Genomic DNA, 57671 nt, shown 5'->3' on the forward strand with positions numbered 1-57671 from the left:
GCTTCATCATCGCCAGCATCAAGGACATTCACGGTGCGCCGGTCGGTGACACCCTGACCCTGAGCTCCACGCCAGACGTTCCGGTGCTGCCGGGCTTCAAACGCATTCAGCCACAGGTTTACGCCGGTCTGTTCCCGGTCAGCTCCGACGACTTCGAGGATTTCCGCGAAGCGCTGCAGAAGCTGACCCTGAACGACTCGTCGCTGCAGTACACCCCGGAAAGCTCCGACGCCCTGGGCTTCGGCTTCCGTTGCGGCTTCCTCGGCATGCTGCACATGGAAATCATCCAGGAGCGCCTCGAGCGCGAATACGACCTGGACCTGATCACCACCGCGCCGACGGTAATTTTCGAGCTGGTGCTGAAAACCGGTGAAACGATTTATGTCGACAACCCGTCGAAGCTTCCGGACGTGTCGGCGATCGAGGACATGCGCGAGCCAATCGTGCGCGCCAATATCCTCGTACCGCAGGAACACCTGGGCAACGTCATCACCCTGTGCATCGAGAAACGCGGCGTACAGGTCGACATGCTGTTCCTCGGCAATCAGGTGCAAGTGACCTACGACCTGCCGATGAACGAAGTGGTTCTGGACTTCTTCGACCGTCTCAAATCCACCAGCCGCGGCTATGCTTCGCTGGACTACCATTTCGATCGTTACCAATCGGCTAATCTGGTGAAACTGGACGTGCTGATCAACGGCGACAAGGTCGATGCCCTGGCATTGATCGTGCACCGTGACAATTCGCACTTCAAAGGTCGCCAGTTGACCGAGAAGATGAAAGAACTGATTCCTCGTCAGATGTTCGACGTGGCGATTCAGGCCGCCATTGGTGGTCAGATCGTGGCCCGGACAACCGTCAAGGCGCTCAGAAAGAACGTATTGGCCAAATGCTACGGCGGTGACGTCAGTCGTAAGAAGAAGCTGCTCGAGAAGCAGAAGGCCGGTAAGAAACGCATGAAACAGGTCGGCAACGTGGAAATTCCACAGGAAGCCTTCCTCGCCGTGCTCAGGTTGGAATAATCAGGTCCTATGTCGCTAAATTTCCCGCTGTTGCTGGTCATCGCCGTGTTCGTCTGCGGCCTGTTGGCGTTGCTCGATCTGCTGTTCCTGGCGCCGCGTCGGCGGGCTGCCATTGCCTCTTATCAAGGCAGTGTCAGCCAGCCCGAGCCTGTGGTGGTCGAGAAGCTGAACAAAGAGCCGCTGCTGGTCGAATACGGCAAGTCGTTCTTTCCGGTGCTGTTCATCGTTCTGGTCCTGCGTTCGTTCCTGGTGGAGCCGTTCCAGATTCCGTCCGGCTCGATGAAACCGACCCTGGACGTCGGCGACTTCATTCTGGTGAACAAGTTTTCCTACGGCATCCGTCTGCCGGTGATCGACAAGAAGATCATCGAAGTCGGTGACCCGCAGCGCGGCGATGTCATGGTGTTCCGCTACCCGAGCGACCCGAACGTCAACTACATCAAGCGTGTGGTCGGCCTGCCGGGTGACACGGTGCGTTACACCGCCGACAAGCGTCTGTTCGTCAACGGCGAATCGATTGCCGAGAAGATGGTCGGTGCCGAAGCGGGTTCGCTGGGCAGCGCGGAGCTCTATCAGGAAAAACTCGGCGCAGCCGAGCACCTGATCCGCAAGGAAATGAGCCGCTACCGCGCGACCCCGGATCGTTCGTGGACAGTGCCTGCCGGGCACTACTTCATGATGGGCGACAACCGCGACAACTCGAACGACAGCCGCTACTGGGATGATCCGAACATTCCCAAGGACCTGCTGGGCATGGTTCCCGACAAGAATATTGTCGGCAAGGCCTTCGCGGTCTGGATGAGCTGGCCGGAGCCGAAACTCAGCCACCTGCCGAATTTCTCGCGGGTCGGCCTGATCAAGTAATCAAACACGGCGCTGTTGACCACAGCGCCGAATGCATTTCTGGAGCCGGCACAATCGGCTTCGCAATCGCCAGGATTTATTTTTTGAACACAGCGTTAATTGTCCCAGGCCTGCGCCGTACCCCGGCGATGGCAGTGGAAACCAGCCACGAACTCAGCGTGGGTAAACCGTGAGCGTTTCTCTAAGCCGTCTCGAGCGCCAGCTCGGTTACACCTTCAAGGACCAGGAGCTGATGCTGCTGGCCCTCACGCACCGCAGTTTTGCCGGGCGCAACAACGAGCGTCTGGAATTCCTCGGTGATGCCATCCTCAACTTCGTCGCTGGCGAGGCGCTGTTCGATCGCTTCCCGTTGGCCCGCGAAGGCCAGTTGTCGCGTTTGCGCGCGCGCCTGGTGAAAGGTGAGACCCTGGCCGTACTGGCTCGCGGTTTCGACCTCGGTGATTATCTGCGTCTGGGTTCGGGTGAACTGAAGAGCGGTGGTTTCCGCCGTGAATCGATTCTCGCCGATGCCCTCGAAGCCCTGATCGGTGCGATCTACCTCGATGCCGGCATGGACGTCGCCCGCGAGCGCGTGCTGGCGTGGCTGGCCGGCGAATTCGAAGGCCTGACCCTGGTCGACACCAACAAGGATCCGAAAACCCGCTTGCAGGAACACCTGCAATCGCGCGGTTGCGAACTGCCACGCTACGAAGTGGTGGATATCCAGGGCGAACCGCATTGCCGTACCTTCTTCGTCGAATGCGAAGTGGTCTTACTGAATGAAAAAAGCCGAGGTCAGGGTGTGAGCCGTCGTATTGCCGAACAGGTAGCGGCCGCCGCAGCACTGATTGCCCTGGGCGTGGAGAATGGCAATGACTGATACAAACGCAACTCGCTGTGGCTACGTTGCCATCGTCGGCCGTCCCAACGTCGGCAAGTCGACGCTGCTCAACCACATCCTCGGCCAGAAGCTCGCGATCACCTCGCGCAAGCCGCAGACCACCCGCCACAACATGCTCGGGATCAAGACCGAGGGCGACGTGCAGGCGATCTACGTCGACACCCCGGGCATGCACAAGGGTGGCGAAAAGGCCCTGAACCGCTACATGAACAAGACCGCTTCGGCGGCGTTGAAAGACGTCGACGTGGTGATCTTCGTCGTCGACCGTACCAAGTGGACCGACGAAGACCAGATGGTGCTCGAACGTGTGCAATATGTGACCGGTCCGCTGATCGTCGCGCTGAACAAGACCGATCGCATCGAAGACAAGGCCGAGTTGATGCCGCACCTGAGCTGGTTGCAGGAACAGCTGCCGAACGCGCAGATCATCCCCATTTCCGCGCAGCACGGGCATAACCTCGAAGCGCTGGAAAAAGTTATCGCCGATCACTTGCCGGAGAATGATCACTTCTTCCCGGAAGACCAGATCACCGACCGCAGCAGCCGTTTCCTTGCCGCCGAACTGGTGCGCGAGAAAATCATGCGCCAGATGGGTGCCGAGCTGCCGTACCAGATCACCGTCGAGATCGAAGAGTTCAAGCAGCAGGGCAAGACGTTGCACATCCACGCGTTGATTCTCGTCGAGCGTGACGGTCAGAAGAAAATCATCATTGGCGACAAGGGCGAGCGCATCAAGCGCATCGGCACCGAAGCGCGCAAGGACATGGAGCTGCTGTTCGACTCCAAGATCATGCTCAACCTGTGGGTCAAGGTGAAGGGCGGCTGGTCCGATGACGAGCGCGCGCTGCGTTCGCTGGGTTATGGCGATCTGTAAGTAGCGATCTCGAAAACACCGCTACTCACTGTGGGAGCGAGCCTGCTCGCGAAGAGGATGTAACATTCAGCATTGATGTTGACTGTCACTCCGCTTTCGCGAGCAGGCTCGCTCCCACAGTGGTTTTGGGTTGTATGTAAAACCGCGTTTCTTCATCGAGAACTCAATGTCGCAAAACCCGCCTCCCGCCCAGCCCGCCTATGTCCTGCATTCGCGTGCCTATCGCGAAACCAGCGCATTGGTCGATTTCCTTACGCCGCAAGGTCGGCTGCGGGCAGTGTTGCGCAGTGCGCGGGGCAAGGCTGGAACATTGGCGCGGCCGTTCGTGGCGCTGGAGGTCGAGTTCCGTGGCAAGGGTGAGCTGAAGAATGTCGGGCGCATGGAAAGCTCCGGCACCTCGGCCTGGCTCAACGGCGAGGCGCTGTTCAGTGGTCTGTATCTCAACGAACTGTTGATTCGCCTGCTGCCTGCCGAGGATCCGCATCCTGCAGTATTTGATCATTACGCCGCGACCTTGCTGGCGCTGGCCGAAGGTCGACCGCTGGAGCCTTTGTTGCGCTCCTTCGAATGGCGATTGCTGGATGATCTCGGCTACGGCTTCTCCATGAACACCGATATGCACGGTGAGCCTGTGGCACCTGACGGTCTCTATCGCCTGCAAGTCGATGCCGGTCTCGAACGGGTGTATCTGCTGCAGCCGGGCCTGTTCAACGGTACCGAACTGCTGGCCATGGCCGAAGCCGACTGGTCGGCGCCCGGTGCGCTGTCGGCGGCCAAGCGTCTGATGCGCCAGGCGCTGGCAGTGCATTTGGGCGGGCGTCCGCTTGTCAGTCGCGAGCTGTTTCGCAAGCCCTGATATGCTGTGCGCCGAATCTCTCAATCCAGGAGCGCATCCGTGACCAGCAGCAATCGCATTCTTCTCGGCGTGAACATCGACCACGTCGCCACCCTGCGTCTGGCCCGTGGCACGCGCTATCCGGATCCGGTCAAAGCGGCGCTGGATGCAGAAGAGGCGGGCGCCGATGGCATCACCGTGCACCTGCGTGAAGACCGTCGGCACATCCAGGAGCGTGACGTGCTGCTGCTCAAAGATGTGCTGCAAACCCGCATGAACTTCGAAATGGGCGTCACCGAAGAAATGATGGCGTTCGCCGAGCGCATTCGCCCGGCGCATATCTGCCTGGTTCCGGAGACCCGTCAGGAGCTGACCACCGAAGGCGGTCTGGATGTGGCGGGGCAGGAAGAGCGCATCAGGGCTGCGGTCGAGCGGTTGTCGAAAATCGGTAGCGAAGTGTCACTGTTCATCGACGCCGACGAGCGCCAGATCGCCGCCTCCAAGCGCGTCGGTGCGCCGGCCATCGAGCTGCACACCGGGCGTTACGCCGATGCCGAAACCCCGACTGAAGTGGCAGAAGAGCTCAAGCGCGTCGCTGATGGCGTGGCATTTGGGCTGGCGCAGGGTCTGATCGTCAATGCCGGGCATGGCCTGCATTACCACAACGTTGAAGCTGTGGCGGCGATCAAAGGCATCAACGAACTGAACATTGGCCATGCGCTGGTGGCGCATGCGTTGTTCGTGGGCTTCAAATCTGCTGTGTCGGAAATGAAGGCGCTGATTCTGGCGGCGGCCAAGCACTGAGCAGCTACACAAAACCCCTGTGGGAGCGAGCCTGCTCGCGAAAACGATGTATCAGTCAAAGATAATGTCGACTGACACGACGCTTTCGCGAGCAGGCTCGCTCCCACAGTTGGATTTGAGGTGTGGGTTAAAGCGGGGCGGGTTCTTGCGCGGGTTTTGACTTGTCGATCGCCGGCACATGCAGGTTGCCCTCGGCCACCTGATCGCCTTCGAGCTGCGGCTGGGTTACCCAGGTCAGGATGTCGTAGTAGCGCCGGATGTTCGCTACGAAATGCACCGGTTCGCCACCCCGGGCGTAGCCGTAACGGGTCTTGCTGTACCACTGTTTCTGCGACAGGCGCGGCAGGATTTTTTTCACGTCCAGCCACTTGTCCGGATTCAAGCCTTCCTTCGCCGCCAGTTTGCGCGCGTCGTCCAGATGGCCGCTGCCGACGTTGTACGCCGCCAAGGCAAACCATGTGCGGTCCGGTTCCTGGATCGAATCGTCCAGCTGATCCTTCATATAGGCCAGGTACTTGGCGCCGCCCATGATGCTCTGCTTGGGATCGAGGCGGTTTGACACACCCATCGCCTGCGCGGTGTTCTGAGTCAGCATCATCAAGCCGCGCACGCCGGTTTTTGACGTCACTGCGGGCTGCCACAGCGATTCCTGATAACCGATGGCAGCCAGCAGGCGCCAATCGACTTTCTCTTTCTTCGCGTAATTCTTGAAGTGCTGTTCGTATTTCGGCAGGCGCTGCTGCAAATGCTGGGCGAAGGTGGTGGCGCCCATATAGCCGAGGACATCAACGTGGCCGTAGTAGCGGTCTTTCAGGCGTTGCAGGGTGCCGTTTTTCTGCACCTTGTCCAGATAGGCGTTGATTTCATTGAGCAGGCTGTTGTCCTCGCCCGGGCCAACCGCCCAACTCTGACTGCGCGCGTCACCGAGATCAAAGGCGACGCGGATGTTGGTGAAGTACACCTGGTTCATCGCCACTTCGTTGGAGTCGACCAACGTCAGGTCAATCTGGCCCTCATCGACCATGCGCAGGAGATCGACCACTTCAACCGCGTCGGATTCTTCGTATTCGATGCCGGGATATTTCTGTTTCAGCCCGGCCAGTTGCTCGGCGTGGGTGCTGCCCTTGAGCACGGTGATCTTCTTGCCGACCAGATCCGCCGGATCGGTTGGCCGCGACTGGCCGTTGCGGTAGATGATCTGCGGGGTGACTTCAAGGTAGGAATGGGAGAACCGCACCTGCTTCTTGCGTTCATCGCTGCTGACCAGACCGGCCGCCGCGAGCACCGGGCCGTTCGGCTTGCCGACCTGATTGAACAGGTCATCGAGATTGTCCGCGGTCTCGATCTTCAGCTCGACACCCAAATCGTCGGCGAAACGCTTCACCAGCTCGTATTCGAAGCCGGTTTCACCGCTGCGATCCTGAAAGTAGGTGGCGGGGCTGTTACGGGTAACCACCCGCAGCACACCGTCCTCCTTTACGCGCTCGAGTGTGTTGGGTTTATCAACACAGCCACCGAGCATCAGGAAGAGTCCGGTTGCGATCAGCCATTTGGCGTATCGCGGACGCAAAGCCGTTGGGAAAAACATCTGCGCAGTATACGCAAACGGCCACGGGCGCCATATCTCGACAGCGTAGGACTAGTCTGCTAGCGATCACAAATCCGAACGAAATCCCTTGAATACGGGCCTTCAGGGCATTTTGTTACAGTAAAAATAAGCCGCGCTGAAACGCTCGATTTACCTGACCCCGAAGGCAGAAACACAGATTGCTACCCGAGTGCAACCGTGCGTAGCGTTTCGGGTGATGTTGAGGTCGGTTTAGGCTAGAATGCACGGCCTCAAAGCACACCCCTTCCCGAGGCTGTCCCGAAGATGTTGATCCTGCGCGGCGCTCCTGCCCTTTCTGCCTTTCGCCACAGCAAACTCCTTGAGCAACTGAGCCAGAAGGTTCCAGCTGTCAGTGGCCTGTATGCTGAATTCGCTCACTTCGCCGAAGTCACCGGCGTCCTGACCGGCGACGAACAGCAGGTGCTAGCGCGCCTTCTGAAGTACGGCCCAAGTGTTCCGGTTCAAGAGCCGACCGGCCGTCTGTTTCTGGTGTTGCCGCGTTTCGGCACCATCTCGCCGTGGTCGAGCAAGGCCAGCGACATCGCCCGCAACTGCGGCCTGAGCAAGATCCAGCGCCTGGAACGCGGTATCGCCTTCTATGTTGCAGGGCAGTTCAGCGAAGCCGAAGCCCAACTGATTTCGGACGCCCTGCATGACCGCATGACCCAGATCGTGCTGGCCAACCTCGAGCAGGCCGCCGGTCTGTTCAGCCACGCCGAGCCAAAGCCGCTGACTGCAATCGACATCCTCGGTGGCGGTCGCGCCGCGCTGGAGAAGGCCAACACCGAGCTGGGCCTGGCCCTGGCTGAAGACGAGATCGACTATCTGGTCAACGCCTTCAATGGTCTCAAGCGCAACCCGCACGACATCGAACTGATGATGTTCGCCCAGGCCAACTCCGAGCACTGCCGCCACAAGATCTTCAACGCCAGTTGGGACATTGACGGCCAGAGCCAGGAAAAAAGCCTGTTCGGCATGATCAAGAACACCTATCAGATGCACAGCGAAGGCGTGTTGTCCGCTTATAAGGACAACGCTTCGGTGATCGTCGGCAACGTTGCCGGCCGCTTCTTCCCGAACCCTGAAACCCGCCAGTACGGCGCGGTGCAGGAGCCGGTGCACATCCTGATGAAGGTTGAAACCCACAACCACCCGACCGCGATTGCTCCGTTCCCGGGTGCATCGACCGGTTCCGGCGGTGAGATTCGTGACGAAGGTGCAACCGGGCGCGGCGCCAAGCCCAAGGCCGGCCTCACCGGTTTCACTGTATCGAACCTGCAGATCCCGGGCTTCGAACAGCCGTGGGAAGTGCCGTACGGCAAGCCTGAGCGCATCGTCACCGCGCTGGACATCATGATCGAAGGCCCGCTCGGCGGCGCTGCGTTCAACAACGAATTCGGTCGTCCGGCGCTGACCGGCTACTTCCGTACCTTCGAACAATCGATTACCACTCCGCACGGTGACGAAGTGCGTGGTTACCACAAGCCGATCATGCTCGCTGGCGGCATGGGCAACATCCGTGAAGAACACGTCAAGAAAGGCGAGATCGTTGTTGGTTCGAAGCTGATCGTGCTCGGCGGCCCGGCGATGTTGATCGGTCTGGGCGGCGGCGCGGCTTCGTCGATGGCCACCGGCACCAGTTCGGCGGATCTGGATTTTGCTTCCGTGCAACGTGAAAACCCGGAAATGGAGCGTCGTTGCCAGGAAGTCATCGACCGTTGCTGGCAACTGGGTGACAAGAACCCGATCAGCTTCATCCACGACGTCGGCGCAGGCGGTCTGTCCAACGCCTTCCCGGAACTGGTCAACGACGGCGACCGTGGTGGCCGTTTCGAACTGCGCAACATTCCCAACGACGAGCCGGGCATGGCCCCGCACGAAATCTGGTCCAACGAATCCCAGGAACGTTACGTTCTCGCGGTCGGCCCGGCTGATTTCGAGCGTTTCAAGGCGATCTGCGAACGCGAGCGTTGCCCGTTTGCCGTAGTCGGTGAAGCCACTGCCGAGCCGCAGCTGACCGTGACCGACAGCCACTTCGGCAACAACCCGGTGGACATGCCCCTGGAAGTGTTGCTGGGCAAAGCGCCGCGCATGCACCGTTCGGTGGTTCGCGAAGCTGAATTGGGCGATGACTTCGATCCGTCGAACCTCGACATCACCGAGTCCATCGAACGCGTTCTGCATCACCCGGCCGTGGCAAGCAAGAGCTTCTTGATCACCATCGGCGACCGCACCATCACTGGCCTCGTCGCCCGTGACCAGATGGTCGGCCCATGGCAGGTGCCGGTGGCTGACGTTGCCGTCACCGCCACCAGTTTCGACGTCTACACCGGTGAAGCCATGGCGATGGGCGAGCGTACACCGCTGGCTCTGCTGGACGCGCCGGCATCGGGCCGCATGGCCATCGGCGAAACCATCACCAACATTGCCGCCTCGCGTATCAACAAGCTCTCCGACATCAAACTGTCGGCGAACTGGATGTCCGCTGCCGGCCACCCGGGCGAAGACGCGCGTCTGTACGACACCGTAAAAGCGGTCGGCATGGAACTGTGCCCTGAGCTGGGCATCACCATTCCGGTGGGCAAGGACTCGATGTCCATGGCCACGCGCTGGAACGATAACGGCGAAGACAAGACCGTCACCTCGCCGATGTCGCTGATCGTGACCGGTTTCGCGCCAGTGGCTGACATCCGTCAGACCCTGACTCCGGAACTGCGCATGGACAAGGGCACCACCGACCTGATCCTGATCGACCTCGGTCGCGGGCAGAACCGCATGGGTGCTTCGATCCTTGCGCAGGTCCACGGCAAACTCGGCCAGCATGCGCCGGATGTCGATGACGCCGAAGACCTGAAAGCTTTCTTCGCGGTGATCCAGGGCCTCAACGCCGACGGTCACCTGCTGGCCTACCACGACCGTTCCGATGGTGGTCTGCTGACCTCCGTGGTGGAAATGGCCTTCGCCGGCCACTGCGGTCTGAGCCTGAACCTGGACAGCGTTGCCGAATCCGCTTCGGAAATCGCCGCGATCCTGTTCAACGAAGAACTCGGTGTGGTGATCCAGGTTCGCCAGGACGCCACCCCGGACATTCTCGCGCAATTCAGCGCCGCCGGTCTGGGCGACTGCGTGTCGGTGATCGGTCAGCCGATCAACAATGGCCAGATCAACATCACCTTCAACGGTGACACCGTGTTCGAAGGCCAGCGTCGTCTGCTGCAACGTCAGTGGGCCGAGACCAGCTACCAGATCCAGCGTCTGCGCGACAACGCCGACTGCGCCGAGCAGGAATTCGACGCGCTGCTGGAAGAAGACAACCCGGGCCTGAGCGTCAAGCTCAGCTACGACGTCAACCAGGACATCGCCGCGCCTTACATCAAGAAAGGCATCCGCCCACAGGTTGCCGTGCTGCGTGAGCAGGGCGTCAACGGTCAGGTGGAAATGGCCGCCGCTTTCGACCGCGCCGGTTTCAGCGCGATCGACGTGCACATGAGCGATATCCTCGCCGGCCGTGTCGATCTCAACGAGTTCAAAGGCCTGGTGGCCTGCGGTGGTTTCTCCTACGGCGACGTCCTCGGCGCCGGTGAAGGCTGGGCCAAGTCGGCGCTGTTCAACAGCCGCGCCCGCGATGCGTTCCAGGGCTTCTTCGAGCGTAACGACAGCTTCACCCTCGGGGTGTGCAACGGTTGCCAGATGATGTCCAACCTGCACGAGCTGATTCCGGGCAGCGAGTTCTGGCCGCACTTCGTGCGCAACCGCTCCGAGCAGTTCGAAGCGCGTGTGGCGATGGTGCAGATCCAGGAGTCGAACTCGATCTTCCTGCAGGGCATGGCCGGTTCGCGCATGCCGATCGCTATCGCGCACGGTGAAGGTCACGCCGAGTTCGCCAGCGAAGAAGCACTGCTCGAGGCCGATCTGTCCGGTTGCGTGGCGATGCGTTTCGTCGACAACCATGGCAAGGTCACCGAAGCCTATCCGGCCAACCCGAACGGCTCGCCGCGCGGGATCACCGGTCTCACCAGCCGTGACGGCCGTGTGACGATCATGATGCCGCACCCTGAGCGGGTATTCCGCGCGGTGCAGAACTCGTGGCGTTCGGAAGACTGGAACGAAGATGCACCATGGATGCGTATGTTCCGTAATGCGCGCGTCTGGGTTAATTAAGGCCTGTGTACAAGCTTGCGTTTTTCGTTCCCGACAGCCATGTCGAGGTGGTCAAGGGCGCTGTGTTCGCTGCCGGTGGTGGGCGGATCGGTGACTATGACCATTGTGCCTGGCAGGTGCCTGGCCTGGGCCAGTTTCGACCGTTGGACGGCAGTCAGCCGTTTATCGGTCAGGCGGGGCAGGTTGAGCGGGTTGAGGAATGGAAGGTTGAGCTTGTCGTTGCGGATGAGTTAATTGTGGCTGTTGTGGCGGCGTTGAAGCTCAGTCATCCGTATGAGACGCCGGCTTATGAGGTGTGGCGGCTGGAGGATTTCTGATCTTCTTTGCTGCTTGAACGTGAAACCCGCAGATGAGGGATTGTCTGTGGGTTTTTTGTTGGCCTTGGTTTTATTTTGATTTGGGTGAATATCCGTTTTTGCGGTGCTGCGGCTGGCGGTTTCGCCTGACGGCGACTTACTTTTTTACAAGCCCCCCCGTGTCAGCCTACCTGTCACCTCTGTTGATTGACTCAACCATTCATGGGGGCGAAGGTGTCTAGCAATGCCGAAGCGTTATGACGATGACTTCAGAGACTGGGCTGTTCTTCAAATGATGCCGCCCTTAAACCGTTCCGTAGCAGAGCTCGCCGTTGCAATCGGCGTCACCCCACAGTCACTGCGAAACTGGAGGCAAATGGCTAGAGATAAAGGATTGATTGTTCCTGGGAATAATAAAACCAGCAATCAGTGGTCCAGCGCCGACAAATTCAACGCCGTTCTGGAAACCGCGCCGTTGAGCGAGGTAGAGCTTTCACAATATTGCCGAATCAAGGGCATTTATCCTGAGCAGATTCAGCAATGGCGCCAAGCTTGCCAGAATGCCAACACTGCGATGGAGCCTCAGCCCAACAAAAAACCGACCACCGAGCAAATACGGATAAAGGAGCTGGAGCGACAACTGCTTCGATCCGATGCTGATTGCAAGGAGGCGGTCGCTTTACTGGAACTCAGAAAAAAAGCCAATGCGATCTGGGGCAAGGACAAGGAAGGCTGATCAGCGCCCCTGATCGTGTGCAGGCTTTGGGCCTGATCGCTGAGGCAGTAGCAAGTGGTGCTCGTCGGTTTCGTGCATGCAAAGAGATCGGGCTGTGTTTGCGGACGGTTCAGCGTTGGCGACACTGCGAAGCCGACAAGCGCCAGATCATCAAGCGCGAAGCACCGTCCAACAAACTCAGCGTCGCAGAGCGTCAGGCTGTTTTGGATGCTGCTAATCAACCTGGCTACGCGAGTCTGACACCGCACCAGATTGTCCCGAAGTTAGCTGACGAAGGTATCTATCTGGCATCGGAATCAACATTCTATCGGGTGCTGAAAGAGGCAAATCAGAATAGCCGTCGAGGCCGAGCCAAAGCTCCGAAGCGCCGAGCTTTGACCACACATTGTGCTGATGCCCCAAATCGAGTTTGGTGTTGGGATATCACGTGGTTACCCACCACCGTTAAAGGTCGCTTTTACTACTGGTACATGGTCAAAGACATCTATAGCCGCAAATTAGTGACCAACGAAGTACACGAATCCGAACGCGCAGAACATGCATGCGTACTGCTTGAAAAAGGATGCTTGCGAGAGCGTACGGCGGGTCGTCCGCTGGTACTGCACTCGGACAACGGTCACGTAATGAGAGGCTCGCTTCTTCGAGAAAGCATGATTGCATTGGGCGTCGAACCGTCGTTCAGCCGACCCCGAGTAAGCAATGACAACGCCTATGCCGAAGCGCTTTTTCGTACGGCCAAGTATTGCCCGCTGTGGCCCGAGCGGCCCTTCGACAACCTCACGGAAGCACGACTCTGGGTGCAGAAATTCGTTGAGTGGTACAACGACGAGCATCGTCATAGCGCCTTGAAATACGTGACGCCCAATGAGCGTCACGAAGGCAAGGCACCTGCGTTACTGCAGGCACGGGAGAATCTTTACAAGGCAGCCAAAGCAACTAACCCTAGCCGTTGGAGCGGCGAAGTACGTAATTGGAAACTCGCAAACGCTGTTTACCTGAATCCAGAGCGCCCTGAAACAAGGGCGTAATAGACTCCTAAAACAGCCGTGAAGCGACAGATACGTTGACACGCACCGAAGCGCCAAAAAAAGTAAGCAAAAAACGCTAGCTCCTGCGTTCGGCCCTCGCAGGCTCGGGTTCCTTCGCTGCGGGATCGATCCGGGCGCAGCGGCTACGGTTTGCTGCGCTGCACCTCCTTCCGCTGTGTTCGACTTCGTCGAACGGTCGCTGCGCTCCCACGCCTGGATCAATCCCTCCACTCAGCCTTCCGACGTCGCCAGTGGATCAAGATCAAGAGCACTCGAGCTTGCGCTCATTGTTGAGTGGGGCGGCTTTGCCGCGGGCAGCTTCGCTGCTTTGCTTTTCTGTGGGAGCGAGCCTGCTCGCGAAGGCGGCCTGACAGCCGACCCGTTTCTCGCTGAATGCTTGCGATCAAACTGTGGGAGCGGGCTTGCTCGCGAAGGCGGCCTGGCAGCCGACCTGTTTCTCGCTGAATGCTTGCGATCAAACTGTGGGAGCGAGCCTGCTCGCGAAGGCGGCCTGACAGCCGACCCGTTTCTCGCTGAATGCTTGCGATCAAACTGTGGGAGCGGGCTTGCTCGCGAAGGCGGCCTGACAGCCGACCCGTTTCTCGCTGAATGCTTGCGATCAAACTGTGGGAGCGGGCTTGCTCGCGAAGGCGGCCTGACAGCCGACCCGTTTCTCGCTGAATGCTTGCGATCAAACTGTGGGAGCGGGCTTGCTCGCGACGGCGGCCTGACAGCCGACCCGTTTCTCGCTGAATGCACCCGATCACAATTGTAGGAGTGAGCCTGCTCGCGTTGAGGCCCATCCAGGCGCCCGAGAATTGGCGATTGTTTAAATCCGGTAACCAATAACCCGAACCTTCCCACAAGGTTTTCAGGTTGTCCGTCGGACGTGCGATCTCTAGTCTTTTCCCGTCGCTGCGAATCAGCGATCGGGAGTGAGATCCCCGGATAGCTTGCAACTGGCGCCAGCACCACGATAATTGGCGCCAGCTCAATCTGCTGCCTGCTTTATGGCGGCTGTGTGCGGGCAGACTTCGGTCTGGCCGGTTGTCTGCTCCGGTGGATCTCACCTCGCACATAGCTGCCACCTATTCGCCGCGTGAGATCCGGCGATCGATGGCTGCCCATCAGCATCAGCAGGAGAAGCATTTCGGATAAGATCGTCCCCGACCCACCCCTCGAACCCACCACCCCCCTCGAACCCACCACCCCCCTCGAACAAACCATCCGCGCCGACGACCTTGCGAAAAACCGCGAAGCGATCAAGCGCGCTCTGGATTTTTACCTGTGCCCACAGCCGAGCAAGGCGTGCCCGCCCAGCACCATGTTCCTCATCCAGCCCGACGTCGACACCGAGACCCTGCTGGCCCACGCCTGTGAATCCCTCGCTTCAGCCAACACCCTGGCCAGTGATTTCGCCGATCAGCTGGGGCGACCGCAACGCCATACCGCGCTGGCGATTCAGCAGATCATCATGCTTGCCGAGCTGGCGGTGAACCGTGCGCTGGATCGGGTTGATCCTCGCGCCTGAAAAGCAGGCATCATCCAGGCGATAAATGGCGCGCGGCTTTGAGCTCGGCATTCAACGCCGGATTCCAAGCCAAAAAACCACCGGGCCATCAAGCTCGGTGGTTCCATAATGTGCAATCGCCCTGGCGTCACTTCACCTGGGTCAGCGGCACATCTGCTGCAAGCATATCGATCAGTGTTTGCAGGTATTTGAATAGCTGGTCTTTTTTCCCCCAGCGATCAATGAACAACAAGCCTTGGTCATTGACTTGAATCGGCGTGACAACGATCTCGTCAGTCCTGGACTTATGCACCACGCTGGCGCTGCGGGTGTCTGCGTTCTCGATCAGGAAGTGCCCGCGTTGGGTCAGTCTGCTACGACTGACCGATGGCGTCGCGACAGGCTTTTTCCTCCCGGGGACGGCCACTTCCATCAGAAAGTCGCAGTTCACGGCCCTTACGATGTCGCGCTTGCCGCTGACAAATTCCCATGTGCCGCGGTGAATGTCTCTGGCCAGTTCGGGCGCTGTGTCGCGTACGTGCAGGCTGACGGCTGAAAGAGTATCGGCCAGACCTGGCACTCCCAGATTGTAATTGGTGTGCGCACTGCCGATGAGGGCCAGCCATTTATGCGGTCCGTTTGCCAGTTGATCAGCATTGATCACCTCGGTAGCGAAATAGCTGAACATCTCGTTTCGCGAAATATCCTCGTCATAGATGCCCTTGAGGTGGTAAGAGGCTGTGCAATCGAGGGCCCTGATGCGAATTTTGTATTTGGCCGCCGCCTGGAAGACCGCGGTGTACGTATCGTTGCCTTTATAAGTGGGCATGTGTCCTTGATCCTGAGCACGCAGATACGCTTTCAGCCTGTCCGGCATGAGCTGGTCTTGCAGAAAAATATCCAGATCGGCCTGGTGCAGGTCGGTGAGCAGGTGCTCCACATACAACGTGTCATACCCCGCTTCCTTGATTGCTTTCATGTGCTTTATCAGCAGCGCTTTGCTTGCCACATCGCCGTGGGCTTCGCCGATCAGCAGATTTAAATCCCCGTCGCGCAACTGCTGCAAAAAAGCTTCGAATGTGCAGTCGGAGGTGAGCACCGGCAGGATTGGCGCGTCTGGAGGGTCGAAATCGGTAAAAGCGTTTCTGGCTGTTGTCTCCAGACGATTGCGCTGGGCGAGGAAAGCGTCGTAGGCCTTTCTTTCACGAGGTACTGTTGGGGCGTAGTGCGAATCCAGGGATTTGGGTTGAGGCAACATGTCGGCGATGGCGTCGCGCAACGGCGCGGCAATGTCGAAGTCACTGAAGTGATCAACAGCGGCGGGAGTGGCTGCGGGCCTGGACACTGGCCGGGGCGCCTTGTACGTGCTCGGCATTTGCACGAGAAAATCACCTTGCGCTTTCGCCTCTCCGACGGTGGCACCGAGCGCATCCCTGCTTACGCGTGCGGGTTGATACAAGTCGACATCTTCGACACGCACAGCAACGGCGTCATGCAGGTCGGCCAGCCCCGGAGTCTTGTCGAAGGTGCACATGCGTGACTGTTCGGTGAGGACGATCCAGCGTTCCTGCGGCGCATCGGCGATATCGGCAGCCAGGGCCTTGTGCGAGTAGAAATTCCTGATGCTGTTACTGCGGGGCGTCAATGGCGAAATTCTTGACAACACCATGGCGTGCTCCAGTTCATAACTGGTAGAGGCATCCAGCGCACTGATTTTAAAGCCCTTTTCCCGCGCCGTGCGTACCAGCCCCAGATAGGAGAAGGCGGCGTCCTTCCCATGCCCTAGTGCCGCATCCATGGTTTCAAGATGTTTTTTGATATTTTTCCAGCTTCGACCTTTGTTCATTTTTTCCAGCTTGGGATGGAAAACATCGCCCGCCAGATATTCCACATAGAGACGCTTGAAGCCACTGGCAGCGAGCGCGTCCAGATTATCGATCAGCAGTTGTTTACTGGCGATCGAACCGGGTTGGGCGCCGATGACCAGATTTTTCCCCTTGCACGCATCGCTGGTGATCAGCTGTGCAAATGTGCTGTCGGCGGCAACGTCAGCGACCTGAGCGCGAGCGGGCAATGGCGCGAGTTCAGCGAAATGTCGGATGGCGTCTTTGGTGAGTGTTTGCACTTGCTCCAGGTAGGCTGTGCGTGTCTTGGAAAGTTTCTCGACAGTCTGGGCAAGCATTGAATGTGGCCGCGCCATGAAAGCCACGCTGTCTTTGAGGGCCTCACTTCTGGACTCCGGATCCATTACTTTTTTGACGTTGTCCCAATGTTCGGGCGCGACACCATAATCTTTATGCGGCCCCGGCGTTTCTGGAACAGCGTCATATTTTGGCGCGCCGCCGGCCACACCGCTGCGCACCATCATGCCGTCCGCGTTGCGCACGGTGAGGATGCCAGTCGATACCAGCTCCGGGCTGCCGGGCACAGTGGTGTACAACAAGTAACGGCCGAGCGCGTCGGGTTGGTGACTGGCCCAGTAGAGCTTCCCCCTGAACATCACCGTACCCATGTCATCCCGCTGCGGTGTGGCTGCAACCCGGTCAATCAGCGTAACTGTCTGTTGCTGCTCTATGCTGGCGGCCCTGGCGGTCTGGCGCAGCGGTCGGTTGAGCGGTTTGAGTGAGCGCAGAGTTGGACGCAGGTCGGTCAGCACTGCGCCGGCACTGTTGAACATATAACCGAGCAGGTGCATGAATGCTTCGCCCTGTTCACCTTGGCGATACGCGTGCAGCGCCAGCATGGCGTCCTTGAACGCCAGCAACAGTCCCGTGCTCAGACTCAACAAAGGAAAAGGCGCGGTCGCGATGGCGGTAACCCATTCGAGGCAAGTCCAGAGCACGCCGCTGATCATCTGTGCCCGGCTGGTGGTGGTGGCGTGGACATCATCGATCTTGCGTTGCAGCTTCATGTCATACAGGACATTGCGCAGGTCCTTGACTGGATCTATCGACGTCGTCGGGTCATAGCGGGCTGGACCTGGCGTGGTTCGGTTGATCTCCTGTGGCAGGTCCTTTTTGGCCGTTTCCAGAAACGTACGGACCCGCTTCTGAGCCTGGACCCCGACCCTGACTGTCAGATATTCGATCAGCCCATCGGTATGCTTGAGCAGGTAATTGAATAGCCGCGCTTCGCGAAAAGCGACACCGTCGGGGGCATCCGGGGTGTAGAGCAGCGCCGGCTGTTTGTCGTGGCTGAACAACCAGGTATCGATGACCCATTCACCGTCAATCATCAGCCGGTGGATCGGATAGCGAGTGCGCGTTGGCGGCGAAGTGTCGTCCATGCTGGCGATGCTCCGCTCCAGCCATTGCCGATCGCTGGAGCTGATATGCCCCTGCAGTTGGCATTCCAGGGCAGCGCTTTTCATTTGCCGCTGAGTAATGGCCATGATGGTGTTGCGCCGGAGCACATAGCCTTTGCTGGCTGGACTCTGCAGTTCGGCTTTGACTTTGTCGGTATAGCGTTTGCCAATCCAGACCCCGGTGACCGAGCGCGCGACATTCTGCGCAGTGAGGCTGCTGACATCGATCCCCTCCGGCCCCTTGAAGCGCGCCGATCGGGAAAATTTTGCATCGAGGAAACCGATCCCGTCGGCATAGCCGTCACGATACAGCTCGGTGTAGGTCAGCGGCTTGGGGGTCAACGCCGGAATGACCGACATCGGTAAGTAGGCCCAGACGGTGTCCGGGTCGACATCATTGTCCGGGCGTTTAAGCAAGCGGTTCAGGCTGATCTTTGCGTGCTTGTGCACGAAAGCATCGAAGGCCGGAAAGCGGCTGCCGGATAACGGATGCTTGGCAAATGCGCGCAAGGTGTTCTCGGCGCCTTCGGTCAGGGTCGTCAGTTGTCTGCGGTGGGCGGCGGTGGTCTGGCGATACCATAGCGGCGTGTTGAAGTCGTAGTCATCGATTCGCGCCGACAGCACGTGCTCAGCCATTGCGTGCAGGCAATCGAGATGGCTGCCACAGTGCTCGAAAGTGACCTTTTTGTATTCCTTGGCCTCAGGCTTGAAGCTCAGCGCGGACAGTACCTTGCGCATACTCGGACGAAAGCGCATTGGCGCGCGATTGAGCAGGTAGCCAGCCATGCTCTCGGGGTCATTGAGGCTCTTCGCCCAGTCGAGCACGTGGGTCTGGCATTCGATTTCGCTGTCGAAAGCCTGGAACTGCCGGTCGCGTGGCGCTTGTGGAGTGCACAGCAATACGCGTTTCACGGCGCCAGTGGCGCTGGACTCGCGCAGTACCCACAGATCCTGCAATTGTGCACCGTGCAAGGACAGTGTTGCGGCCTGCAAGTGAAGGTCACTGGCGTTGCGCAGTCGCTGGATCATTTGTACGTCGCTGTCGAGCAGATGCCCCTGCAACATGGCGCTGTAGGCCAGGGCGACGATCCTTTGGTCGAGCATATGCTCGATGGCTGGTCGGACGGTGCGTCGGGCATGCATGTCGCGCTGCAACTGAGCGAAGTCGACGCGAGGCTGCAAGTCGATTGCCTGCTCGACCAGCCAGGCGGGCGTCAGGTCGGCGAATTCCGGCGGCAGGGGCGCATGGTCATACCTGAGCGTGGTGTGCCTTAGGAATTCCGAGCCCGGCAATTCATCGCCGGTGTGCGGGCCTCGCAGCGACAGGTCGAGCAGGCTGCGCTGATGAACATAGACGCCGAATCCAGGCACGCGCCGATCAGTGCTGATCTGCAGTTTATCGATGTCCAGATCGTCGATTTCCAGGTCATCGCTCAGACGCTGCAGCCATTGTTCGCGAGCGAGCGCCGTCAGGCTGACCAGCGGCCCCATCAGGTCGAGCAGTTTCTGTCGCGCCTGTTGATAGTTGCCGACATGCTCTGCCAGCTCGGCCTGCCGGGTGGCACTGGCGCTGCGAAACCAGTCCGGTGCGCTGTTACGCAAATGCCGTTCGAACAGCGTCTGGGCACGCAATTCGAGGCGCGGGGTGAGCTCCGGTAGCGCAACGGCGATGGCACGGTCGAGGGCGGCGAGCAATTGCGCCGGGTCCTGTTGAGAATTGTCGACGAAGCTCAACGCCCGTTCGATGTCTTGCGTGCGTTTATCGGCGAGGGTGTCACAGGCGCGCTCGAACAGCGGCTGACTGTCGATCAAAGACAGTTGCAACGGCCAGATGCCGGCTGCGCTCAAGTCGTGATAACGCACGGGCAGCATTTGTTGGAATTCCTCGCGGCTGGCGGGGTGTTGCAGGTAGTGCAACAGCCGGGCATCCAGATCTTCCAGCGAGTCGAAGGCTTCTATACCTCGCGAAGGAGTGAACAACAGCACGTCGCCGACGTTTTGTGTGGTGACCAGACCATCGAGCGTCGGGCTGCTTTTTTCAGTCACCACAAAAGCGCCGGCGAGTTCGACGGTTTGCCCCTGGTAGCTGAATTGCACAGCGTAGGCTGCCGGTCGCAGGGCCGGGCCCAGGGTGGGTTTTTCCAGCAGCGCGCCGGCGTCGGGGTGCAGCAGGCGATCTTTTACAGCCTGCCGCGCCTCGTGCTCGAGCGCGGTGAACCCTGCATCGTAGGTCAGAAAAGACTTTGCGGATTTTCCGTCGATCTGGTCACGCAGATCCATGTCCAGCAATGTCGTATCGAGGGTGTTTTTCAGGCCCGCCACCAGGGCCTTGCCACTACTGCTCTGCAGATCGCTGTCTGCCAGGGCCTGATACAGCGCACGGCTGCGCCGCACAAACTGTTCGCGATGGCTCTTGAGCAAGCCGTTGATGCGGTTCAGATAGCCTTGTTCGGTCGTGGTTTTCTGCTCTGGCAACAGCGCGTTTTCGAGATTGAAAAAGTGATGCCCGATCTGATTGAGATCGCTTCTGATCTCATCGAACGTCGGGGCGGTGGATGTGCTCATGGGCACGCTCTCCATGCGTGTGGGATGAACACCGAGCATGCCGAGAGTGCGCGAGAGGAGGGTGGTAGATATGTATTGGTTTGCCGGCGGAAAAATAGCCCGCCGTGCGTGTCGCGCTTTGTCGCACGGCGGGCCACAGGCCGATGCTTTGAACTTTGGAAGCGAGCCTGCTCGCGTCGAGGCCCGCCAATCACCGCCGGTTCAAACCTGCGCGTTGATTTCCCGGCGACTGACCAACCCTTCGATCGCTGCGCTCAAACTCGCTGCTCTGTCGCCCACGAGCAAATGCCAGACCCCGCCGTCCAAGTGGCTGACGCCCATACATCCCAGCGCTTTCAACTGCGCCTCCGACAACGCCTTGCCATCGGCCAGTTGCAGGCGAATCCGGGTCATCGCGATGCAATCGAGTTGCAGCACATTGTCGCTGCCGCCCACGGCATTCAGCCATTGCTGCGCCTCGTTGCTGGTGAGCGCAACGGTCTTCGGCTCATCGGCGACCACTGCGGTTTCCACCAAAGCCATACGGCCCAGCGCTGGCATCGCCAGGCGGATTTCATCAGCGATGCTATCGGCCAGCGGCCCGACCACCACCTGCAAGCTGCCACCCTTGCCTGGGCGCACCACGGCCATTGCGCCCAGCGCTTTCAGTTCGGCATCCGAGGCCTTGTTGCGGTCGACCATTTCCAGGCGCAGTCGCGTTGTGCAGGCGCCGACCGTGAGCAGATTCTCTGCGCCGCCCAGTGCCTTTATGTAGGCACTGGCGCGTTCGGTTTCCGAAAGCACGGCCTTTTCTGCCGTGGCCACGTCTTCGCGCCCCGGCGTCTTCAAGTTGAAGCGGCGGATACAGAAGTCGAACACCAGGTAATAGATGGCCGCGTAGGCCAGCCCGACCGGCACCACCAACCAGCCATTGGTCGACTCGCCCCAGCCGAGAATCATGTCGATGAAGCCACCGGAAAAGGTAAAGCCCAGATGAATGTTCAGGCCGTTGGTGATTGCCATCGACAGCCCGGTCAGCAGCGCATGCAGCAGGAACAGCAACGGCGCGAGAAACATGAAGGCGAATTCGATTGGCTCGGTCACGCCGGTGAGAAACGAGGTCAGCGCCATCGACAGGAAGATCCCGCCCATCACCTTGCGTCGCTCCGGCAAGGCGTTGCGGTACATCGCCAGACATGCAGCGGGCAGGCCGAAGATCATCATCGGGAACATGCCGGTCATGAACTGGCCGCCCTTGGGATCGCCGGCAAAGTAGCGCGACAGATCGCCGGTCACCAGCGCGCCAGTGGTTGGATCGGTGAAGTTGCCGAAAACGAACCACGCCATATTGTTGAGGATGTGGTGCAGGCCGGTGACGATCAGCAGGCGGTTGAATACGCCGAAAACGAAGGCGCCGAGGCTGCCGCTTTCCATCATCAGCGCGCCGAACGCGTTGATACCGTGCTGGATCGGCGGCCAGATATAGCCGAACAGCACGCCCAGACCCACCGCCGCGAACCCGGTGACAATCGGCACAAAACGCCGGCCACCGAAGAACGCCAGATACTCCGGCAACTTGATGTCCTTGAAGCGGTTGTACAGCGCGCCGGCCATCAGGCCGCTGACGATCCCGGCGAGCATGCCCATGTTGATGGTCGAGTCGAGCACCTTGAGCGTGGAGATCATCACCAGATAACCGATCACCCCGGCGAGGCCGGCGGTGCCGTTGTTGTCCTTGGCGAAACCGACGGCGATGCCGATGGCAAAGATCATCGCCAGGTTGGCGAAGATCACTAGCCCGGCATCGTGAATGATCGCGATGTTCAACAGGTCCGTGTCGCCCAGGCGCAGCAGCAGGCCGGCAATCGGCAGGATCGCGATCGGCAGCATCAGCGCGCGGCCCAGGCGTTGCAGGCCTTCGATGAAGAGTTGGTACATGGCGTTTGTCCTTGTTGTTTTTGTTAGCGCAGAGGCCAATGTTGATGACAGGCGTGGCGAACGGCGGCGGCGCTGGAGAGCTTGAGCAGGTCGCGGCTCAGGCGCTGACATTCGGCTTCGTGCAACTGGCGCACACGGTCCTTGATTTCACCGATCTGCACCGGGCTCACCGACAGTTCGGTGACGCCGATGCCGATCAACACTGGCGTCGCCAGCGGGTCGGAGGCGAGGGCGCCGCAGACACCGACCCAGCGCTTATGCACCGCCGCGCCTTCGCAGGTCATGGCGATCAGACGCAGCAACGCCGGGTGCAGGGCATCGACCCGCGCGGCCAGCCCGGCGTGATCGCGGTCCATGGCCAAGGTGTATTGCGACAGATCGTTGGTACCGATCGAGAGGAAGTCGGCGTGTTCGGCCAGTTGTTCGGCTTGCAGCGCGGCGGCGGGGACTTCGATCATCACGCCGATCTCCGGGCGCTCGGCAATGCGCAGTTCAAGCCGCAGTGCATCGACGCGCTGGCGGATGTGCAGCAGTTCGTCGACCTCGGTGACCATCGGCAACAGAATCCGGCAACGCGACAACGGCTTGACCTGCAACAGCGCGCGCAGTTGCTGATCGAGAATTTCCGGCCGCGCCTGCGCCAGTCGAATGCCGCGCAGACCGAGCACCGGGTTGGCTTCGGGCGGCAGTGGCAGGTAGTCGAGTTGCTTGTCGCCACCGACGTCGATGGTGCGGATGATCACCGGCTTGTCGCCCATGGCATCGATCACCGCTTGATACGCGCTGCGCTGTTCTTCGACGTCCGGTGCCGTCTGGCGATCGACGAAGAGAAACTCGGTGCGCAACAGGCCGACGCCATCGGCACCGTTGACAAAAGCGTCTGCCGCTTCGTTGCTTGAGGCGACATTGGCGACCACTTCGATGTGCACGCCATTGCGGGTTTCTGCAGGTAGATGGGCTTTGGCCTGTTGGCTGTCGCGACGCTGCCGACGCTCGATTTGTGCCTGTTGCACTTCGCTCAGGCGCTCGGCGTTTGGCGTCAATTCGAGGCGCCCGCCGTCAGCGTCGAGCACCACGGCCTGATCTTGCGGTTGCTCAAGCAATTGCGCGCCCAAAGCGACGATGCACGGCAGACCTTTGCCGCGCGCCAGAATCGCTACGTGCGAGGTCGCGCCGCCCTCGGCCATGCACAACCCGGCGACGCCTTGCGCGCTGAGTTGCAGCAGATCCGATGGCGTCAGTTCATGGGCGGCAACAATGGCGCCGGCCGGCACCTGGTATCCCCAGGCCTCGCCAAGCAGAGCGCGCAGGACGCGTTGCTTGAGGTCGCGCAAATCGTTGGCGCGTTCGGCCAGCAGCGGACTGCCGGTGCCTTGCAGCATGTCGCACTGGGTGTCGATCGACTGACTCCAGGCATGGGTCGCTGCGGTGCCTTGTTCGATAAATTGCTGGGCGGAGTCGAGCAGGGCCGGGTCTTCGAGCAGCGCCATGTGTGCGGCGAAGATCGCTTCTTCGTCGGTGTTCTGGTGCTTTTTCGCCTGAGCGAGGGTGGCGGCGATTTCGCTGCGCACCGCGTTCAACGCCGTTTCAAGAGTCTGCTGCTGTTGCAGCGGATCGTGATGGCCCGCATCCGCCGGCAGAGTGATCGCGTTCAAGCGAAACAACGGCCCGGCGACCAGCCCCGGCGCCGCGCAAACACCGTGCAACACGCCAGCCTCGGCCGGGCGTTTCAGCGCCGCAGTGCTGACCGGCGCTTGCGCGTGATGATCGTCCGGCAGCGCCGTGGCCAATGCGCTGAGCAGCGCTTGCAATGCGGCATCGGCGTCCGGCCCCTGACAACTGACCTGCACTTCATCCTGCTCACCAATGGCCAGCCCCATCAAACCGATCAGGCTGTTGCACGGCGCCGATTTGCCGTTGAAGTGCAGCTGTGAATGGCTGCTGAAACCCTGCGCGGTTTGGCGGATCAGCGCAGCGGGACGCGCATGCAAGCCGCCGCGATGAGCGACGCGCGCCTGACCACGAGCCTCGGGCCCACTGGTTATATCGGTATTCGCCGCCACCACATTACGCGCGATGATGTGCAGCAACGGCTCGCCGACTTTCACCGCTTTGAGGGTGATCGGCCGCACCTGAAAATCCGCGCTGTTGGTCAGTATCAGCAGGCTGACCAGGCTTTTGCAGTGCTGGCCGACCTTGTCCAGGTCATAACGCAGCAGCGGCTGACCGAGGCTGACGCGATCGCCTTCCTTGACCAGCATGGCGAAACCTTCGCCGTTCAATTCAACGGTGTCGAGGCCCAGGTGCAGGAGGATTTCCGCACCGTTGTCAGCGCGCACGGTCACTGCGTGGCTGCTGCGCGCAACGTGGATGACCACGCCGGCGCAGGGCGCATACAGCGTGTCGTTGAGCGGGTCGATGGCGATGCCGTCGCCCATCGCGCCACTGGCGAACACCGCGTCCGGGACGTTGGCGAGCGTCAGCACGGGACCGCTGAGCGGGGCGCTGAGGGTCAGCTCTTTATTGTTGTCGGGCATGGCTGGGTCTCATCAGTAATTTCGCTGATCCTTGTAGGAGCTGCCGAAGGCTGCGATCTTTTGATCTTGTTTTTTGTGAATCAAAATCAAAAGATCGCAGCCTTCGGCAGCTCCTACATAGAGTTAGGTCCTTTCGCCGCTATCAATGCGTGCGGGTCACTTTGCTGAGGTGGCGCGGCTGATCCGGGTCCATGCCTCGGGCCACGGCCAGGCCCGCGGCCATCACGTAGAAACTCTGGATCGCCAGAATCGGATCGAGGGCCGGGTGTTCGGCGCGGGTCAGGGTCAGGTCGCGTTCGCTGATGTCATCCGGCGCGGCGAGCAAGACCCGGGCGCCGCGCTGGCGCATTTCCGCCGCCAGACTCAGCAGGCCGGCCTGCTCGGCGCCGCGTGGGGCGAACACCAGCAGCGGATAGTGTTCGTCGATCAGTGCCATCGGGCCGTGACGGACTTCGGCGCTGCTGAATGCTTCGGCCTGAATCGCCGAGGTTTCCTTGAACTTCAGCGCCGCTTCCTGAGCAATGGCGAAACCGGCGCCACGGCCAATCACCATCAGGCGCTCGCAATCGCGCAGGGCTTCGATGGCCACGCTCCAGTCCTGTTTCGCTGCTTCACGCAGGCCCTCTGGCAGGGCGTTGTGGGCTTGCAGCAGTTCGCTGTCCTCTTTCCAGTGCGCTATCAAACGCGCGCTGGCGCTGAGGGTGGCGATAAAACTCTTGGTCGCGGCGACGCTGCTTTCCGTGCCGGCGAGCAGTGGCAGGCTGAATTCACAGGCCGCCTCCAGTGGCGAATCGGCGGCATTGACCATCGACACGCTCAGCGCGCCACGCTTGCGCAACAGGCGCAGGCTGTTGACCAGATCCGGGCTCTGTCCCGACTGTGAAAACGCAAAGGCAACCTGACCGCTGACTTTCAGTGGCGCCTGCTGCATGGTCACCACCGACATCGGCAATGAGGCCACCGGCACGCCCAGTTGCTGCATGGTCAGGTAGGCGAAGTAACTCGCCGCGTGGTCGGAGCTGCCACGGGCGACGGTCATCGCCACTTGCGGTGGCTGCCGGCGCAGGCGCCCGGCGATCTCGATCATCGGCGCGTCGAGTTGTTGCAGTTGGGCTTGCACAGCCTCGAACGAGGACAGCGCCTCTTCAAGCATTTTTGAAGTCAATGTCTTCTCCTTCGACCATGACGGCGGTCAGTGTGAGTGAGCGATCGAGCCGCACGCAGTCGGCCCAGGCGCCGGGGGCAAGGCGCCCGCGTTCGGTAATGCCGAGGTAGTCGGCGGGAAATTGCGACAGACGCTGCGAGGCTTCGGCGATCGGCAAACCGATCTTCACCAGATTGCGCAGGGCCTGATCCATGGTCAGGGTGCTGCCGGCCAGCGTGCCGTCGGGCAGACGCACGCCCCCCAGGCATTTGGTCACGGTGTGGCTGCCGAGCTTGTATTCACCGTCGGGCATGCCGGCGGCGGCGGTCGAATCGGTGACGCAGTACAAGCACGGGATCGAACGCAGGGCCACGCGAATCGCGCCGGGATGCACGTGCAGCAGATCGGGAATCAGCTCGGCGTATTTGGCGTGGGCCAGCGCCGCGCCGACGATGCCTGGCTCGCGGTGATGCAGTGGGCTCATGGCGTTATAGAGATGAGTGAAACTGCTGGCGCCGGCAGCCAGCGCCGCGACGCCTTCCTCGTAACTGCCGAGGGTGTGGCCGATCTGCATGCGGATGCCACGGCTGCTCAGCTCGCGAATCAACCCATCGTGACCGGCGATTTCCGGGGCAATGGTGATGACGCGGATCGGCGCCAGTGCAAGATATTCTTCGACTTCGGCCATCAATGCGGTGTGGGCGAAGTTCGGTTGAGCGCCGAGTTTTCCCGGGTTGATGTAAGGGCCCTCAAGGTGCACGCCAAGAACACGCGCGGCGCCTTTCGGACGCTGTTCGCAGAATTCTCCTACCTCTTTCAGGACATTTGCGATCTCCGCGCTCGGCGCAGTCATGGTCGTGGCCAACAGCGAGGTGGTGCCGAAACGCACATGGGTTTTGCTGATGGTTTCGAAGGCCTCGGCGCCTTCCATAATGTCTTTGCCGCCGCCGCCGTGCACATGCAGGTCGATGAAACCCGGCAGCAGATAGGGCAGGTCGTTGTCGGCCGGATCGCAGGGCTCGCCTTCGATTGCCACGACTTTGCCGTGGGCGTGGATCAGCCGGCCGCGAATCCAGCCGCTGGCGGTGAGGATGTTGTCTTCGGACATTTTCGTTCTCGCTTGGGGCCGCTCTCAGCGGCGCAGCTCTGCCACAAAGTCGTAGTAGTCGTTGCGGCAATAGGTGTCGGTGACTTCGATCGGCGTGTTGTCTTCCAGATAACCGACGCGGGTCATCAGCAGCATGGCGGTGCCGGGGGCGATGCCGACCAGTGCGGCGAACTCGTCCGAGGCATTGATCGCCTGGATGTGCTGCAAGGCGCGGACGATCGGTTTGCCGATGCCGTCGAGGTATTCGTAAAGCGAATCGCCCACCGCTTGCGGCTTGGGCATGATCGACGCGGGCAGGGTGCTCATCTCGATCGCCATAACCGTGTCATCGGCTTTGCGCAGGCGCTTCATGCGCGCCACCTTGTCGTTAGGCGACAGGCCGAGGCGGATAAGTTCTTCGTGAGTCGGCAGGGTGATTTCACGCTCCAGCCATTTCGAGCTCGGCACAAAACCTTTCAGGCGCAGCATTTCGCTGAAACCGGAAAGACGCGACAGCGGTTGTTCCAGGCGGGGGGTGATGAACGTGCCCGAGCCTTGCAGGCGGCGGATCAGGCCTTGCTCCAGCAGGACTTCCAGCGCCTTGCGTGCGGTGACCCGGGAGATGCCGAGCTGGTCGCTGAGGTTGCGCTCGGACGGCATCGCCTGTTCGGCCTTCCACTGCCCGGCATGAATCGCCGCTTCCAGATTGCGCGCCAGTTGCAAGTACAGCGGCGTCGGCTGGGAATCGTCGGGACGTAGGGTCTGGAGGTCGTTCATGTAGGTCGTTTCCGTCGCGAGTATTGGATTGTTGTGGCTCGCTTGTGCGACGGAAATTAATACCACTTGAATACCATGTCAACGCATGCAAACGGCCTGTAACCCGCGAGTATCGGGGGTCTAGGGAGCGGTGGTTTTAAGTGGTATTAGCGATGATCGTTGAAAAGCAAAAAATCGCAGCCTGCGGCAGCTCCTACAGTGGGAAGTGGTATCACCCCGTAGGTGCTGCCGCAGGCTGCGATCTTTTGATTTATTTTTTTGCGGGTGACCAGTGGTCAGGGATTAAGGACGAATCTCGATCATTGTGCCGTCCGGCACCAGGTTCCACACTTCACGCATGTCGACGTTGCGCATGGCGATGCAGCCATCGGTCCAGTCGAGGGTGTGGAACAACTGCTCCGGGTTGTCTGCCGAGTCCGGGGTACCGTGGATCATGATCATACCGCCAGGCTCGACACCTTCACGGCGAGCGCGGGCGGCATCACTGATGTTCGGGTAGGAGATATGCATCGACAGGTTGAATTTGTCGCTGGTCTTGCGCCAGTCGATCCAATAGAAACCTTCGGGTGTGCGTTTGTCGCCCTCGATCAGTTTCGGGCCTTTCTTCGCGCCCTTGCCCAAGGAAATGCGATAGGTCTTCAGCGGCTTGCCGTCGGCAATCAGCTGCAGTTGATGGGCTGATTTGAGTACCAGGACTTTTTCGATCAGTGGAGTATTGGACGGCGTCACGGTGGTCACGAATGACGCTTGCGAAACGCTGACGAACGACAGGCACAACAGGGCAAGCAACCAGCGCATTGAAACAATTCCCCAAGAATGACGCAGACACAGAGTGATAGATGCAGGTGTGGTTATCGGCAGGGTGCCGTGAAGCTCAAGTGATCGCCGGCTGCACCAATGGCGGAATCGACTCCGAACGCACCGGGTAAACCTCGCTGCGCCGGTCGGCGAAGAAGCATTCCAGAGTACGCCCGACCGTGCGGAAAGCCAGCTCGTCCCAGGGAATGTCGGCTTCTTCGAACAGCTGCACCTCAAGGCTTTCCGGACCGGCCGCGTACTGCAGATCGGCCAGTTCGGCGCGGAAGAACACATGCACCTGGCTGATGTGCGGCACGTCGATCAGCGTGTAGATGCTCAGGTTGCGCACCCGCGCGCAGGCTTCTTCGGCAGTTTCGCGAATGGCGGCCTGTTCGATGGTCTCGCCGTTTTCCATGAAACCGGCGGGCAGCGTCCAGTAACCGAGGCGCGGCTCGATGGCGCGGCGGCAGAGCAGCACTTTCGTCCCCCAGGTCGGCACGCAACCGGCGACGATATTGGGGTTTTGATAGTGAATAGTCTGACAGCGGTCGCAGACAAATCGCAGCCGCGAGTCGCCTTCGGGAATGCGCTGGGTGACCGGGTTACCGCAGTGGCTGCAAAAATTCATGCTCGGGTTCCTGAATGCTGCGCCTATCTTGGCGTGCAGCGGGGCCGGTCGGCAAGTTGTCGTTTCGCGACACGACGGGTTTCGGGGGCTTGGGCGCTCGCTTTGATTGGTGCATGATGCGGAGCAAGGCACCGATCGAGAACACTCATGCTGGACGAGCTACTGCATAGGGTAAGCAACCACACACCGCGCACGCTGGAGACCGACGCACGTTTCCCCGAAGCCGCCGTGCTGGTGCCGATCACCCGCAGTGACGAACCGGAACTGGTCCTGACCCTGCGCGCCAGCGGGCTTTCGACCCATGGCGGCGAAGTTGCCTTCCCCGGAGGGCGCCGCGACCCGGAAGATCCGGACCTCATATTCACCGCGCTGCGCGAAGCCGAGGAAGAGATCGGCCTGCCACCGGGCCTGGTTGAAGTCATCGGCCCGCTGAGTCCGCTGATCTCCCTGCACGGCATCAAGGTAACGCCGTATGTCGGAGTGATTCCCGACTTTGTCGAATACCAGCCCAATGATGCCGAGATCGCCGCCGTTTTCAGCGTGCCGCTGGAATTCTTCCGCAAAGATCCCCGCGAGCATACCCACCGCATCGACTATCAGGGCCGCAGTTGGTACGTGCCGAGCTATCGCTTCGGCGAGTACAAGATCTGGGGCCTGACGGCGATCATGATCGTCGAGTTGATCAACCTGCTCTATGACGCCAAAATCAGCCTGCACAGACCGCCGAAAAGCTTTATCGATACCTGAGCCGTCGTTCGAACGGCCGTGAGCCCCGAGGAAAACAAGATGAAATACAGCCTGGGCGACGCCCGTGTCGAAACCCATCCACAGAGTTGGGTCGCGCCCAATGCCGTGCTGGTGGGCAAGGTTCGCCTGGAAGAGGGCGCCAACGTCTGGTTCAACGCCGTATTGCGCGGCGACAACGAACTGATCCTCATCGGCAAGAACAGCAACGTGCAGGACGGTACGGTGATGCACACCGACATGGGTTATCCACTGACCATCGGTACCGGCGTGACCATCGGCCACAACGCGATGCTCCACGGCTGCACGGTCGGCGATTACAGCCTGATCGGCATCAACGCGGTGATTCTCAACGGCGCGAAGATCGGCAAGAACTGCATCATCGGCGCCAATTCGCTGATCGGCGAAGGCAAGGAAATTCCCGACGGTTCGCTGGTGATGGGCTCGCCGGGCAAAGTCGTACGTGAACTGACCGAGGCGCAAAAGAAGATGCTCGAAGCCAGCGCCGCGCACTATGTGCATAACTCGCAGCGTTACGCCCGCGATCTGGTCGAGCAGGAACAATGACGACTGTTGAACGACCCGTCGCCTCGCCGTGCGTGAATATTTGCGCGCTGGATGAGGATGATGTCTGCACCGGGTGCCAGCGCACAGTCGCCGAGATCACCCGCTGGGGCCGCATGAACAATGACGAGCGCCGGGTGGTGCTGGGGTTGTGTCATGAACGGGCGAAGGCGAGTGGATTGGTCTGGATGATTCCCGCGAAGTCAGGCGTCTGAACCACCGCTTTTGCGAGCAGGCTCGCTCCCACCTTGAAAATGCGTTCCACTGTGGGAGCGAGCCTGCTCGCGAAGACGTCGGTCCTGTCACCGCACCTATTGGCGCAATACCAGCGCTCAAGTAACCTGTGCGCCACATTTACAGGCCGCCCCCATGATCTTCCTCATCGCCTACATCAGCAGCGTCGTGCTGATCAACTTCGCCTTTTCCACCGCACCGCACCTGGACATCATCTGGTCCGCATGGGGCGGCCTGGTGTTCGTGCTGCGCGACATGGTGCAAACGCGCTTCGGTCATGGCGCGATCGTGGCGATGCTGGCGGCACTGGTGCTTTCCTACATCACCTCTGACCCTTCCATCGCACTGGCCAGTGCCACGGCGTTCGCAGTCTCCGAATGTATCGACTGGCTGGTATTCAGCATCACCAAGCGGCCGTTGCGCGACCGTCTGTGGATCAGTTCGGCGCTGAGCATTCCGCTGGATACCTTCATCTTTTTCGGCATGATCGACGCCTTGACGCCGCCGGTGATCATCACCGCGCTGGCCTCCAAGTTCGCTGGTGTCACCGCCGTCTGGCTGATCATGGCCTGGCGTGATCGCAAACAGGCTGTCGCCAGCTGAAGCCAAACCCTCGGGTTCATGTAAAATGCCGCGCTTTCTCCCCATGGAAAGCGCACTTGCGTGGCTTTCCTCGATGATCCGCTTCCTTTGAGGACCTGAGATGACCCGTATCGGAACTCCATTGTCGCCAACCGCGACCCGCGTATTGCTGTGTGGCTGTGGTGAGTTGGGCAAGGAAGTGGTAATCGAACTGCAGCGCCTGGGCGTTGAAGTGATTGCCGTCGACCGCTACGCCAACGCGCCGGCCATGCAAGTCGCCCATCGCAGCCACGTGATCAACATGCTCGACGGCGCTGCTCTGCGTGCAGTGATCGAAGCCGAGAAGCCGCACTTCATCGTGCCGGAAATCGAAGCCATCGCCACCGCCACGCTGGTCGAGCTGGAAGCCGAAGGCTTCACCGTGATCCCGACCGCGCGTGCGGCGCAGCTGACCATGAACCGCGAAGGCATCCGTCGTCTGGCTGCCGAAGAGCTGGACTTGCCGACCTCGCCGTACCACTTCGCCGACACCTTCGAGGACTACAGCAAAGCCGTTCAGGACCTGGGTTTCCCTTGCGTGGTCAAGCCGGTGATGAGTTCGTCGGGCAAGGGCCAGAGCCTGCTGCGCAGCGCCGACGACGTGCAGAAAGCCTGGGATTACGCGCAAGAGGGCGGTCGCGCCGGTAAAGGTCGGGTGATCATCGAAGGCTTCATCGACTTTGACTACGAAATCACCCTGCTGACCGTGCGCCACATTGGCGGCACCACGTTCTGCGCACCGGTCGGCCACCGTCAGGAGAAAGGCGACTATCAGGAATCCTGGCAGCCGCAGGCCATGAGTCCGATTGCTCTGGCTGAATCCGAACGCGTTGCCAAAGCAGTCACTGAAGCGCTGGGTGGCCGTGGTCTGTTCGGCGTCGAGCTGTTCATCAAGGGCGATCAGGTGTGGTTCAGCGAAGTCTCGCCACGGCCGCATGACACCGGTCTGGTGACGCTGATTTCCCAGGACCTGTCGCAATTCGCTCTGCACGCCCGCGCCATTCTTGGCCTGCCGGTACCGTTGATTCGTCAGTTTGGTCCATCGGCGTCGGCGGTGATTCTGGTCGAAGGCCAGTCGACCCAGACTGCGTTCGCCAATCTGGGTGCTGCGCTGAGCGAGCCGGATACCGCGCTGCGCCTGTTCGGCAAGCCGGAAGTGAACGGTCAGCGCCGCATGGGCGTGGCGCTGGCGCGTGATGAGTCGATCGAGGCTGCTCGCGCCAAGGCGACTCGTGCGTCGCAGGCGGTTGTTGTCGAGCTGTAAACCGGGTCGCGGCAGCTATTCGCGAGCAGGCTCGCTCCCACATGGGATTGGGTGAACACAGAATTTGTGACCAATCCCAAAACCCTGTGGGAGCGGGCTTGCCCGCGATAGCGATCTGTCAGGCAACCTGATTCAGATCGTTATTGCGCGTTTCCTTCAAACAGAGCACCGCAATCAGACTCAACACCGCCGCCGCCGACACATACCCGCCGACATAGCTCAACCCACCCATCGCCACCAGTTTCTGCGCAAAGAACGGCGCCGCCGAGGCTCCGACGATCCCGCCGAGGTTGTACGCCGCCGAAGCGCCGGTGTAACGCACATGCGTCGGAAACAGCTCAGGCAACAGCGCGCCCATCGGTGCGAATGTCACGCCCATCAAAAACAGCTCGATGCACAGAAACAGCGCCACGCCCCAGGTCGAACCCTGCGTCAGCAATGGTTCCATGAGAAATCCGGACAGAATTGCCAGCACGCCACCGATGATCAGCACCGGTTTGCGCCCGTAACGGTCGCTGGCCCAAGCGGATAATGGCGTCGCTGCGGCCATGAACAACACGGCAAAGCACAGCAGGCCGAGGAACGTTTCGCGGCTGTAACCCAGCGTGGATACGCCATAGCTCAGGGAAAACACCGTCGAGATATAGAACAGCGCATAGCAGACCACCATCGCCGCCGCACCGAGCAGGGTCGGCGCCCAGTATTGGCTGAACAACTCGACCAGCGGCACTTTGACCCGCTCCTGACGGGCGATCGCATTGGCGAACACTGGCGTTTCATGCAATTTGAGGCGCACATACAGGCCGACCATCACCAGCGCCGCGCTGAGCAGAAACGGAATGCGCCAGCCCCAGCTGCGGAACTGTTCGTCATCCAGGGTCATGGCGAGGGTCAGGAACAGCCCGTTGGCGGCAAGAAAACCAATCGATGGCCCGAGCTGCGGGAACATGCCGAACCACGCGCGTTTGCCCTTCGGCGCGTTTTCCGTGGCCAGCAGCGCCGCGCCGCCCCATTCACCGCCAAGGCCCAGGCCCTGACCGAAACGCAGCACGCATAGGAGAATCGGCGCCCAGGCACCAATGCTGTCGTAGCCAGGTAATACGCCAATCAAGGTGGTGCACACGCCCATCAACAGCAGCGAGGCGACCAGCGTCGACTTTCGACCGATGCGGTCGCCGAAGTGGCCAAACAGCGCCGAGCCCAGTGGTCGGGCGAGGAAGGCAATGCCGAAAGTGAGAAAAGCGGAAAGCATCTGCGCCGTGCCGGAGGTCTGCGGAAAGAACACCGGCCCGATCACCAGCGCCGCAGCAGTGGCGTAAACGTAGAAGTCGTAGAACTCGATGGCGGTGCCGATGAAGCTTGCCGTGGCCACGCGGGTGGCGGAATTGGTCGGCTGGGCAGGCGCGGTTTCGCTGTAAGCGGTATGGGTCGTCATGCGGTGATCCCTGACAGTCATGAGCTCCAGTGGAGCGAATTATTATGGTCGAACACCCAGGGATGTGGGGTAGGGCGCGAGCGCTGTTTCGAGTAGGAACAGTCGTCGGTTTGCAGCGGAAACAGTCCGGATCCGGGCAGTGCCGGGTAGGCACAGGGATCGACGGCGCTTGGGTAAGCGCCTCGATTATAGGAAGGGGGCTAACGATCAAACAAGCGCAAAAGATCGCAGAGTAGGAGCTGCCGAAGGCTGCGATCTTTGATCTTTTGATCTTTTGATCTTTTATCTGGCGGGCACCAAAGCAGGAGCAGAAGATGTATGCCAGATCAGCACCTTGCTCACCCGGTTCTCCTCGGTCTCGAGGATTTCCAGTCGATAACGCCCGATCTTCAGGCACACCGCGCTTTCCGGAATAGTTTCCAGCGCTTCGGTGACCAGGCCGTTGAGCGTCTTCGGCCCGTCGCTTGGCAGGTGCCAGCCCAGGCACTTGTTCAGGTCGCGGATCGACGCGGCGCCATCAATCACCATACGCCCGTCGGCCTGGGGATGGATGTGCGGGTTGTCGAGGCTGTGCTCGCTTTCGAATTCGCCGACGATCTCTTCGAGAATGTCTTCAAGGGTGACGATGCCCAGCACTTCACCGTACTCGTCCACTACCATGCCGAGGCGGCGTTGCTGCTTGTGGAAGTTCAACAGCTGCAGTTGCAGCGGCGTGCTTTCCGGGACGAAGTAGGGCTCGTAGCTGGCGGCCAGCAGTGCCTCGCGGGTTAATCCACCGTTGCTGAGCAAATGACCGATCTGACGGGTGTTGAGCACCGCTTCGACCTGATTGATGTCGCTGTGAAACACCGGCAGACGCGTGCGCTTGTTCTCGCGCAGTTGCTCGATGATCTCTTCGATCGAATCGTCGAGGTTAATGCCGTCGACGTCACTGCGCGGCACCAGAATGTCGTTGACCGTGATGTTGTCCAGCGCATGAATGCCCGACACCGGGTGGGTGCGGACCGGATGGTCGTGATCCTCATCATGATCGGCCGGCAACTCGTCCTCGCTCTGTTGCACCACCTGAGCCTTGCGCGTGAACGGGGTCATCAACAAAGCGCTGACCCGGCTGAACAGCCACGCGAACGGGTAGACGATTTTCATCGGCACGGTCAGCAGGGCATTGCCGAACGCCAGCACGGCATCCGGATAGCGCCGAGCCACGGTGCGCGGGAAATAATCGGCGAACACCAACAGGATGCCAGCGGCGCCCAGGCACGCCGCCCATGGGCCGTTTTCTTCGCAGAGAAAAATCGCCAGCAGCGTCGCGATGATCACCGCGAGAGCGCGACACAGGGTGTTGCAGAGGATCAGGCTGTCGACCGGGAAGCTCAGCTTCGCCAGCGGTTTATCGCTGGCGCGCGAGGCGATACGTTGCGCAAGCAGGTGCTGCTGCGCGATTTCGACGGCGGTAAACAGCCCTGACCATAAAATCAGCAGGACAAATACCGCGAGCATCGGCCCTATGGGCAAACCGTCCATTTATGCCGCCCGTCAGATGTGCAGAATGTATTCACGAACCAGTTTGCTGCCGAAGTACGCCAGCATCAGCAGGCAGAAACCGGCGAGGGTCCAGCGAATCGCCTTGTGGCCGCGCCAGCCCAGACGGTTGCGGCCCCACAACAGCACGCTGAAGACGATCCATGCCAGACAGGCCAGCAAGGTCTTGTGCACCAGATGCTGAGCAAACAGGTTCTCGACGAACAGCCAGCCGGAAATCAGCGACAGCGACAGCAGCGTCCAGCCGGCCCAGAGAAAGCCGAACAGCAGGCTTTCCATGGTTTGCAGGGGCGGGAAGTTCTTGATCAGCCCGGACGGGTGCTTGTGCTTGAGCTGATGGTCCTGAACCAGCAGCAGCAATGCCTGAAACACGGCGATGGTGAACATGCCGTAGGCGAGGATCGACAATAGAATGTGGGCGAGGATGCCCGGCTCTTCGTCGATGATCTGCACCGTGCCGGTCGGCGCGAACTGCGCCAGCAATACCGTGATCGCGCCCAGCGGGAACAGCAGCACCAGCAGGTTTTCCACCGGGATCCGTGAACAGGCGAGCAGGGTCAGGGCGATTACTGCGGCGGCGATCAGGCTCGAGGCGCTGAAGAAGTCCAGGCCGAGGCCGATCGGGGTCAACAGATGCGTGAGCAGGCTGGCGCCGTGGGCGAGCACGGCGAACACGCCGAGGCTGACCAGCAGGCGCTTGTTCGCCTTGGCGCCGGTGGCCAGGCGGGTGCTTTGATAGACGGTCGCAGCGGCATAGAGCAGGGCGGCGGCGAGGGTGGTCAGCAAACTGGGTGACAAGGGGAGCATAAATCCTGTTAGGCGAGCCCGAAAGGCGCTGAGTTTGGCATAGAACCGCCACGGCACGAAAGACTCCGCAAGCTGACGGCGAGGTGTCCGCCGGCCGCAGTCTTCGCTATAATCCGCGACCTGCCCACGCCGCAGGCTCGCCGAGCACATGTTGATTCCGGTCTGGGCCGCCATTATCCCGGTTCGTACAGGGCCTGAAAGGATCGCGCAATGTTTGAAAACTTAACCGACCGTCTCTCGCAGACGCTGCGCCATGTCACCGGCAAGGCGAAGCTGACCGAGGACAATATCAAAGACACCCTGCGTGAAGTGCGCATGGCGTTGCTCGAAGCTGACGTCGCACTGCCGGTGGTCAAGGACTTCGTCAATTCGGTCAAGGAGCGCGCTGTCGGCACCGAGGTGTCGCGCAGCCTGACGCCGGGCCAGGCGTTCGTGAAGATCGTCCAGGCCGAACTCGAAAGCCTGATGGGCGCGGCCAACGAAGACCTCAACCTGAGTGCCGTTCCGCCAGCCGTGATTCTGATGGCCGGTCTGCAGGGCGCGGGTAAAACCACCACCGCCGGCAAACTGGCGCGCTTTCTTAAAGAGCGCAAGAAGAAGTCGGTCATGGTCGTCTCGGCGGACATCTACCGTCCGGCGGCGATCAAGCAGCTGGAAACCCTGGCCAACGACATCGGCGTGACGTTCTTCCCGTCCGACCTGAGCCAGAAGCCGGTCGACATCGCCAATGCGGCTATTAAAGAAGCCAAACTGAAATTCATCGACGTGGTCATCGTCGATACCGCCGGTCGTCTGCACATCGACGAAGAGATGATGGGCGAGATCAAGGCGCTGCACGCCGCGATCAACCCGGTCGAAACCCTGTTCGTGGTCGACGCCATGACCGGTCAGGACGCCGCCAACACGGCCAAGGCCTTCGGCGATGCGCTGCCGCTGACCGGTGTGATCCTGACCAAGGTCGACGGCGACGCCCGTGGCGGTGCCGCGCTGTCGGTGCGCGCCATCACCGGCAAGCCGATCAAGTTCATCGGTATGGGCGAGAAGAGCGAAGCGCTCGATCCGTTCCACCCTGAGCGTATCGCCTCGCGAATCCTCGGCATGGGCGACGTGCTCAGCCTGATCGAACAAGCTGAAGCGACGCTGGACAAGGACAAAGCCGACAAACTGGCCAAGAAGCTGAAGAAAGGCAAGGGCTTCGACCTCGAAGACTTCCGCGATCAGCTGCAACAGATGAAGAACATGGGCGGCCTCGGCGGGCTCATGGACAAACTGCCGAGCATCGGCGGCGTCAACCTGTCGCAGATGGGCAATGCCCAGAACGCCGCAGAGAAGCAGTTCAAGCAGATGGAAGCCATCATCAATTCCATGACCCCGGCCGAGCGCCGCGACCCTGAGCTGATCAGCGGTTCGCGCAAGCGCCGGATCGCCATGGGTTCCGGCACGCAGGTGCAGGACATCGGCCGCTTGATCAAGCAGCACAAGCAGATGCAGAAGATGATGAAGAAATTCACCGCCAAGGGCGGTATGGCAAAAATGATGCGCGGCATGGGCGGTATGTTGCCCGGCGGCGGCATGCCGAAAATGTAAAGACTTCGCCGGTCGTCGCACCGGCGCAGACCCTGCAATGACGCAGGATCAACAGCAAACCCGCACTCGGCGGGAGCTGACTGGCCGTTTTTATCGACGGCTCTCTATGCAAATCTGCACGGCATGCCATGGGCGCCGGAAAAAGTCATTTGCAAAAGTCCGGATATTCCTTAGAATATGCGGCCTTTCGGGCACCCATGCCCGCTGTGCATTTAGATTTGCAGCACCGACTACAGGAACGATGTTCACATGCTAACAATCCGTCTTGCCCTTGGCGGCTCCAAAAAGCGCCCGTTTTACCACCTGACCGTAACCGACTCGCGTAACCCGCGTGACGGCTCCCACAAAGAACAGGTTGGTTTCTTCAACCCTGTTGCCCGTGGTCAGGAAATCCGTCTGTCCGTGAACCAAGAGCGCGTTGCCTACTGGCTGAGCGTTGGTGCACAACCTTCTGAGCGCGTTGCTCAGTTGTTGAAGGAATCTGCCAAGGCTGCGGCCTGAGCAATATGAACGCGACGCCAGCCCCTGCCGATGATTTGATCGTTATTGGCAAAATTTATTCTGTTCATGGCGTTCGCGGCGAAGTGAAGGTTTATTCCTTTACTGATCCGACTGAAAACCTGTTGCAGTACAAAACCTGGACGCTCAAGCGCGAAGGCAATGTCAAACAGGTCGAGCTGGTCAGTGGGCGCGGGAGCGACAAGTTCCTGGTCGCCAAGCTCAAGGGTCTCGATGATCGTGAAGAAGCTCGTCTTCTGGCCGGTTATGAGATCTGCGTGCCGCGCAACCTGTTCGCTGAATTGACCGAAGGCGAGTACTACTGGTACCAGCTGGAAGGTCTGAAGGTCATCGACACCCTTGGGCAACTGCTCGGGAAAATCGATCATCTTCTGGAAACCGGCGCCAATGATGTAATGGTCGTCAAGCCTTGCGCTGGCAGCCTGGATGATCGCGAACGCCTGTTGCCCTATACGGAGCAATGCGTGTTGGCCGTCGACCTGGAAGCGGGCGAGATGAAGGTGGATTGGGACGCGGACTTCTGAACGTGGCTAACTTGCGCGTAGAAGTGATCAGTTTGTTTCCCGAGATGTTTTCCGCCATTGGCGATTACGGCATCACCAGTCGTGCGGTCAAACAGGGGCTCTTGCAGCTGACCTGTTGGAATCCGCGAGATTACACGACGGATCGGCATCACACTGTGGACGATCGCCCGTTTGGCGGTGGTCCGGGCATGGTGATGAAGATCAAGCCCCTGGAAGATGCGCTGGCTCAGGCCAAGGCAGCAGCCGGGGAGGCGGCGAAGGTGATTTACCTGTCCCCCCAAGGCCGTCAACTGACTCAGTCGGCGGTACGCGAGCTGGCACAATCGGATGCATTGATCCTGATTGCCGGCCGCTACGAAGGCATTGACGAGCGCTTTATTGAGGCTCATGTCGATGAAGAGTGGTCGATTGGCGACTATGTACTGTCTGGCGGCGAGCTGCCGGCCATGGTCCTGATCGATGCGGTTACACGACTGCTGCCTGGAGCTTTAGGGCATGCGGATTCCGCTGAGGAAGATTCCTTTACGGATGGTCTGCTGGATTGCCCGCACTACACCCGACCGGAGGTGTATGCGGATCAGCGTGTTCCCGACGTGTTGCTGAGTGGCAATCACGCGCATATCCGGCGTTGGCGTTTACAGCAGTCCCTTGGTCGGACCTATGAACGACGCGCCGATCTTCTGGAAAGCCGCTCGCTTTCTGGAGAAGAGAAGAAGCTGCTCGAGGAATACATCCGCGAGCGGGACGATAGTTAACAACGTATCGATGGTAGATCGAACGATTTACCTTAGGAGCACAGCATGACCAACAAAATCATCCTTGCACTCGAAGCAGAGCAGATGACCAAAGAAATCCCTACCTTCGCCCCAGGCGACACTATTGTCGTTCAGGTGAAAGTGAAGGAAGGCGATCGTTCCCGTCTGCAAGCGTTCGAAGGCGTTGTAATCGCCAAGCGTAACCGCGGCGTGAACAGTGCGTTCACCGTTCGTAAAATCTCCAACGGTGTTGGCGTAGAACGTACTTTCCAGACCTACTCCCCGCAGATCGACAGCATGGCTGTTAAACGTCGCGGTGACGTACGTAAAGCCAAGCTGTACTACCTGCGCGACCTGTCGGGTAAAGCAGCACGCATCAAGGAAAAACTGGCTTAAGCCCAGCTTCCGATGCAGAAAAAAGCAGCCTACGGGCTGCTTTTTTGTTGCCTGCGATTTACCGGATCCATCTTAAATGCCTCGTTCATTGGAGCTGCCTGTTTCTTGATCTGGCCGGCTATGAAAGACTGACGCCCCTTTTCTGTCCAATTGCACGCAGCGCGAAAAAGCCCTGCCCTGAGCATCCATGTCTGCTATCGACCACCCGCTGATTGATCAATTTCTCGACGCTTTGTGGCTGGAAAAAGGTCTCTCCGATAATACTCGCGACGCCTATCGCAGCGACCTCGCGCTGTTCAACGGCTGGTTGCAGGAGAAAAATCTCGAGCTGATCAATGCCGGCCGCGAATTGATCCTCGATCATCTGGCGTGGCGCCTGGAGCAAAACTACAAGCCGCGCTCCACCGCGAGATTTCTCTCCGGGGTGCGTGGCTTTTATCGCTATCTGTTGCGGGAAAAACTGATCAGCGTCGACCCGACGTTGCGCGTCGACATGCCGCAACTGGGTCGGCCGTTGCCCAAGTCGCTGTCGGAAGCCGATGTCGAAGCGCTGCTCAAGGCGCCGGATCTGAGTGACGCCATCGGCCAGCGTGACCGCGCGATGCTGGAAGTCCTGTATGCCTGTGGCCTGCGCGTGACCGAACTCATCAGCCTGACGCTGGAGCAGGTCAACCTGCGCCAGGGTGTCCTGCGGGTGATGGGCAAGGGCAGCAAGGAACGACTGGTACCGATGGGCGAGGAGGCGATTGTCTGGGTCGAGCGTTATATGCGCGATGGTCGTAGCGAATTGCTCGGTGGCCGCCCCAGCGATGTGCTGTTTCCCAGCCAGCGCGGCGAGCAGATGACCCGGCAGACGTTCTGGCATCGCATCAAACACCAGGCCAGGGTCGCCGGGATCAGCAAGTCGCTGTCGCCGCACACCTTGCGCCACGCGTTCGCTACGCACCTGCTCAACCACGGCGCGGACCTGCGCGTGGTGCAGATGTTGCTCGGGCACAGCGACCTGTCTACGACGCAGATCTATACCCATGTCGCCCGCGCCCGCTTGCAGGACTTGCATGCCAAACACCACCCACGCGGCTGACACATCCCATAATGTTGAAACACTGACCTGTGCCGAGGGGATTTATCCCCGTTCGGCTGCGCAGCAGTCGCAAACCCGGCTGGCTCGATTTGACTGAAAGATCGCGGTGGATGGTTTAGGGCTGCTTCGCAAAACATCGGGGATAAATCCCCTCGCCACAATAATGTGTGTCAGCCACATGTGGTTGTGGGTCAGTTGTACAAGCATGAAGATGTGTCAGTTGCACATGAGTGTGTGGCGACAGGCGCATTCGGCCCTCGCGGCCTTATGTGTTAGGCTTTGCCGGTTTGCACGATGGACGGTTATGACCCGGTGTTTCGCACGGGCGTTCTGATCGTTCCATACGCCCGCCCTCAGGAGTACTCATGCGTCTGACCCAGATTTTCGCTGCCGCCGCCATTGCGTTGGTAAGCACCTTTGCCGTCGCCGATGACGCGGCCGACAAAGCCATTCGTCAAAGCCTGGAAAAACTCGAACTGGAGGTTCCGGTCGAAAGCATTAGTGCCAGCCCGCTGCCTGGCATGTACGAAGTCAAACTCAAAGGCAGCCGCGTGCTGTACGCCAGCGCCGATGGCCAGTACATCGTGCAGGGCAACCTGTATCAGCTCGCGAATGGCAAACCGGTCAACCTGACCGAAAAGACCGAACGCCTGGGCATTTCCAAACTGATCAATGCCATCCCGGTGGCCGAAACCGTGGTCTACCCGGCCGTGGGCGAGACCAAATCGCACATCACCGTGTTCACCGACACCACCTGCCCGTACTGCCACAAACTGCACGCTGAAGTGCCCGAGCTGAACAAGCGCGGCATCGAAGTGCGCTACGTGGCGTTCCCGCGCCAGGGCCTGAATTCCCCGGGTGACGAACAGCTGCAAGCGGTGTGGTGCTCCAAGGACAAGAAAGCTGCCATGGACAAAATGGTCGATGGCAAGGAAATCAAAGCCGCCAAGTGCGAGAACCCGGTTTCCAAGCAATTCGCCCTCGGTCAGTCGATCGGCGTGAACGGTACACCGGCCATCGTTTTGGCCGACGGCCAGGTCATTCCGGGCTACCAGCCTGCGCCACAAGTCGCCAAACTGGCGCTGGGCGCGAAGTAATTCGCATCGTCACGGGCAACCGTTGACGATCGTGGTCCGGCGGCAACAGCGCCGGGCCATCAACAGAGAGCCGCGAGCACGCGGTTGTTTTCCGGCCGACCCTGTGTCGGCCGTTTCATGGGGAGTTCACAGTGAATCCGGTCAAAGTAGGCATCTGTGGGTTAGGGACCGTCGGTGGCGGTACCTTCAACGTACTTCAGCGCAACGCCGAGGAAATTGCTCGTCGTGCCGGGCGTGGAATCGAAGTGGCACAAATTGCCACGCGCACGCCAAAGCCTCAGTTCCAGACGACCGGTATTGCGATTACCAACGATGTCTTCGAAGTGGCCACGAACCCTGAGATCGACATCGTCATAGAGCTGATGGGCGGCTACACCGTTGCCCGCGAGCTGGTACTCAAGGCCATCGAGAATGGCAAGCATGTGGTCACCGCGAACAAGGCCCTGATAGCCGTTCACGGTAATGAGATTTTCGCCAAGGCACGCGAGAAAGGCGTGATCGTGGCGTTCGAAGCAGCGGTGGCCGGTGGCATTCCGGTGATCAAGGCGATCCGCGAAGGCCTGTCCGCCAACCGCATCAACTGGGTGGCGGGCATCATCAACGGCACCGGCAACTTCATCCTCACCGAAATGCGTGAGAAGGGCCGTACGTTCGAAGACGTGCTCGCCGAAGCGCAGGCGCTGGGTTATGCCGAAGCCGATCCGACCTTCGACGTTGAAGGTATCGATGCCGCACACAAGCTGACCATTCTGGCGTCGATTGCCTTCGGCATTCCGCTGCAATTCGACAAGGCTTACACCGAGGGCATCACCAAACTGACCACTGCCGACGTCAACTACGCCGAAGCGCTGGGCTATCGCATCAAGCACCTCGGTGTGGCGCGCAGCACTGACGCCGGCATCGAGTTGCGCGTGCACCCGACGCTGATTCCGGCCGATCGCCTGATCGCCAACGTCAACGGCGTGATGAACGCAGTGATGGTCAACGGCGACGCCGCCGGTTCGACGCTGTTCTATGGTGCCGGCGCTGGCATGGAGCCGACCGCTTCCTCGGTGATCGCCGATCTGGTCGACGTGGTTCGCGCGATGACTTCCGACCCGGAAAACCGTGTGCCGCACCTGGCCTTCCAGCCGGACTCGCTGTCGGCGCATCCGATCCTGCCGATCGAAGCCTGCGAAAGCGCTTACTACCTGCGCATTCACGCCAAGGATCATCCGGGCGTACTGGCTCAGGTGGCGAGCATCCTGTCGGAGCGCGGCATCAATATCGAATCGATCATGCAGAAGGAAGTCGAAGAGCATGACGGCCTCGTGCCGATGATCCTGCTGACCCACCGCGTGGTCGAGCAGCGTATCAACGATGCGATCACCGCGCTGGAAGCACTGGCTGGCGTCGATGGCCCGGTTGTACGGATCCGTGTCGAACATTTGAACTAAAAGCAGCGGCAAGCGGCAAGTTACAAGCGGCAAGACGAAGCGGTTCGGCTTTGACTTGCAGCTTGCAGCTTGAGGCTTGCAGCTCAAACCAAAGGTTTGCCCCTATGCGTTATATCAGTACTCGCGGCCAGGCCCCGGCCCTTAATTTCGAAGAGGTCCTGCTGGCTGGTCTGGCGACCGACGGCGGTCTGTACGTCCCGGAAAATCTGCCACGTTTCACTCAGGAAGAGATCGCTTCCTGGGCTGGTCTGCCTTATCACGAACTGGCGTTCCGGGTGATGCGCCCGTTTGTCACCGGCTGCATTCCGGATGCCGATTTCAAGAAGATTCTCGAAGAAACCTACGGTGTGTTCGCCCACAGCGCCGTGGCGCCACTGCGTCAGTTGAACGGTAATGAATGGGTGCTTGAGCTGTTCCACGGCCCGACCCTGGCGTTCAAGGACTTCGCCCTGCAACTGCTCGGTCGCCTGCTCGATTACGTGCTGGAAAAGCGCGGCGAGCGCGTGGTGATTGTCGGTGCCACCTCCGGTGATACCGGTTCGGCGGCCATCGAAGGCTGCAAGCATTGCGAAAACGTCGACATCTTCATCCTTCACCCGCACCAGCGTGTGTCGGAAGTACAGCGTCGGCAAATGACGACGATCTTCGGCGAGAACATCCACAACATCGCCATCGAAGGCAACTTCGACGACTGCCAGGAAATGGTCAAGAACAGCTTTGCCGATCAGAGCTTCCTCAAAGGCACGCGTCTGGTGGCGGTGAACTCTATCAATTGGGCGCGGATCATGGCCCAGATCGTTTACTACTTCCATGCCGCGCTGCAGTTGGGCGGTCCGGCGCGCTCGGTGTCGTTCTCGGTGCCGACCGGCAACTTCGGCGACATCTTCGCCGGTTACCTGGCGCGCAACATGGGCCTGCCGATCAACCAGTTGATCGTGGCGACCAATCGCAACGACATCCTGCACCGCTTCATGAGCGGCAATCAGTACGTCAAGGAAACCCTGCACGCAACGCTGTCGCCGTCGATGGACATCATGGTCTCGTCGAACTTCGAGCGTCTGCTGTTCGACCTGCACGGTCGCAACGGTGCGGCGATTGCCGGTTTGATGGACTCGTTCAAAAAGGATGGCAGCTTCAGCGTGGAACAAGAGCGCTGGACCGAAGCGCGCAAGCTGTTCGACTCGCTGGCGGTGGACGATGCGCAGACCTGCGAAACCATCGCCGACGTCTACGAGCAGAGCGGTGAAGTCCTTGATCCGCACACTGCCATCGGCGTGAAGGCTGCGCGCGAGTGCCGTCGCAGTCTGGACATTCCGATGGTGATTCTGGGCACTGCCCATCCGGTCAAGTTTCCCGAGGCAGTGGAGAAAGCGGGTGTAGGAAAAGCGCTCGAACTACCTGCACATCTTTCTGATTTGTTTGAGCGAAACGAGCGCTGCACCGTGCTGCCAAACGACCTGAAAGCCGTGCAAGCCTTTGTCAGTCAGCACGGCAACCGCGGCAAGCCACTCTAAGCCAGTAAAAGCTGTCACATTTTGAAGCCCGTCTCCTGACGGGCTTTTTTGTTTCTGCTGCCACACTGCTCGGGTTTTCACCCACGAAGGACGGGTGAGTCGATCACGAAGGAAATGGCAATGCTGTTTTACAGAGGTTTGAAACCGGCACTGGGCTGGTTGTTTTTGTTGGCGGTGCTGGGATGGATGCACAGCGGCGTGGCGGCGCAGATGGCACTCGATCAGGCCAATGCGGCGGTCAACGTGGCGGCTGTCGAGCTGGATGCGCAAGAGCGGCAGTGGATCCGCGACAACCCCAGAGTGACGGTGGCATCGGTGCAATATCCGCTGTACCTGTTTCAGGACGAACACGGCCAATGGAGCGGCCTGAACAACGATGTGCTCAAGCGCGTCAGTGCAATGACGGGCCTGCAATTCGAGCATCAGGAGTCGTTCTCCACCGATCATATGCTTGAACGTCTGCAAAGCGGGGTCGCGGACATCAGTACGACATTGGCCATGAGTGATGATCGCAAGGCGTTTCTGGATTTCAGTCATGCTTTTGGAGGGGCAGGCTGGGTTTTTGTCGGACATGCCAACACCCCAAGGGTGGAGTCTTTCGAACAGCTGGCCAAGCGCGTTGTGGTGTTACCCGCCCGCCATGCCCTGGAGGACGTGATTCGGCGCGATTACCCGTCGATTCAAATCCGTTCGGTGAAGACCTACGCCGAAGCGCGAGCGTTGGTGGAAAGCGGTGAAGCCTATGCGACCATCGAAAACGAAATCGGCGCGCAGCTTTATCCGTTGGGCATGCTCAAGGTCGGCGGACTGGTAGAAGGCAAGTGGGAAGCCGATCATCTGGCTGTGCGAAAAGGCATGCCGCAGCTGCTGAGTATTCTCAACAAGGCGCTGGAAGCTTTCCCGGCTGCCGAGTTGCGGGCGATCCGTCTCAAATGGCTCGAAGGCATCTCGCCGCCACCGGTGCCGTCCCTCTGGGAGCGGCTGGTCGAGTGGGCATGCTGGGCGATGGGGGTGATCGGTGTGTTCGGAATATTGTCGTTGGTATGGAACAGACGCCTGGCGGCGGTGATCAAGTTGCGCTGTGAAGCGGAAAAGGAGCTGGGTGATCAACTGGCCTTTCAGCATGCTCTGATCGATTCCATGCCAGACCCTGTATTCGTACGCGATTTGCAGGGGCGTCTGATCATCTGCAACCGCAGTTACGAAGAAGCGCTGTCGGTGCGCCTGGATCAGATGCAGGGGCGTTTGCTGATCGAGGTTGACGCATTTCCCGAAGCCACCGCGCGGATGCTGCACGACGAATTCATCGCGCAGCTGCAGACCCGCAAATCGCGCTTCAGCAAGCGCCAGTTGCTATTCAATGGCGGACCTCGAGAGGTCTATCAGTGGACCGTGCCTTTTTACAGCGGCGACGGCAAGTTGCGCGGCTTGTTGGGCGGCTGGACCGACATCACCCAGCGCCGGACCGAGAGCGGCTGCCGATGTCTGCAATAAAGAAGGGAAATGTCCTGCAAGACGCGACTACTTTTCTGATGGGAGGCTTAAGACGCCTGCCCTAGAGTGAACGACAACTGCGGTGAGAGTCCGCGATGATCGCTCCAGAGGTCGCCCATGCGCTCGCTTAAAGTTCTGATTCTTGAACCCAACCCGTTCCAACTGATGGCATTGCATCAAATGCTCAATGCCATCGGCATCTACGACGTCTTGACCGCGCCTTCGCTTTCGTCAGCCTTGTGTTCTCTGGGGCACCGCGGTGCGGTAGATATTGCCATTTGCGATCCGCAACTCAAGGGTGGCGATGGCCTGGCCCTGATTCACCATTTGGCCGCCCACCATGAGGCGCGCGCGCTGATTCTGCTGGGGTCTGTCGCGCAGAGCCTGTTGAGTGATCTGGAACCGGTGCTCCGCCAGCAACGTCTGCGTCTGCTGGGGCGTCTGCAGACGCCGGTCTCGGCAGTGTTGATGAGGGGGCTGCTGGACAGCTATCTGATCACACCACAGGAACTCGTCGAGGTCTGAAACCGGCGGTTATTTTTCTGTCATCTTCGCCGTGCATGCTCTGTCAGACGCAGGCCCATGAGATTGGGGCGCGACAGGCAGAACTTTCTTCTCGGGCCGGTGGTCATTTAATGTGAACACGCCCCAGGCACTGTGTTTTCGGACTATTGAGTGGAGATCGAGATGGAAAGTATCAGTCTATTGCTCGGTGAGGCTCTGAGCCCGTATCAGGTGACGCTGACCCCTCGCGGCAGCCATGGTGAATGTCTGGTGACGCTGAAGAACAGCAGCGGCGCCATTGTGGTGGAACGCGAATTCAATCAGGCCCAGTTGAGCGACAAGCGCTTGCTGACCGACGTGGTGGACGGCCTGCACCGTGACGTGATGATCGCCGAAGGGCGGCTGGAACCCTGCGTCATTGCGGCGTTGCGCAATGCAGCTCTGGACAAGCGTCCGGCCCTGTAAAGATGAAATATTTTTTGTGGGAACCTTCCTGCATCCCTGTCAGTCAGACCCCATAACAGCAGGATCAAGCATTGTGCTCCGGTGCTTGTCGCTTGCTGCTACGGGTCTCGAAGCAGACCCCGTTTAACCCCGAGTCGTCTCCCCACTTCTCGGGGTTTCTTTTGCCCGGCGTTTGCGCAGTGCGCGGCTTGTTGCTCGAAAAACCGAAGCGCCCGGCGGTGCTCAGATGGCCCCGTCTTCACGCAGCCGAGTGATTTGCGCCGCGTCGTAGCCCAGATCGCCAAGCACCTGAGCATTGTGTTCGCCCAACTGCGGCCCGACCCATTCGGACGACCCCGGCGTTTCCGACAACTTCGGCACGATGCCGGGCATTTTGAAATTCTTGCCGTCCGGCAGCTTGGCATGCAGGAACATTTCCCGCGCCAGGTATTGCGGATCGTTGAACATGTCCTCGGCGCTGAAGATCCGGCTGACCGGTACGTCGGCCTGGTTGAGCAAGTCGAGAACAGTCTGCAGCGGTAGGGAATTGACCCAGCGATCGATCACGCCATACAACTCGTCGCGACGACCGTCGCGGCCGTCATTACTGGCCAGCACCGGGTCGTTGGCCAGATCTTCACGGCCAATCACGAGCATGAAGCGTTTGAAGATCGCATCGCCATTGGCACCGATCTGCACATGCTTGCCGTCGGCGCTGGTGTGGATCGAAGAGGGCGTGATGCCTGGCATGATGTTGCCGCTGCGCTCGCGGATGAAACCGAAGACGTCGAACTCCGGCACCATGCTTTCCATCATCGCGAAAATGGCTTCGTAGAGCGCAACGTCGACTACTTGGCCCAGTCCGCCGTTGACCTCGCGATGACGCAGCGCCATCAATGCACCGATCACGCCCCACAGCGCGGCAATCGAATCGCCGATGGAGATCCCGGTGCGCACCGGTGGCCGGTCTTCGAAGCCGGTGATGTAACGCAGACCGCCCATGGATTCGCCGACCGCGCCAAAACCTGGCTGGTCTTTCATCGGCCCGGTCTGACCGAAACCGGACAGACGCACCATCACCAGTTTCGGATTCAGTGCGTGCAGGGTCTCCCAGCTCAGGCCGAGTTTTTCCAGTACGCCGGGTCGGAAGTTTTCGATAAGGATGTCGGCTTCACTGAGCAGCTTTTTCAGGATCGCCAAACCGTCAGGGTGTTTGAGATTGAGGGTCAGCGACTTCTTGTTGCGCGCCTGGACAAACCACCACAACGAGGTGCCTTCGTACAACTTGCGCCACTTGCGCAGGGGATCGCCGCCGTCCGGCGATTCGATCTTGATCACTTCGGCGCCGAATTCGCCGCAAATGCGCGAGGCAAACGGCCCGGCGATCAGCGTACCCAATTCAATGACTTTCAGACCCGAGAGCGGTTTGCTGGTGAACGGCATGCGAAATCCTGTAGGACAAGGCTGAACGGATACAGGGTTTTAACATAGCCGGCTGTCAGACGCCGCAGCTCGATCGCCATCAATTCGATGATTGCCTGTGGCATCGGTTAGACTTGCCGACTTTCCTCGTATCAAGAAGCCCGTTCATGGCCCAGCCGTCCACTACCTACAAATTCGAACTGAACCTCACCGACCTCGACCGCAGCGTCTACGAAAGCGTCAAGCAGACCATCGCCCGTCATCCTTCGGAGACCGAAGAACGCATGACCGTGCGGCTGCTGGCCTACGCGCTCTGGTACAACGAGCAGCTGTCGTTCGGCCGTGGTCTGTCAGACGTGGATGAACCGGCCTTGTGGGAAAAGAGCCTGGACGACCGTGTCCTGCACTGGATCGAAGTCGGCCAGCCGGATGCCGATCGCCTGACCTGGTGCTCGCGCCGCACCGAACGCACCAGTCTGCTGGCCTACGGCAGCCTGCGTGTCTGGGAAACCAAGGTGATCCCGGCGATCAAGAATCTGAAAAACGTCAACATCGCCGCCGTTCCGCAGGAAGTGCTGGAGACCCTGGCCAAGGACATGCCCCGCGTCATCAAGTGGGACGTGATGATCAGCGAAGGCACGATCTTCGTCACCGACGACCGCGGTCAGCACGAAGTCCAGTTGCAATGGCTGCAAGGTGAGCGCGGCTGAGGTCGCGACACCGCTGATATTTTCCCACGAATCAAAGAGAAGCCTCCCTCGCCCCATGCGTATCGAACCTCGTCAACTGCCTGCCACGCTGCCTTTCCTCGGTGATCTGCCGCCACTGCTGACCCGCCTGTACGCGGCGCGGGGCGTGCAGTCGGAGGCGGAGCTGGACAAAAGTCTGGCGCGCTTGATCCCGTTCCAGCAGCTCAAAGGCATCGATGCGGCGGTTGACCTGCTGGTGACGGCATTGGAGCAACGCCAGCGCATTTTGATCGTCGGCGACTTCGATGCGGACGGCGCCACCGCCAGCACCGTCGGTGTGCTCGGCCTGCGCCTGCTGGGCGCTGCGCATGTCGATTATCTGGTGCCGAACCGTTTCGAATACGGCTATGGCCTGACGCCGGAAATCGTCGAAGTCGCGCTGACCCGTGAACCGCAACTATTGATCACCGTCGATAACGGCATCTCCAGCGTCGAAGGCGTCGCGGCGGCCAAGCGCGCCGGACTGAAGGTTTTGATCACCGACCACCACTTGCCCGGCGATGAACTGCCGCAGGCCGATGCGCTGGTCAATCCGAACCAGCCGGGCTGCGAGTTTCCGAGCAAAGCGCTGGCCGGCGTCGGGGTGATTTTTTATGTGTTGATGGCCTTGCGCGCACGCCTGCGCAGCCTTGGCTGGTACGAGAGCAAACCGCAACCGAACATCGGCGAACTGCTCGATCTCGTGGCGCTGGGCAGCGTCGCCGACGTGGTGCCGCTGGATGCCAACAACCGCATTCTTGTGCATCAAGGGCTGGAGCGGATTCGTGCCGGCCGGGCGCGGCCGGGGATCAAGGCGATCCTCGAAGTCGCCAAGCGAGAGGCTGCGCGGATCACTTCCACCGACCTGGGTTTTATTGTCGGCCCTCGCCTGAACGCCGCCGGGCGTCTGGACGACATGAGCCTGGGCATCGAATGCCTGCTCACCGCCGACGCCAATCTGGCGCGGGAAATGGCTGCGCAACTGGACGGCATGAACCAGGATCGCAAATCCATCGAGCAGGGCATGCAACGTGAAGCGCTGGCGCAGCTCAAGGATCTGCCGGTCGAGTCGATGCCGTTCGGTCTGTGCCTGTTCGATCCGGAGTGGCACCAGGGTGTGATCGGCATTCTTGCTTCGCGTATGAAAGAGCGCTATTTCCGCCCGACCATTGCTTTCGCCGATGCCGGTGACGGCTTGCTCAAGGGCTCCGGACGCTCGGTGCAGGGCTTCCATATTCGCGATGCGCTGAGCGTGGTCGCGGCGCAGCATCCGAACCTGATCGCCAAGTACGGTGGCCACGCGATGGCCGCAGGTCTGACCTTGGCGCAGGAGAATTTTCCCTTGTTCGCCGAGGCATTTGACGCTGAAGTACGTAGGCAACTTCGCGAAGAAGACCTCACCGGGCGCATGTTGTCGGACGGCACGCTGGCCGTCGAAGAGTTTCACCTCGAACTGGCCCGCGCCTTGCGTCACGCCGGGCCATGGGGGCAGCATTTCCCCGAGCCGCTGTTTCATGGCGTGTTCCAGTTGGTCGAGCAGCGCGTGGTTGGCGAACGGCATTTGAAAGTGGTGCTGAAAAGCGAATGCGGCTCGGTGAAGCTCGATGGCATCGCGTTTGGCATTGATCGCGATGTATGGCCGAACCCGACGATTCAATGGGTGGAACTGGCTTACAAGCTCGACGTTAACGAGTTTCGCGGCAACGAGACTGTGCAGCTGATGATTGCTCATATCGAACCGCGTTAAGCCATTCGCGAGCAGGCTCGCTCCCACAATACGGTGCAGTCTTGTGGGAGCGAGCCTGCGCGCGAAAGTGTCCTTTCACACACTGAATTACTCTGAACCCTCCGTCATTCCCGGTTGTCGACTAGGCTCTAAGCACTGCTTGATTGGCCTTGTGACGTCTTGTCGAATTTTTGCCCGCGGGGGCGGGTGTCGCACCCTTTTTCTGTCACTCGTCGACTTTTCAAACAGAACCCTGGAGCCTGCCCACTGATTCGAGAGGTGCCCCATGAGTCTGCTGCTTGAACCCTTTACCCTGCGCCAACTGACCCTGCCCAACCGCATCGCCGTGTCGCCGATGTGCCAGTACTCCAGCGTCGACGGCCTGGCCAACGACTGGCACCTGGTGCACCTGGGCAGCCGCGCGGTGGGCGGTGCCGGTCTGGTGTTTACCGAAGCTACGGCGGTTACCGCCGACGGGCGCATCACCGCCGAAGACCTTGGCCTGTGGAACGACGAACAGATCGCCCCGCTGCAACGCATCACTCGCTTCATCACCGCGCAGGGCGCCGTCGCGGGTATTCAACTGGCGCACGCCGGGCGCAAGGCCAGCACTCACCGGCCGTGGATCGGCAAGCATGGCAGCGTCAAACCCGAAGATGGCGGCTGGACCCCGGTCGGACCATCGCCGATTGCCTTCGATCCGCAGCACACCCAACCGAAGCAGCTGGATGAGGGGCAGATCGCCGAGGTGATCCAGGCCTTTGTCGATGCGGCCAAACGCGCGCTGACGGCGGGGTTCTGCGTGGTCGAGGTGCATGCCGCGCACGGCTATCTGCTGCATCAGTTTCTTTCGCCGCTGAGCAATCAACGCCGCGATCAGTACGGTGGTTCGTTCGAGAATCGCATCCGCCTGGTGCTGCAAGTCACTGAAGCGGTGAGGGCGGTGTGGCCGGAGGAATTGCCGGTGTTTGTCCGCGTCTCGGCAACCGATTGGGTTGAAGACGGCTGGAATCCGGATGAGACCGTGGAGCTGGCGCGTCGCCTGCACACGCTGGGCGCCGATCTCATTGACGTGTCTTCAGGAGGGACAGCTGCAAACGCGGAAATTCCGGTTGGACCCGGATATCAGACGCGCTTTGCCGAACGGGTACGCAAAGAGTCAGGCATCGCCACCGGCACTGTCGGCATGATTACCGAGCCTGCCCAGGCCGAGCACATTCTGCGTACCTGTCAGGCCGATATCATTTTCCTTGCCCGCGAACTGCTGCGTGATCCGTACTGGCCGCTGCATGCCGACGATGATCTGGGCGGGCGCAAAGCGGTGTGGCCGGCGCAGTACCAGCGCGCGACCCATCGGGATCAGCCCATTCATGAGTCGGATTTGCGCGATTGATTGAAGGTTGAAAAGCAAAAGCCCCGAGCCGGAGATGGTCGGGGCTTTTTTATTCGGCAGAAGTTTGCGTTTTCCAGGCGGGCCTTTTCGCGAGCAGGCTCGCCCCCACAGTAGGAATGCGGACTCCTGTGGGAGCGAGCCTGCTCGCCAATGACGCCAGAACCGCCGCCTTAGAACCTCAAGGGTATTTGCGCTTGTCCGGCGCCGGCGGGAAGTACTGGTACAACCAGGTCTCGCTCAACGTGCGGTCATTGGTGCGAATGAACAGGCGCAATTCCACTGGCTCTACGCTGTCATTGGTCGGGTACCAGTCGAACAGGATCCGATAACCCTTGATGTCATCCAGCACCAGCACGCTGAAGTCCTGCACCTTGCCGTTGGAACAGGTAATCACCGGCTCGATCCCGGTGCCCTGCGGCAGGCGCTCGAGGCCGCCGCCGGTGAAGTCCACGGCAAAACGGCGCGCCCAGACTGGCGGGTAGTGTTCACCCGGCGCCCAACCCTCGGTGAAGCCGCCCATGCCCGAACGCGTCGCGTGCACTCGCGCCAGTGGCGTGCCGACCGGTGGCAGCGCGCTCCAGTACAGCTTGTACCCGTAGTTCAGCGAATCACCGGCAGCCACGGGTTTCTTCGGCGTCCAGAACGCGACGATGTTATCCAGCGTCTCGCCGGTCGTAGGAATTTCCAGCAGGTCGATCGAGCCTTCGCCCCACGCGGTAGTCGGTTCGACCCACAGGCTCGGGCGCTTGCTGTACCAGTCGACCGTGTCCTGATAATTGGCGAATTCGTGGTCGGTCTGCACCAGTCCGAAACCCTTCGGGTCCTTGTCGGCAAATGCGTTGAATTGCAGCGTCGCCGGGTTGTTCAACGGACGGCAGATCCACTCGCCATTGCCGCGCCACATGGCCAGACGGTCGGAGTCGTGAATCTGCGGGTGAATGGTGTCGCACATGCGCCGTTCGTGGGTGCCGCAGCTGAACATGCTGGTCATTGGCGCCACGCCGAGTTGTTCGATGGTGGTACGAGCATTGATGTGCGCGTCGATTTCCATGACCACGCGCTCGGCCTGGCAATCGATGTCGAAGCGATAGGCGCCGGTCGCGCTCGGCGAGTCGAGCAGGGCGTAGACCACAAAACGCGTGGCGTTCTTGTCAGGCGTCTCGAACCAGAACTTGGTGAAGTCGGGAAACTCTTCGCGCTTCTTCGCGTAGGTATCAATGGTCAGGCCGCGCGCGGAGAGGCCATATTGGCCAGTAGCATCGACCGCACGGAAATAGCTGGCGCCGAGAAACGACACCACATCATGCCGATCCAGCTCCGGCGCCTTGAACAGTTTGAAGCCGGCAAAACCCAGATCGCCCTTGAGCTGCTGGGTGTCGACCGAAGTGTTCTCATAATTGAACAGCGCCGGGCGGAAATGCACCTCGCGCGCCATGCGCGTCTTCGGATCAACGCTGTACATGCGCACCGGCTGACGGAAACCCATGCCGACATGGAAGAACTGCACGTCCAGCTGACCTTTATTTTCCTTCCACAACGAATGCTCGCCGTCGTAGCGGATCGCGTTGAAATTCTGCGGAGTCATGGTTGCCAGGGTTGGCGGCAACACCTGTTTCGTATCCTGATAGGCTTTGCCGGCGAGCTGCTTGGCCTGGCGCTTCAACGATTCGAAATCAAAGGCCTGAGCCTCGCCATCGGCGGCGCCGCCATTGGCTGCCCAGGCGCGGGCGGCTAGCAGGCCCGACGCGGAAAGACCGGTATAGGCCGCAATGGCCATGGACGCTTTGAGCAAATTCCTGCGGTGCATAAATACAACCTGTCGTGTGCAATCCAGCGCCGTTCCTGGCACCTGTCGGATCGGAAATTACGGTTCGGTCATGCCTTCGGCCAAACGCAACGGACTATAAACAGATGCCCGCTAGCTTAATCGGTTCGATTGTCGGGCAAAAAGGCTTGTTTGCGTTGCGTCATCTGGCAATGAAACAAGACATGTCTGTAATTTTTCTGACAGGGCTCTCTGATTTAGAGGGCATATCTGCTTTTTTCGATTAATTACTCTAAAAACCACTTTTCAACGCCGATTTAATTCCTATTCTATGGGCAAGACCGGATACAAGCCTTCGTGCCGGCGGGGCACACGACGCTGCTCGAAGAGGCAGGGCGATGTGAGGTTCAGCAGTTTCTTGACTCAATAGAGAAGGACATCGTCCATGGCAAAAATACAGGGCATCACCGAAATGTTGGGCATCTTCCCTTGCTTGGTCGGCGGGCGCAGAAGACGCCGTCTCAATTCCGAAGAATTGAAGCTGGTGGAACGTTATCGAGAGCTATCGGAAAGCGACCGGATCGCCATGCGCTATCTGGTGGATGCGATGCGGAGTGTTTCGCGGTTTTAGCGCTGAAGCAGGCACCTTGAAAGCCATCTGGCGTTGAAGGTGGACAGATAAATTAACCTGACCTGTGGCGAGGGAGTCTGCTCCCTTGCCACAGTTTTTTGGCAGCAACTGGATGATGCCGTAGGAAATGGGAGTTTTTCAGGAAGGTCGTATCTGTAGGAAATGCCTGTTTTTGTGCAGGCATCAGCGTGACCACCCCTACCCGGTGTTTTTTCCGTTATCTGTTTGATCTTACGCATCGCTGCAGATGCCCGGCCCTTGGTTTCAGGGCTTAAGAGATTGTTACGAATAACGGAGAATTCGAATGAAAGTGTCCCTAAAGCAGATTAATGGCCCTTGGGATCAGGGCTGGGTGCTGGACAAACACATGGTAAGTAGTACCTTTCTCGGCAACGATGATCGCGGGCACCCATGTTTCGATAATCAGCGTACCGAGATAGGTGAGGCGACCTACCAGCTCAAGTACCAGAAGGATTGGAACCAGGTCGGCCCACTTGCTCAAGCGGTAGCGACAAATGTTTTTCCAAAACTGGATCAGGTAGGTTTCGTGGTGCCTATGCCTGCTTCAAAGATTCGTCAGCGACAACCTGTTACTGAGGTCGCTCTGGCGTTAGGACGAATTATCGGGCGGCCGGTTTTCTCGGATTTGCTTCGGAAAGCGAACACAGGGAAGTCGCTCAAGGATTTGCATTCCAAAGCCGACAAGGTAGCCGCGATTGGAGACAGTTTCAGCGTCAATGATGAAATCACCACCGATGGGCGCTGGAATGTTTTGGTTGTAGATGATTTGTTTGATAGCGGCGCGTCGATGGACGCGGCCTGCGCTGTTTTGCGTAAATATCCGAAGGTGGGGAAAATTTACGTCGCAGCGCTAACCTGGAAGTGAACTCAATGACGACTGTATTTATTGCCGGCTCTATCAATATCAAGAACCTTGATCCCAAGGTAAAGGAGCGCATCAGTAATATCGTGGCGTCCGAGTTTGAGGTGGTAGTGGGTGATGCGGGTGGCGCAGACACCTCGATTCAGGAGTACCTACTGAGCCTCGAAGGATCCAGAACAACGGTCTTTTGCAGCGGTTCGGTACCGAGGAACAATCTTGGGCGGTGGCCCGCCAGGACCGTGGTCTCAAAACATTCCAAGGGATCGAGAGCCTTTTTCACCGAAAAAGACCTGGTCATGGCCGAAGCGGCTGATTACGGGCTAATGATATGGGATGCCAAGAGTACCGGTACGCTCAGCAACGTTATTGAACTGTTGTCGAGAAAAAAGAAGTCGCTGGTATTCGTCAACAAGGAAAAGCAGTTCAAAGTGGTCGGGGACGTCAGTCAGCTCGAGGAGTTGATTGCAGTCATGTCCGATCACGCCAGGCAAAAAGCCAACGAAAAAATCCGTTTGTTTGATCGTATTTCCTTACTGAAACATGATCAGGCGGAGCTTTCCTTCTAATGATTGTTCTTGGCTTTCTGACCCTCGGCAGCCTGTCTGTGAGGGCTCAAATAGGGCGTTGAGCCAAACCGAGTTCTTCGCGAACAGGCTCTCTCTCACAGAGAAGTGCCGATCGTAGGTAGTTGTTGACCTCAGTGCCTGAACATCACATGCCGAACCGTGGTGTAGTCCTCCAGCCCGAACATCGACATATCCTTGCCGTACCCGGACATTTTCTGACCTCCATGTGGCATTTCGCTGACGAGCATGAAGTGCGTGTTGACCCAGGTGCAGCCGTACTGCAGCCGCGCTGACAGGCGATGCGAACGCCCTGTGTCGGCGGTCCAGATGGAGGAGGCGAGGCCGTAGTCGGAGTCGTTGGCCCACTCAAGCGCTTGTGCTTCATCGGTAAATTTGGTCACCGAAACCACTGGACCGAACACTTCACGGCGGACGATTTCGTCATCCTGCTGCGCGTCGGCCAGCACCGTGGGTTCAAAGAAGAACCCATTGCCTTCGACAGCCCTGCCGCCGGTGATCAACCGGATGTGCGGCTGCGCCACGGCGCGCTCGACGAAAGCGGCGACGCGGTCGCGGTGTTGTGCGGTGATCAGCGGGCCCATCTCGGTGGAGGGAT

The 57671-nt window shown here is 59.8% G+C and carries 48 protein-coding genes (2 of these 48 cut by a window edge); 33 read left to right on the top strand and 15 right to left on the bottom strand.

What is annotated here, in order from left to right:
• The 6 genes from lepA to pdxJ form a co-directional block, all read left to right on the top strand.
• On the top strand, positions 1–1022 hold the 3' portion of the coding sequence (gene lepA / locus ACZ0AZ_RS13820) for a translation elongation factor 4 (protein WP_016771564.1). It extends 775 nt beyond the left edge of the window; only the last 1022 of its 1797 coding nucleotides appear in the window; the start codon falls outside the window, past its left edge; the stop codon is at positions 1020–1022.
• A 9-nt stretch (positions 1023–1031) separates the two neighbouring features.
• On the top strand, positions 1032–1886 hold the full coding sequence (gene lepB / locus ACZ0AZ_RS13825) for a signal peptidase I (protein ID WP_016771563.1): 855 nt from the start codon (positions 1032–1034) through the stop codon (positions 1884–1886).
• A 169-nt stretch (positions 1887–2055) separates the two neighbouring features.
• A complete protein-coding gene (gene rnc, locus ACZ0AZ_RS13830) occupies positions 2056–2745 on the top strand; it encodes a ribonuclease III (RefSeq protein WP_024011703.1) in 690 nt (229 codons plus the stop codon).
• Positions 2738–3640 carry a GTPase Era gene (gene era, locus ACZ0AZ_RS13835; protein WP_016771562.1) on the top strand — a complete coding sequence of 301 codons (903 nt, stop codon included), beginning with the start codon at positions 2738–2740 and terminating at the stop codon, positions 3638–3640. The genes rnc and era overlap by 8 nt, the downstream gene beginning before the upstream one ends.
• Positions 3641–3806: 166 nt before the next feature.
• Positions 3807–4496: a DNA repair protein RecO gene (recO, locus tag ACZ0AZ_RS13840; protein ID WP_016771561.1), complete on the top strand. Its 690-nt coding sequence runs from the start codon at positions 3807–3809 to the stop codon at positions 4494–4496.
• Between the two features lie 39 nt (positions 4497–4535).
• On the top strand, positions 4536–5279 hold the full coding sequence (gene pdxJ, locus ACZ0AZ_RS13845) for a pyridoxine 5'-phosphate synthase (protein WP_463537560.1): 744 nt from the start codon (positions 4536–4538) through the stop codon (positions 5277–5279).
• Positions 5280–5406: 127 nt separating this feature from the next.
• Here pdxJ and mltF read toward each other — a convergent pair whose 3' ends face one another.
• The gene (mltF, locus tag ACZ0AZ_RS13850) at positions 5407–6867 is read right to left on the bottom strand and encodes a membrane-bound lytic murein transglycosylase MltF (RefSeq protein WP_080769376.1); all 1461 of its coding nucleotides are present in this window, start codon (positions 6865–6867) and stop codon (positions 5407–5409) included.
• A gap of 285 nt (positions 6868–7152) precedes the next feature.
• Between mltF and purL the strand changes: the two genes are divergently transcribed.
• The 4 genes from purL to ACZ0AZ_RS13870 all read left to right on the top strand — a co-directional run bounded on the left by purL (position 7153) and on the right by ACZ0AZ_RS13870 (position 14640).
• Positions 7153–11049, top strand: coding sequence for a phosphoribosylformylglycinamidine synthase (gene purL, locus ACZ0AZ_RS13855; protein ID WP_463537561.1), 3897 nt, complete (start codon positions 7153–7155; stop codon positions 11047–11049).
• 5 nt (positions 11050–11054) lie between these two features.
• Positions 11055–11366, top strand: a complete 312-nt coding sequence (locus ACZ0AZ_RS13860) for a YqfO family protein (protein WP_039759161.1) — start codon at positions 11055–11057, stop codon at positions 11364–11366.
• Positions 11367–11589: 223 nt separating this feature from the next.
• Positions 11590–13109, top strand: a protein-coding gene (locus tag ACZ0AZ_RS13865; RefSeq protein ID WP_374046330.1) for an IS3 family transposase whose coding sequence is annotated in 2 segments (ribosomal slippage) — positions 11590–12055 and positions 12055–13109 — 1521 coding nt in all. Because the reading frame shifts where the segments join, the coding sequence is not laid out codon by codon here.
• A gap of 1147 nt (positions 13110–14256) precedes the next feature.
• Positions 14257–14640, top strand: coding sequence for a DUF6124 family protein (locus ACZ0AZ_RS13870; protein WP_463571027.1), 384 nt, complete (start codon positions 14257–14259; stop codon positions 14638–14640).
• Positions 14641–14767: 127 nt separating this feature from the next.
• On the opposite strand, the gene ACZ0AZ_RS13875 is transcribed toward ACZ0AZ_RS13870, so the two are convergent.
• The 8 genes from ACZ0AZ_RS13875 to ACZ0AZ_RS13910 all read right to left on the bottom strand — a co-directional run bounded on the left by ACZ0AZ_RS13875 (position 14768) and on the right by ACZ0AZ_RS13910 (position 29376).
• Positions 14768–20488 (bottom strand): membrane-targeted effector domain-containing toxin, encoded by a 5721-nt coding sequence (locus tag ACZ0AZ_RS13875; protein ID WP_463570826.1) that lies wholly within the window; start codon positions 20486–20488, stop codon positions 14768–14770.
• A 201-nt stretch (positions 20489–20689) separates the two neighbouring features.
• On the bottom strand, positions 20690–22405 hold the full coding sequence (gene nagE / locus ACZ0AZ_RS13880) for an N-acetylglucosamine-specific PTS transporter subunit IIBC (RefSeq protein WP_463537564.1): 1716 nt from the start codon (positions 22403–22405) through the stop codon (positions 20690–20692).
• A 23-nt stretch (positions 22406–22428) separates the two neighbouring features.
• Entirely contained in the window at positions 22429–24942 is a 2514-nt protein-coding gene (ptsP, locus tag ACZ0AZ_RS13885; RefSeq protein ID WP_463537565.1) for a phosphoenolpyruvate--protein phosphotransferase, read from the bottom strand.
• Between the two features lie 142 nt (positions 24943–25084).
• Complete coding sequence (locus ACZ0AZ_RS13890) at positions 25085–26107, bottom strand: SIS domain-containing protein (protein ID WP_129999857.1); 1023 nt, start codon at positions 26105–26107, stop codon at positions 25085–25087.
• The gene (gene nagA / locus ACZ0AZ_RS13895; protein WP_463570824.1) at positions 26088–27194 is read right to left on the bottom strand and encodes an N-acetylglucosamine-6-phosphate deacetylase; all 1107 of its coding nucleotides are present in this window, start codon (positions 27192–27194) and stop codon (positions 26088–26090) included. The genes ACZ0AZ_RS13890 and nagA overlap by 20 nt, the downstream gene beginning before the upstream one ends.
• 24 nt (positions 27195–27218) lie before the next feature.
• Positions 27219–27950 (bottom strand): GntR family transcriptional regulator, encoded by a 732-nt coding sequence (locus tag ACZ0AZ_RS13900; protein WP_039759150.1) that lies wholly within the window; start codon positions 27948–27950, stop codon positions 27219–27221.
• Positions 27951–28232: 282 nt separating this feature from the next.
• Positions 28233–28748 (bottom strand): L,D-transpeptidase family protein, encoded by a 516-nt coding sequence (locus ACZ0AZ_RS13905; RefSeq protein WP_024011712.1) that lies wholly within the window; start codon positions 28746–28748, stop codon positions 28233–28235.
• A 76-nt stretch (positions 28749–28824) separates the two neighbouring features.
• Positions 28825–29376, bottom strand: a complete 552-nt coding sequence (locus ACZ0AZ_RS13910; RefSeq protein ID WP_039759148.1) for an NUDIX hydrolase — start codon at positions 29374–29376, stop codon at positions 28825–28827.
• Positions 29377–29523: 147 nt separating this feature from the next.
• Between ACZ0AZ_RS13910 and ACZ0AZ_RS13915 the strand changes: the two genes are divergently transcribed.
• From ACZ0AZ_RS13915 to purT, 5 genes are all read left to right on the top strand, one after another.
• Positions 29524–30123 carry a CoA pyrophosphatase gene (locus tag ACZ0AZ_RS13915; RefSeq protein ID WP_016771547.1) on the top strand — a complete coding sequence of 200 codons (600 nt, stop codon included), beginning with the start codon at positions 29524–29526 and terminating at the stop codon, positions 30121–30123.
• A 39-nt stretch (positions 30124–30162) separates the two neighbouring features.
• Positions 30163–30687 carry a gamma carbonic anhydrase family protein gene (locus ACZ0AZ_RS13920; RefSeq protein WP_039759144.1) on the top strand — a complete coding sequence of 175 codons (525 nt, stop codon included), beginning with the start codon at positions 30163–30165 and terminating at the stop codon, positions 30685–30687.
• On the top strand, positions 30684–30899 hold the full coding sequence (locus tag ACZ0AZ_RS13925; protein WP_039759143.1) for a DUF1289 domain-containing protein: 216 nt from the start codon (positions 30684–30686) through the stop codon (positions 30897–30899). Before ACZ0AZ_RS13920 ends, ACZ0AZ_RS13925 begins: the two co-directional genes overlap by 4 nt.
• 154 nt (positions 30900–31053) lie before the next feature.
• Positions 31054–31521: a VUT family protein gene (locus ACZ0AZ_RS13930; protein ID WP_016771544.1), complete on the top strand. Its 468-nt coding sequence runs from the start codon at positions 31054–31056 to the stop codon at positions 31519–31521.
• A 100-nt stretch (positions 31522–31621) separates the two neighbouring features.
• Positions 31622–32803 carry a formate-dependent phosphoribosylglycinamide formyltransferase gene (gene purT / locus ACZ0AZ_RS13935; RefSeq protein ID WP_024011715.1) on the top strand — a complete coding sequence of 394 codons (1182 nt, stop codon included), beginning with the start codon at positions 31622–31624 and terminating at the stop codon, positions 32801–32803.
• A gap of 118 nt (positions 32804–32921) precedes the next feature.
• On the opposite strand, the gene ACZ0AZ_RS13940 is transcribed toward purT, so the two are convergent.
• The 3 genes from ACZ0AZ_RS13940 to ACZ0AZ_RS13950 all read right to left on the bottom strand — a co-directional run bounded on the left by ACZ0AZ_RS13940 (position 32922) and on the right by ACZ0AZ_RS13950 (position 36587).
• Positions 32922–34238: an MFS transporter gene (locus ACZ0AZ_RS13940; RefSeq protein WP_016771542.1), complete on the bottom strand. Its 1317-nt coding sequence runs from the start codon at positions 34236–34238 to the stop codon at positions 32922–32924.
• 282 nt (positions 34239–34520) lie between these two features.
• Entirely contained in the window at positions 34521–35762 is a 1242-nt protein-coding gene (locus ACZ0AZ_RS13945) for a CNNM domain-containing protein (RefSeq protein ID WP_463537566.1), read from the bottom strand.
• 12 nt (positions 35763–35774) lie between these two features.
• Positions 35775–36587 (bottom strand): cytochrome C assembly family protein, encoded by an 813-nt coding sequence (locus ACZ0AZ_RS13950; RefSeq protein ID WP_016771539.1) that lies wholly within the window; start codon positions 36585–36587, stop codon positions 35775–35777.
• Positions 36588–36797: 210 nt separating this feature from the next.
• Between ACZ0AZ_RS13950 and ffh the strand changes: the two genes are divergently transcribed.
• From ffh to ACZ0AZ_RS14010, 12 genes are all read left to right on the top strand, one after another.
• A complete protein-coding gene (ffh, locus tag ACZ0AZ_RS13955) occupies positions 36798–38174 on the top strand; it encodes a signal recognition particle protein (RefSeq protein ID WP_007967791.1) in 1377 nt (458 codons plus the stop codon).
• A 249-nt stretch (positions 38175–38423) separates the two neighbouring features.
• Positions 38424–38675, top strand: coding sequence for a 30S ribosomal protein S16 (gene rpsP, locus ACZ0AZ_RS13960; protein ID WP_003185073.1), 252 nt, complete (start codon positions 38424–38426; stop codon positions 38673–38675).
• Between the two features lie 5 nt (positions 38676–38680).
• Positions 38681–39217, top strand: coding sequence for a ribosome maturation factor RimM (gene rimM / locus ACZ0AZ_RS13965; protein WP_016771538.1), 537 nt, complete (start codon positions 38681–38683; stop codon positions 39215–39217).
• 2 nt (positions 39218–39219) lie between these two features.
• The gene (trmD, locus tag ACZ0AZ_RS13970; RefSeq protein ID WP_038860625.1) at positions 39220–39972 is read left to right on the top strand and encodes a tRNA (guanosine(37)-N1)-methyltransferase TrmD; all 753 of its coding nucleotides are present in this window, start codon (positions 39220–39222) and stop codon (positions 39970–39972) included.
• Between the two features lie 45 nt (positions 39973–40017).
• Positions 40018–40368: a 50S ribosomal protein L19 gene (rplS, locus tag ACZ0AZ_RS13975; RefSeq protein ID WP_003175895.1), complete on the top strand. Its 351-nt coding sequence runs from the start codon at positions 40018–40020 to the stop codon at positions 40366–40368.
• Between the two features lie 187 nt (positions 40369–40555).
• Entirely contained in the window at positions 40556–41452 is an 897-nt protein-coding gene (gene xerD / locus ACZ0AZ_RS13980; RefSeq protein ID WP_463537567.1) for a site-specific tyrosine recombinase XerD, read from the top strand.
• Between the two features lie 365 nt (positions 41453–41817).
• Complete coding sequence (dsbC, locus tag ACZ0AZ_RS13985; RefSeq protein WP_129999849.1) at positions 41818–42549, top strand: bifunctional protein-disulfide isomerase/oxidoreductase DsbC; 732 nt, start codon at positions 41818–41820, stop codon at positions 42547–42549.
• A 131-nt stretch (positions 42550–42680) separates the two neighbouring features.
• Positions 42681–43985, top strand: coding sequence for a homoserine dehydrogenase (locus tag ACZ0AZ_RS13990; RefSeq protein ID WP_024011722.1), 1305 nt, complete (start codon positions 42681–42683; stop codon positions 43983–43985).
• A 104-nt stretch (positions 43986–44089) separates the two neighbouring features.
• On the top strand, positions 44090–45499 hold the full coding sequence (thrC, locus tag ACZ0AZ_RS13995; protein WP_129999848.1) for a threonine synthase: 1410 nt from the start codon (positions 44090–44092) through the stop codon (positions 45497–45499).
• 120 nt (positions 45500–45619) lie between these two features.
• Positions 45620–46993, top strand: a complete 1374-nt coding sequence (locus tag ACZ0AZ_RS14000) for a transporter substrate-binding domain-containing protein (RefSeq protein ID WP_039759104.1) — start codon at positions 45620–45622, stop codon at positions 46991–46993.
• Between the two features lie 117 nt (positions 46994–47110).
• Complete coding sequence (locus ACZ0AZ_RS14005; RefSeq protein ID WP_039759102.1) at positions 47111–47518, top strand: response regulator; 408 nt, start codon at positions 47111–47113, stop codon at positions 47516–47518.
• Positions 47519–47680: 162 nt separating this feature from the next.
• On the top strand, positions 47681–47962 hold the full coding sequence (locus ACZ0AZ_RS14010) for a DUF3509 domain-containing protein (protein WP_016771530.1): 282 nt from the start codon (positions 47681–47683) through the stop codon (positions 47960–47962).
• Positions 47963–48184: 222 nt separating this feature from the next.
• Here the strand turns inward: ACZ0AZ_RS14010 and ACZ0AZ_RS14015 are convergent, their stop codons facing one another.
• Positions 48185–49384, bottom strand: coding sequence for a CaiB/BaiF CoA transferase family protein (locus ACZ0AZ_RS14015; RefSeq protein WP_129999845.1), 1200 nt, complete (start codon positions 49382–49384; stop codon positions 48185–48187).
• 146 nt (positions 49385–49530) lie between these two features.
• Between ACZ0AZ_RS14015 and ACZ0AZ_RS14020 the strand changes: the two genes are divergently transcribed.
• The 3 genes from ACZ0AZ_RS14020 to ACZ0AZ_RS14030 all read left to right on the top strand — a co-directional run bounded on the left by ACZ0AZ_RS14020 (position 49531) and on the right by ACZ0AZ_RS14030 (position 53210).
• Complete coding sequence (locus ACZ0AZ_RS14020; protein ID WP_007908961.1) at positions 49531–50073, top strand: YaeQ family protein; 543 nt, start codon at positions 49531–49533, stop codon at positions 50071–50073.
• A 55-nt stretch (positions 50074–50128) separates the two neighbouring features.
• Positions 50129–51838: a single-stranded-DNA-specific exonuclease RecJ gene (recJ, locus tag ACZ0AZ_RS14025; protein ID WP_415763555.1), complete on the top strand. Its 1710-nt coding sequence runs from the start codon at positions 50129–50131 to the stop codon at positions 51836–51838.
• Between the two features lie 265 nt (positions 51839–52103).
• The gene (locus ACZ0AZ_RS14030) at positions 52104–53210 is read left to right on the top strand and encodes an NADH:flavin oxidoreductase/NADH oxidase (protein ID WP_463537568.1); all 1107 of its coding nucleotides are present in this window, start codon (positions 52104–52106) and stop codon (positions 53208–53210) included.
• Between the two features lie 178 nt (positions 53211–53388).
• Here ACZ0AZ_RS14030 and ACZ0AZ_RS14035 read toward each other — a convergent pair whose 3' ends face one another.
• Complete coding sequence (locus tag ACZ0AZ_RS14035; RefSeq protein WP_463537569.1) at positions 53389–55017, bottom strand: glucan biosynthesis protein D; 1629 nt, start codon at positions 55015–55017, stop codon at positions 53389–53391.
• A gap of 403 nt (positions 55018–55420) precedes the next feature.
• Here ACZ0AZ_RS14035 and ACZ0AZ_RS14040 point away from each other — a divergent pair, with 403 nt between their 5' ends.
• From ACZ0AZ_RS14040 to ACZ0AZ_RS14050, 3 genes are all read left to right on the top strand, one after another.
• Positions 55421–55606 (top strand): hypothetical protein, encoded by a 186-nt coding sequence (locus tag ACZ0AZ_RS14040; RefSeq protein WP_129999843.1) that lies wholly within the window; start codon positions 55421–55423, stop codon positions 55604–55606.
• Between the two features lie 304 nt (positions 55607–55910).
• Positions 55911–56492: a ComF family protein gene (locus ACZ0AZ_RS14045; protein WP_463537570.1), complete on the top strand. Its 582-nt coding sequence runs from the start codon at positions 55911–55913 to the stop codon at positions 56490–56492.
• A 5-nt stretch (positions 56493–56497) separates the two neighbouring features.
• Positions 56498–57055, top strand: coding sequence for a hypothetical protein (locus ACZ0AZ_RS14050; RefSeq protein WP_090281937.1), 558 nt, complete (start codon positions 56498–56500; stop codon positions 57053–57055).
• Positions 57056–57186: 131 nt separating this feature from the next.
• On the opposite strand, the gene ACZ0AZ_RS14055 is transcribed toward ACZ0AZ_RS14050, so the two are convergent.
• Positions 57187–57671 carry the 3' portion of a gamma-aminobutyraldehyde dehydrogenase gene (locus ACZ0AZ_RS14055; protein ID WP_463537571.1) on the bottom strand. Its footprint extends 940 nt past the window's final position, so only the last 485 of its 1425 coding nucleotides appear in the window; the start codon falls outside the window, past its right edge; it ends in the stop codon at positions 57187–57189.

The sequence above is a fragment of the Pseudomonas sp. AC239 genome, assembly GCF_979258545.1.

Coding starts and splice junctions, on each gene's coding strand:
- ACZ0AZ_RS13905 (WP_024011712.1), bottom strand. CDS start 28,748: ATGCGCTGGTTGCTTGCCCTGTTGTGCCTGTCGTTCGTCAGCGTTTCG.
- ACZ0AZ_RS14020 (WP_007908961.1), top strand. CDS start 49,531: ATGGCCCAGCCGTCCACTACCTACAAATTCGAACTGAACCTCACCGAC.
- ACZ0AZ_RS14050 (WP_090281937.1), top strand. CDS start 56,498: ATGACGACTGTATTTATTGCCGGCTCTATCAATATCAAGAACCTTGAT.
- ACZ0AZ_RS13940 (WP_016771542.1), bottom strand. CDS start 34,238: ATGACGACCCATACCGCTTACAGCGAAACCGCGCCTGCCCAGCCGACC.
- ACZ0AZ_RS14005 (WP_039759102.1), top strand. CDS start 47,111: ATGCGCTCGCTTAAAGTTCTGATTCTTGAACCCAACCCGTTCCAACTG.
- ptsP (WP_463537565.1), bottom strand. CDS start 24,942: ATGCCCGACAACAATAAAGAGCTGACCCTCAGCGCCCCGCTCAGCGGT.
- purL (WP_463537561.1), top strand. CDS start 7,153: ATGTTGATCCTGCGCGGCGCTCCTGCCCTTTCTGCCTTTCGCCACAGC.
- ACZ0AZ_RS13915 (WP_016771547.1), top strand. CDS start 29,524: ATGCTGGACGAGCTACTGCATAGGGTAAGCAACCACACACCGCGCACG.
- ACZ0AZ_RS13920 (WP_039759144.1), top strand. CDS start 30,163: ATGAAATACAGCCTGGGCGACGCCCGTGTCGAAACCCATCCACAGAGT.
- rplS (WP_003175895.1), top strand. CDS start 40,018: ATGACCAACAAAATCATCCTTGCACTCGAAGCAGAGCAGATGACCAAA.
- ffh (WP_007967791.1), top strand. CDS start 36,798: ATGTTTGAAAACTTAACCGACCGTCTCTCGCAGACGCTGCGCCATGTC.
- ACZ0AZ_RS14000 (WP_039759104.1), top strand. CDS start 45,620: ATGCTGTTTTACAGAGGTTTGAAACCGGCACTGGGCTGGTTGTTTTTG.
- thrC (WP_129999848.1), top strand. CDS start 44,090: ATGCGTTATATCAGTACTCGCGGCCAGGCCCCGGCCCTTAATTTCGAA.
- ACZ0AZ_RS14040 (WP_129999843.1), top strand. CDS start 55,421: ATGGCAAAAATACAGGGCATCACCGAAATGTTGGGCATCTTCCCTTGC.
- ACZ0AZ_RS13930 (WP_016771544.1), top strand. CDS start 31,054: ATGATCTTCCTCATCGCCTACATCAGCAGCGTCGTGCTGATCAACTTC.
- recO (WP_016771561.1), top strand. CDS start 3,807: ATGTCGCAAAACCCGCCTCCCGCCCAGCCCGCCTATGTCCTGCATTCG.
- ACZ0AZ_RS13925 (WP_039759143.1), top strand. CDS start 30,684: ATGACGACTGTTGAACGACCCGTCGCCTCGCCGTGCGTGAATATTTGC.
- ACZ0AZ_RS14030 (WP_463537568.1), top strand. CDS start 52,104: ATGAGTCTGCTGCTTGAACCCTTTACCCTGCGCCAACTGACCCTGCCC.
- nagA (WP_463570824.1), bottom strand. CDS start 27,194: ATGTCCGAAGACAACATCCTCACCGCCAGCGGCTGGATTCGCGGCCGG.
- rpsP (WP_003185073.1), top strand. CDS start 38,424: ATGCTAACAATCCGTCTTGCCCTTGGCGGCTCCAAAAAGCGCCCGTTT.
- ACZ0AZ_RS14035 (WP_463537569.1), bottom strand. CDS start 55,017: ATGCACCGCAGGAATTTGCTCAAAGCGTCCATGGCCATTGCGGCCTAT.
- lepB (WP_016771563.1), top strand. CDS start 1,032: ATGTCGCTAAATTTCCCGCTGTTGCTGGTCATCGCCGTGTTCGTCTGC.
- dsbC (WP_129999849.1), top strand. CDS start 41,818: ATGCGTCTGACCCAGATTTTCGCTGCCGCCGCCATTGCGTTGGTAAGC.
- purT (WP_024011715.1), top strand. CDS start 31,622: ATGACCCGTATCGGAACTCCATTGTCGCCAACCGCGACCCGCGTATTG.
- ACZ0AZ_RS14045 (WP_463537570.1), top strand. CDS start 55,911: ATGAAAGTGTCCCTAAAGCAGATTAATGGCCCTTGGGATCAGGGCTGG.
- ACZ0AZ_RS13910 (WP_039759148.1), bottom strand. CDS start 29,376: ATGAATTTTTGCAGCCACTGCGGTAACCCGGTCACCCAGCGCATTCCC.
- xerD (WP_463537567.1), top strand. CDS start 40,556: ATGTCTGCTATCGACCACCCGCTGATTGATCAATTTCTCGACGCTTTG.
- recJ (WP_415763555.1), top strand. CDS start 50,129: ATGCGTATCGAACCTCGTCAACTGCCTGCCACGCTGCCTTTCCTCGGT.
- era (WP_016771562.1), top strand. CDS start 2,738: ATGACTGATACAAACGCAACTCGCTGTGGCTACGTTGCCATCGTCGGC.
- rimM (WP_016771538.1), top strand. CDS start 38,681: ATGAACGCGACGCCAGCCCCTGCCGATGATTTGATCGTTATTGGCAAA.
- ACZ0AZ_RS13900 (WP_039759150.1), bottom strand. CDS start 27,950: ATGAACGACCTCCAGACCCTACGTCCCGACGATTCCCAGCCGACGCCG.
- ACZ0AZ_RS13875 (WP_463570826.1), bottom strand. CDS start 20,488: ATGAGCACATCCACCGCCCCGACGTTCGATGAGATCAGAAGCGATCTC.
- mltF (WP_080769376.1), bottom strand. CDS start 6,867: ATGTTTTTCCCAACGGCTTTGCGTCCGCGATACGCCAAATGGCTGATC.
- nagE (WP_463537564.1), bottom strand. CDS start 22,405: ATGTACCAACTCTTCATCGAAGGCCTGCAACGCCTGGGCCGCGCGCTG.
- ACZ0AZ_RS14010 (WP_016771530.1), top strand. CDS start 47,681: ATGGAAAGTATCAGTCTATTGCTCGGTGAGGCTCTGAGCCCGTATCAG.
- ACZ0AZ_RS14015 (WP_129999845.1), bottom strand. CDS start 49,384: ATGCCGTTCACCAGCAAACCGCTCTCGGGTCTGAAAGTCATTGAATTG.
- ACZ0AZ_RS13950 (WP_016771539.1), bottom strand. CDS start 36,587: ATGCTCCCCTTGTCACCCAGTTTGCTGACCACCCTCGCCGCCGCCCTG.
- ACZ0AZ_RS13945 (WP_463537566.1), bottom strand. CDS start 35,762: ATGGACGGTTTGCCCATAGGGCCGATGCTCGCGGTATTTGTCCTGCTG.